This window comes from Methylobacterium sp. Leaf117, assembly GCF_001422985.1.
Taxonomy (GTDB): domain Bacteria; phylum Pseudomonadota; class Alphaproteobacteria; order Rhizobiales; family Beijerinckiaceae; genus Methylobacterium.
Genome location: NZ_LMNL01000004.1, coordinates 1 through 55737 on the forward strand (window position 1 = coordinate 1; position 55737 = coordinate 55737).

A 55737-nucleotide genomic window follows, 5' to 3' on the forward strand; every position below is an offset into this window, starting at 1 on the left:
CTCACCGTGCCAGGAGGGAGGCCTGATCTTCCTTGGCGAGCTTGAGCAGGTTCTGGCCGTAGGCGGTCTTGGAGAACAGGTTGCCGCGGGCGATGAGCTGGTCCTTGCCGATGAAGCCCTGCAGGTAGGCGATCTCCTCCAGGCAGGCCACCTGGAGGCCCTGGCGGTGCTGCAGGGTRCGCACGAACTCGGCCGCYTCCAGCAGGCTGTCATGCGTGCCGGTATCGAGCCAGGCATAGCCGCGGCTCATCCGCTCCACGTGGAGCTGGCCCCGCTCGAGATAGGCCTCGTTGATGCTGGTGATCTCGAGTTCGCCGCGCGCCGAGGGCTTCACGGCGGCGGCGATGTCGAGCACCTGGTTGTCGTAGAAGTACAGYCCCGTCACCGCCCAGGGGCTCTCGGGSTCCGTCGGCTTCTCCACGAGCCGCAGGGGACGCCCCTCCGTGTCGAGGGTGACGACGCCGTARGCCGCCGGATTGTCGACATGGTAGGCGAACACCGTGGCGCCGGTCGTCCGGGCGCGGGCGCTGCGCAGCAACTCGGTCATGCCCGAGCCGAAGAACAGRTTGTCGCCCAGCACCAGGGCGACGCTGTCGTCGCCGAYGAASGCGCGCCCGATGAGGAAGGCCTGGGCCAGTCCTTCCGGCCGGGGCTGGACCGCGTAGCTGAAGGACAGGCCGAACTGCTCGCCGGTGCCGAACAGGCGCTTGTAGTTGTCGAGATGCTCGGGCGAGGAGATGATCAGGATCTCGCGGATGCCGGCCAGCATCAGCACGGAGACCGGATAGTAGATCATCGGCTTGTCGTAGACCGGCAGCAGCTGCTTGTTGATCGACAGGGTGGCCGGGTGCAGGCGCGTGCCCGTGCCGCCGGCCAGAACGATCCCCTTCATGCCCGCGTCTCCGTCTGTGTCCGTTCAGGGCCGACCAGTCGGTCGAGGATGGCGTCGACGGCCTCGGCCCAGGGYCGCGGCGTCAGGCCGTAGGCGGCCGTCAGGCTCGCCGTCGAGAGCACCGAGTTGGCCGGGCGCCGCGCCGGGGTCGGGAAGGCGGAGGTCGGGATCGCATCCACCGGCACGGAGCGCCCGCCGCGCCGGGCGTTGCCGGCGATGATGGCGCGRGCAAAGCCACACCAGGTCGTGGCCCCGGCATTGACGTAGTGATGCGTGCCCGTGGGCGCGGCCGGATCGGTGGCCAGCGCCTGGGCGACCACCGCGAGCCCCGCGGCGAGGTCGCCCGCGCTGGTCGGGCAGCCGTGCTGGTCGTCGACCACGCTCAGGCGCTCGCGCTCGGCGGCGAGGCGCAGCATCGTCTTGACGAAGTTGCCCCGGTGCGGGCTCACCACCCAGGCGGTGCGGATGATGGCGTGGCGCGGATTGGCCGCCCGCACGGCGATCTCGCCSGCCGCCTTGCTGGCYCCGTAGACGCTCTGCGGGTTCACGGCCGCGTCCGAGGGATAGGCGCCGGTGCCGGAGCCGTCGAAGACGTAGTCGGTGGAGACGTGGACGAGCGGGATGCCGGCCCGGGCGGTGGCGGCGGCCAGGAGCGCCGGCGCCACCGCGTTSAKGRCCCAGGCCGCGGCGATCTCGCTCTCGGCCCGGTCGACGGCGGTGTAGGCGGCCGTGTTGACCACCGCCGCGTAGGGGCGCTGCGCCAGGGCGGCCTCGATCGCAGCCGCGTCGGTGACGTCGAGTTCGGTGCGGCTCGGGGCGTACAGGCGCACGCTCGGGTCCCAGAGGCCGGACGCCTGCAGTTCGGTGCCGACCTGGCCGGCGCCGCCGAGGATCAGGATGTTCATGGATYCAGGCATGTTCACSGGGTCAGGCATGTTCACCGGGTCAGGCATCTGCCGGGCTCACCCGTGCCCGGCGGGCGATGCGCTCGCGCCGAGGCCGAGGCGCTCGCCGGTGTAGCGCCCCGCGCGGATCGGGCGCCACCAGGACTCGTTGGCCAGATACCAGCGYACGGTCTCCTCCAGCGCCTGYTCGAAGTCCTTGGTCGGGTGCCACCCCACCTCGGCCTCGGCCTTGGACGGGTCGATGGCGTAGCGCCGGTCGTGGCCGGGCCGATCGGTGACGGAGGTGATGAGGCGGTCGTGGGGCGCGTGCTCCGGGCGCAGGCGGTCGAAGGCGGCGCACAGCGCCTTGACCACGGCCARGTTGTTGCGCACCGAGCGCCCGCCGAGCAGGTAGGTCTCGCCGAGCCGCCCCTTCTCGAGCACGGCCACGAGGCCGCGGGCATGGTCCTCGACATGGATCCAGTCGCGCTCGTTGAGGCCGTCGCCGTAGACCGGCAGCGGCTTGCCCTCGAGCGCGTTGAGGATCATCAGGGGRATGAGCTTCTCGGGGAAGTGGCGCGGGCCGTAATTGTTCGAGCAGTTGGTCACCAGCACCGGCAGGCCGTAGGTYTCGTGCCAGGCGCGGGCCAGGTGGTCGGAGGCGGCCTTGGAGGCCGAGTAGGGCGAGCGCGGATCGTAGCGGCTGTCTTCGGTGAAGAAGCCGTCCGGCGGCAGCGAGCCGTAGACCTCGTCGGTGGAGACGTGGAGGAAGCGGAACCCYGCCCTGGCCGTGCCCGARAGCCCGTCCCAATGGCTGCGGGCGCCGTCGAGCATCACCTGGGTGCCGACCACGTTGGTGCGGATGAAGGCGCCCGGATCGGTGATCGAACGGTCGACGTGGCTCTCGGCGGCCAGATGCATCACGGCCTCGGGCCGGAARTCSGCRTAGAGGGCGTGGACCGCCTTCGGGTCGCAGATGTCGGCTTCCACCAGGCGGTGGCGGGGATCGTYGGCCAGGGGCTGGAGCGAGATCGGATTGGCCGCGTAGGTCAGCGCRTCCAGGGTGRCCACCTCGTGTCCGAGATCCTGCACCAGGTGCAGCACCAGGGCCGATCCGATGAAGCCGCAGCCGCCGGTTACCAGGATGCGCATGGGATGAACGGTCTCTCGTGAARTCGGGACGGGCGGACGATCGGGCGGTGCGGCGCTGTCGTCTCCGGCCGCGCCCCCCCTGTACAGGCTTCAGAAAAGCGGCGGAAGATCGGCCAGCCGTGGGGCGATCCGGTCCTTGGCYGAGAGCTGCGCGTCGGCGTCCGTCACCGGCCAGTCGATGCCCAGCGCCGGATCGTTCCAGAGCAGGGCGCCGTCGTGCTCGGGGCTGTAGACCCCGCCGGCGACCTTGTAGGCCACCATGGTGTCGGGCTCCAGGGTGCAGAAGCCGTGCCCGAAGCCGACCGGGATGTAGAGCTGCTCGCCGCCCTYCGCATCGAGCCGCACGGCCACGTGGCGGCCGTAGGTGGGCGAGGCGCGCCGCAGGTCGACGGCCACRTCCAGGATGGCGCCGGCCAGCACGCGGATCAGCTTGGCCTGGGCCATCGGAGGGCGCTGGAAGTGCAGGCCGCGCACGGTGCCCTGCGGGGCGGAGAAGGATTGGTTGTCCTGGATGAAGACGTCGTCGATGCCGCTCGCGGCCAGGATGTCCGCCCGGTAGGTCTCCGAGAACCAGCCCCGCGCATCGCCNGGAGAAGGATTGGTTGTCCTGGATGAAGACGTCGTCGATGCCGCTCGCGGCCAGGATGTCCGCCCGGTAGGTCTCCGAGAACCAGCCCCGCGCATCGCCAAAGCGCGTCGGCACCACGCGCCGCACCGCAGGAATGGTCGTCTCGATCACGCGCATACCCGGATCCTCAGCAGGGGCGTCGAACGGAAAAGAACCGCGACATCAGAATGGCACGCGTTCTAGGCGGGGTTCCACCGGTGACCGTCAAGGCCCGAGGCGATTTTTCGTCCGAATGCAATCCGGGATTCAAGTCGGGATCGACCGCCCCCGAACCGCGCCGCAGAAGGTGGCCCTGTTTCCGACACAGGATGTCGCGACACGGGAACCAAGGTTCGATCTCACGGACGTCCCCTCCCCCGGAGGATCGCCCGGATGGATAAGGAGCGACGATGGAGATTCAGGTCACCGCCGGATCCTGCGGCATCGGTTCGGCCTCCTACGAACTCGGCCTCTTTCGGCTTCCGGATGGAAGCCTGCGCGGCGTCGAGGATCTGGAGGCGCTGGTCCTGCCGACTCCGGAGCGCCCGGCGCCCCGGCGCAGCGGCATCGCCCGCGGCCTGCGCGAGGCCTTGGCGGCGACCGGTCCCTTGCCGAATCCCTTGGGTCTGGCCGCCTCCCTCGTGGGCGTCGGCCTGGACGTGCTCGGGGGCGAGGGCCCGAGCCTGTCCGTGGAACTCCGGTTCCGGGATGGCGCCACGGCACTGATCCGGGTGGCGGCCGACATGGCCGCGCAAATCGAGCGCGACCGCGCGGTGGTTCAACACGCCACCCTGCGCCTGTCCCCAGCGCATCCCTCGGTGCCCGACGTCGCGGCCGACGACGCTCCCCCGGCTAATGGAATCGCGGCGCATTCGGGTGAGGCACACTCCGGTGAGGCACACTCGGGCGAGGCACATTCGGGCGATGAGCGCGCGATCGAAGAGATCGCGCCGGACGACCGCACCCTCGCTTCGCTCTTCGCCTACGAGAAGCGCGGCGGCCGCGTGCGCCGGCTGTCGAAGGCGCTGGACAGCTGAGGGCTACGCCGCCCGGTCAGCTCTCGATGACGCTCACATGGGCCGCGACCACCTTCCAGCCGCCGGGGAAGCGGATCCAGGTTTGGCTCTGGCGTCCGATGCGCCCGGGAGCGCTTGACCGGGTGAACAGCGTCATGGCGATCCCCGTATCGGCGCCGTAGGTGGTGATCACGGTGTCCCGGAGGTCGCGGGCGAGGCCCTCGGAAGAGCGCGCCCGGCGGAAGGCCCGGATCGCCTCCATGCCGTAGAGGTTCTCGGCCCCGCCATACCGGATGGTGCGGGGATCGTCGTGGAACAGCGCCTCCAGCGTCGGGACGTCGTTGCCCACCAGTGCCGCCTCGTAGGCCGCGAAGGCGGCTTCCACCTCGGCCTTCACGGCCGGATCGTCGATGATCATCGGGGTTCCGCTCACAGGTTCGCCACGGGGGCCCGGGCGACGCCCGCCCGCTCGAGGTGGTACGCGATCCGCAGGGCGACGTCCTCGCGCCAGGGGGCGGCGATGACCTGGACGCCGAGCGGCAGGCCCGCGTCGAGGCGCACCGGCACCGCCACCACCGGCAGGCCGATGAACGAGATCGGCTGGGTGAACACCCCGATATTGGCCCGCACCGGCAGGGTCACCCTGTCGAGCACGAAGGTGGTCTGGCCCGAGCGGGGGGCGCGGCACGGCGTGGCGGGTGCCAGGATGACGTCGACCTCGCGGAACAGGTCGAGCACCGCCGCCCGGTACCAGCGGCGGAAGCGCTGGGCACGTTCGACCATCGGGGCCGGGATCATCGCCCCGGCGATCAGGCGGTCGCGCACTGCCGGGTCGAAATCCTGGCCCCGCGTCCGCAGGCGGTCGAGATGGAGGGCGGCCCCCTCGGCGGCGGTGATGAGGTAGGCCGCCGCCCGGGCGCGGGCCGCTTGCGGAATCTCGATCTCGCGCGTCGCATCCAGCGCCCGGGCGACGGTCGCCACCGCCTCGAACGCCTCGGCATCGCCGCCGCGCGCGAAGTAGCCGCCCGCCACCGCGACGCGCAGGGTGCCGAGGCCGTCTGCGAGGCGGGAGGCGGTGAACTCGGCCGGCCGCGTGGTGGCGACCGGGTCGTCCGGGTCCGGCCCCTGCATCGCGTCGTAGCTGATGGCGAGATCCCTGACGCTGCGGGCCATAGGCCCGAGATGGTCGAGGCTGCCCACGAAGGGAAAGCTGCCGGCCCGGGTCAGGCGGCCGTAAGTGGGCTTGAGGCCGAAACAGCCGCAGAAGGCCGAGGGCACCCGGATCGATCCGTTGGTGTCCGAGCCGAGGGCGATCGGCACCAGCCCCGCCCCGATGGCGCCGCCGGACCCGCCGGACGAGCCCCCGGACATGTGGCCGAGGGCGTGCGGGTTGCGGGTCGACCCGTCATGCACGTTCTCGCCCGTGAAGTCGTAGGCGTATTCGCCCATGTTGAGGCCGCCGACCAGGATGGCGCCGGCCGCCTCCATGCGGCGGATCAGGGCGGCGTCGCGCGACGCGGGCGCCCGTGCGCGGTTGATCGTCGATCCCGCCCGTGTCGGCAGGCCGGCGATGTCGAACAGGTTCTTGACCGCGAAGGGCACGCCCGCGAGCGGCCCGAGGGGTTCACCGCTGGCACGAGCCGCGTCCAGGGCCTCGGCGCGGGCCGCGGCGCGTTCGGGCAGCACATCCGTGAAGGCATTGACCGCGCCGTCGACGCGCGCGATCCGCGCCAGGCAGGCCGCCACGATGGTGCGCGCGCTCAGCGTGCCGTCGCGAAATGCGCCCGCCAGCGCCTCGGCCGTCATGGTGCCCGGATCGCGGGCCTGCTCCACACCCTCCATGCGGCTCATGCCTCGTAGACCGGGGCGGCGTCCACCGCGTCGGCCAGGGGGAATTCGGCCACATGGGCCGCGGCCGCGCGCAGGACCGCGAGGTTGCTGCCGATGGCGCCGATCCAGGTCGGATCGAGAGGAATGGCGAGCAGCCCGGCCGCCGCTTCGATGTAGGCATCGAGGCCGCCGGTCGGCGGTTCGTTGCGCTCTGACATGAGCTTTCTCCCAGTGATGTTTTTTCGTGCCGCCGGGACGCCGCGCGGACGGGGATCTATTCTGCCGCCGCGGCGGCGTGAGTCGCAGGCGGGGTCGACGGCGCGGCCGCCAGGGAGCGGGACGCGGCGTAGAGCAAGGCCGCCACCATCGCGTAAGCAAGCGCCAGGCCGGGCGTCACCGCCACGCCGACCGCCGCTCCGTGCATGAAGCCGAAGAAGGTGAGGACCGCCCCCGCCAGGGCGAAGGCCGCCGCTTTGGCGAAGGCCCGCTCGATGATGAACACCGTGATGGCCCCGAGGACGAGCCCGCCCAGAATCGCGCCTTCGCCGAGGATGCCGAGGCCGGCATAGAGCACGCCGGCCTGCCCGAGTTTGTCGAGGCCCACCGCGGCGGCACTGGTGCCGGCCGCACCCAGCGCCCCGTCGATCAGGGTCTTGGCCCAGGCCGCCAGATGGGGCGCGAAGGCGAGCACGATGGCCGGCGCATGGGAATGCGGCGTCTCCTGGAAGGCCTGCGCGCCGATCAGCATGCCGATGTAGAGCAGGATCGGGGCGATCGCGACCACGGGCACGAGGCTGGACAGCAGCGAGACCAGGTTGAGCCAGCACAGCAGCAGGATCACCGCTCCGGTGGCGAAGGAATAGCCGATCCGCCCGCCCATCGCCTTCCAGCCCGGATGGCCGATATAGACCGCGTTGATGAAGGGGTTGCCCATCAGGCAGCCGATCAGGCTGACGACGCCGTCGGCCGTGAGCACGCGGGTGGTGGGATAGGGGTCGCCCGCCACCTCGGCGCTCTCGACGTTGTCCATGGCCTCCACGAGGTCGTAGATGCCGAACGGGATCGCGGTGACCAGGATGATCCCGATGAAGTCGAAGCCCGAGAAGACGTGGCCGAGAGCCGGCAACGGCACCGAGAAGCCGATGCCGTGGAGCGCCGCCGCGAGGCCGGGGCCGCTCACCCCGCCGATGTCGAGGCCGAACAGCTTGGCGCCCCAGGCGATTCCCATCCCGAACAGGATGGCAACGAGGCCCGCCGGCAGGCGGCCGGGATAGCGCAGGCCCCCGAACCAGGCGAGCAGGATGATGGCGAAGGCCACCACGCCGATCACCGGCGTGGTGATGAGTTCGAGCGCCGGGCGCATGGCGATGAAGGTGACGGAGACGCCGGCGAGCGTGCCGAGCAGCGCCGCCCGCGGGGTGATCCGGCGGATTGCCGGGGCGGCAAAGCCGCCGATCATCAGGATGAAGCTCTGGATGAAGACCCAGGCGAGCCCCGCCTCCCAGGCTTTCACCGGATCGCCGGTGGCGAGCTTGATCGGCAGCATGATCACGAAGACCACGATGAACATGTGCGGCACGCTGATGCCGGAGGGCAGCGCGCAGACGTCGTTGCGCCCAGTCGCCGCGGCTAGCCGATAGGCGAGCCAGCCGTAATAGGCAGTCGAGAGGCAGAGCATCAGTCCGATGGCCGGCAGGATGCGCCCGAACGTGATGGCGTCGGGCATGCCCAGCACGAAGCGCAGCAGGCCGGTGAGCACCAGGAGGTTGACCAGGATGTTGGTGCCGAAGCCGAAGAAGGCGTTCCAATCCCCCGGCACCCACAGGCTCGGCCCGTGGCGTCGCCCGATACCGGATGTCGCTGGCCCCGTTCCGTCCGCGCCCGCCGCCATGATCGAGGTCCTTCCTGCTGGTATGCCGCGCCCGCGTGCCGGGGCGATGATCCGGTCGCGTCGTGAGATCGGGGCTGCGCCCGCGCCTAGCGCGCACCGGCGAGGGCTTCGACCACCGCACCCGAGGACGTGACCCAGCCGAAGATGCCGCCCTGGGCGGCGATCATCGCGAGGCCGACTCGGTGGAATTCAGGGCAGTAGGAGGCGCAGCCATCGCCGATCGCGATGCAGCGATAGCCGCGGTCGTTGCCCTCGCGGATGGTGGTGTGCACGCAGACCTCGGTGGTGACCCCGCAGACCAGCAGGGTCGCGATCCGGCGGGCCGACAGGACGGCCCCGAGATCGGTGGCGTAGAAGGCGCCCTTCCCGGGCTTGTCGATGACCACCTCGCCCCGGATCGGCGCCAGTTCGGGCACGATGCCGTGACCCGGCTCGCCGCGGATCAGGATGCGGCCCATCGGACCCGGCGCGCCGATGCGCGCGGTGGGCGTCCCTCGTTCCAGCTTGGCCGGCGGCGCATCGGAGAGGTCGGGCTTATGGCCCTCGCGCGTATGCACGATGAGGAGGCCGGCGTTTCGTGCGGCGGCCAGCACCGACCGGATCGGCGGCACCGCCGTCTGCAGCAGGCTCACGTCGTTGCCGAGGGTCTCGCCGAAGCCGCCGGGCTCCAGGAAGTCCCGCTGCATGTCGATGATCACCAGCGCGGTGGTCGCCGGATCGAAGGAGGCAGGGGCAGGTTCGGCCGCGATGACGGGACGCATGATCGGGGCACCGGGCCGGAGGAGTCTCGATCCGGGAGGGGCGACGTCCGGCCCCAATCTCGAATCTCCGGTGATCATGGATCGAAGCTCTGCCGGAGACACGCCCAAATGATGCGCGGCGCTGCATCCTTGCCGTGCAGGTTGCGCCGCGCTTGTCCGCCCCTCGGCGCGCCCAGCGTGACGGGACCTGTCCGCCGGGACACGCGGGGGGGCAGTCCACGCGACCCGGCGCCATCGCCAGCCGCCCGGAAAGCCGCGGAACGGACGGTCCGGGGCGCGTGCCACGAGGCCATGGACGCTCGAGCCGTGGACGCTCCGATGCCTACCAATGATGCAACCCTGGCTAGAAATTAGACCATCTGGTCCGACTATCATTTGGCGCGCGGCGTTTCCGGGTCGCGAGCGGCCCGGTGTGTGGGATGGCGCAGGTCCGTTTCCGTAGGGGAGCGCGCCAGGATTGTTGCATTTTTGTATCACCCCGCCTGGTTGCGTGGACGGACCGGCCGGATGGCACATCGGTTGCGGTCATTTGCCCCAACGGATGCTTAAATCCGAGGGGGACGTTATCGATGATCACGACATTCACACGACCGCTGCTGGCTGCCACGCTGAGCCTCGCCGCCCTGGTGCCGGCCCTGGCCGCAGACCTCACCAAGGAGAAGGCGCCGATCGCACCCGTGGTGGTGCCGTCCGGGTTCTTCCTGTTCTCCGATACGCAGATCAGCTACCGCTACCAGTTCCCGGCTGCCAGTCCCGGCGCCCAGGTCCAGCGGTCCGACGGCAGCTTCCGCAACCAGGACGCGCCCAAGCACATCCTCAACCTCTCGCATGCGGATGCCTGGGCCTACGGCACCAACTTCTTCACCCTCGACATCCTGAAGTCGGGGTCGCAGTTCCCGGCGGGCACCACCGATGGTTTCGGCGTGCCGACCTACTTCGAATACGGGAACACCGAGGCCTACGGCCTCTATCGCGGAACCTTGAGCCTGAACGCCCTGACGGGGACGAAGGCCTTCATGGTGCCCGGCATCATCAAGGATGTGTCGCTCGCCTTCGGCTTCGATGCCAATGCGCAGAACGACGCCTTCGGCTCCAAGAAGCGCGACGTGGTCGGCGGCCTGAACTTTGCGTTCGACGTCCCGGCCGGCTTCCTCAGCGCCTCGGTCCATGCCTACAAGGAGTGGAATCGCAACGGCTTCAACGTCGCCCCGAACCGGGATACCAGCTTCAACACGGTCCCGGAATTCGAAATCGTCTACAGCTTCCCGCTGGCCTTCACGGGCCTGCCGCTCAGCATCGCGGGCTTCAACAACATCGTCCTGCCCAAGGGGCGTGGCGTGAGCGATCCGTCCGCCTTCGCCTCCAACCCGAAGACGGGCCTCGAATTCCTGTCGCGGACCAACCTGGTCCTCGACGTCGGCAAGCTGATCTACAACCAGCCGAACCGGGTCGACGTCTTCATCGGCTTCCAATACTGGCTCAACAAATTCGGCAACGTCGAGCGCGCCAACTTCAAGGGGACCGAAGAGAAGAGCTTCCTGGCCGGCGTCTCCTTCCACGTGTTCTAAGGGTAGGCTCCAACGGCAGGCGCCTTCTCACAGGACAGGCACCTTGATCGATGGTCTGCAGGCGAGGTCTGCAGACCATGACCTGAACGACGAGGCCGGACCGCCGTCCGGCCTCCCGATTTCCGGGCGGGCCAGGGTGAGGGCCGGTCCGCACCGAGGGAACACCGGATCAGCATGGTCGAAACCCCCGCGACGCGACGAGTCTGGATCCGCAACCCGCTGGCGATCCTGGCGCCGGATTCCGGCGGTGGCCTCGTCGTCGCAGGTACCCGCATCGTCGAGCGCGTGCCCGCAGGCGGCACGCCCGCCGCGCCCGTCCACGAGACCTTCGACGCCAGCCGCCACGTGGTCGTGCCCGGCCTCATCAACACCCACCACCACTTCTTCCAGACGCTCACCCGCGCCCACCCGGTGGCGATCAACAAGCCGCTCTTCCCGTGGCTGAAAGCGCTCTACACGGTCTGGGACAGGATCACCCCCGAGGCGTTCCGGCTGGCCACCCGGCTCGCTTACACCGAGCTGCTGCTCTCCGGCTGCACCACGGCCGGCGACCACCATTACCTGTTCCCCAAGGGCCTCGAATCCTCCGTCGACATCCAGGTCGAGGAGGCCGGCCCCCTCGGTATCCGGGCCTTCGTCACCCGCGGTTCGATGAGCTTGTCGGTGCGCGACGGCGGCCTGCCGCCCGAATGCCTGACGCAGGACGACGACACCATCCTGGCCGATAGCGAGCGGGTGCTGCGCCTGTTCCACGACCCCAAGCCGGGCGCGATGGTGCAGATCGGGCTGGCCCCGTGCTCGCCCTTTAACGTGACGAAGCGGCTGATGCGCGAGAGCGCGGCCCTGGCGGACGCCCACGATTGCCGCCTGCACACCCATCTCGGCGAGACGCTGGACGAGGACCGCTACTGCGTCGCGATGTTCGGCCAGCGCCCGGTGGACTACCTCGAGGAGGTGGGCTGGATGGGGCCGCGCACCTGGCTCGCCCACGGCATCCACTTCAACGACGCGGAGGTGAAGCGCCTCGGTGCGGCCGGCGTCGGCGTGTGCCACTGCCCGACCTCGAACATGACCCTGGCCTCGGGCCAGTGCCGGACCTGCGAATTGGAGGCGGCCGGCTCGCCCGTCGGCCTCGGGGTCGACGGCTCGGCCTCCAACGACAGTTCGAACCTGATGGAGGGCGTGCGCCACGCCCTGATGATCAATCGCCTGACCTACGGCGCCGAGGCCGTCACCCATCTCGACGCCCTGCGCTGGGCGACCGAGGGCTCCGCCGCCTGCCTCGGGCGCAGCGACATCGGCCGGATCGCGGAGGGCTGCGAGGCGGATCTGGCCCTGTTCACCCTCGACGAGCTGCGCTTTTCCGGCGCGCACGATCCCCTCGCGGCCCTGGTACTGTGCGGCGCCCACCGGGCCGACCGGGTGATGGTGGCAGGCTCCTGGCGGGTCATCGACGGCCAGCCCCTCGGGATCGAGACCGGCCAGTTGCGCGAGGCCCATACCCGCCTCGCCCACGCGCTGTTCGGAGCGCTCTAGCGTGGTCCCCGTCGTCCCCCCTGTCCGCACGGAGGGGCCGACACCCCTCTTCGGCGCCTATGGCATCGTCAAGCGCTTCGGCGCCTTCACGGCCAATGACGGCATCGATCTCGAGATCCGGGCCGGCGAGATCCACGCCCTGCTCGGCGAGAACGGCGCCGGCAAGTCGACCCTGATGAAGATCCTGTACGGGCTCCTGGAGCCCACCGAGGGGGTGGTGACCCATCGGGGCGACGTCGTGCGCCTCGCCCATCCGGAGGCCGCCCGCGCGCTGGGCATCGGCATGGTGTTCCAGCACTTTTCGCTCTGCGAGAACCTGACGGTCGCCGAGAACATCGCGCTGGTGATGCCCAAGGGCCTGAGCGGCCGGACCCTGAAGGCCCGGATCGCGGAGGTCGGGTCGACCTACGGCCTGCACCTCGACCCCGACCGGCCGGTCTGGTCGCTCTCGGCCGGCGAGCGCCAGCGCATCGAGATCATCCGCTGCCTGCTGCAGAACCCCAAGCTCGTGATCCTCGACGAGCCGACCTCGGTGCTGACCCCGGGCGAGGCCGAATTGCTGTTCACCGTGCTGGAACGCCTGCGCGACGAGGGCCGGGCGCTGCTCTACATCTCGCACCGCCTCGACGAGGTGCGCCGGCTGTGCGCGCGTGCCACCATCCTGCGCGGCGGCCGGGTGGTGTGGGCCTGCGACCCCCGCGCCGAGACTGCCCGGTCCCTCGCCGCCATGATGGTGGGTGTCCAAGTGCGTGAGGTGAAGCCACCTTCCGGCGTGGCGACCGGGCCGGAGCGCCTGGTCCTGTCCGGACTCACCCTCCCCGCCCCCGGCCTGCACGGCACCGCCCTCGACGGCGTCTCCCTGAGCGTGCGCGGCGGCGAGATCGTCGGCCTCGCGGGGATCGCCGGCAACGGGCAGGCGGAGCTGTTCGATGCCCTCTCGGGCGAGACCCTGGCGCCGGAGGCCGGCATGGTGCGGTTCGACGGCGTCGCTTCGGGGCGCCTCGGCATCACCGCCCGGCGGCGCGGCGGCGCCGGTTTCGTGCCGGAGGAGCGCAACGGCCACGGCGCGGCCCCGACCTTGAGCCTGTCCGACAACGCGATCCTGTCGCGCCACGCCACCGCAGGCCTGAGCCGCTTCGGAGTCCTGCGCCGCGCCGCCGCCAAGGCCCTGGCCCGGGACGTGATCGCGGCCTTCGACGTGCGCAAGGCGGGACCCGATCCCGCCGCCGGAACGCTGTCGGGCGGCAACCTGCAGAAATACCTGATGGGGCGCGAGATCCTGGCCGAGCCCGGCATCCTCGTGGTCAACCAGCCGACCTGGGGCGTCGACGCCCTCGCGGCCGCCCATATCCGGCAGGCGCTCCTCGATCTCGCTTCCCGCGGCGCCGCCGTGCTGGTGATCAGCCAGGACCTCGACGAATTGTTCGAGATCGCCGGCCGCATCGCCGTGCTGCATGACGGCACCCTGTCGTCGCCGGTGCCGGCCGCCGAGACCACCCGCGAGGCCCTGGGGCTGCGCATGGGCGGGGCGAACCCCGCGGAAGCCGCCGAGGGTCCGGTGGCGGGCGCGCCGGATCACGCCCGGGAGCCGGCCCATGCGCATTGACCTGACCCCGCGCACCAACCGGTCGGCCCTGATGGACGCGCTCTCGCCCATCCTGGCCTTCCTGGCCGCGCTGGTGGTGGGCGGGCTCGTGGTGGCCGTCATGGGCCGCTCGCCGGCCGCCGCCTTCGTCACCTACTTCGTGGCGCCCTTGAGCGAGGTCTGGTCGCTGCAGGAGGTGGCCGTCAAGGCCGCGCCGCTCGCCCTCATCGCCACCGGCCTGGCCTTCTGCTACCGCGCCAATATCTGGAATATCGGGGCCGAGGGACAGTTCGTCGTCGGCGGTCTGTTCGGCGGCTGGATCGGCGTCGCCAGCCACGGATCGCCCGGCGATCCCCTCTGGGTGCTGCCCCTGATGCTCCTCGTCGGCACGGGGGCCGGCATGCTCTACGGGCTGATCCCGGCCCTCCTCAAGGTGCGCCTCGGCGTCTCCGAGATCCTCACCAGCCTGATGCTGGTCTACGTGGCCGAACTGCTGCTCGACTACATGGCGCGCGGCCCGCTGCGCGATCCGGCCGGCTTCAACTTTCCCCAGAGCGTCACCTTCGATGACGCCGCCCGCCTGCCCTACCTGATGGAGGGCGGCACCCTCCATGCCGGCGTCGCCATCGCGCTGGCGGTGGTGGTCCTCGCCACCCTGGTTCTCGGCCGCACCCTGTTCGGCTTCACCGTGCGGGTGGTGGGGGCGAGCCCGCGCGCGGCGCGCTTCGCCGGCTTCAGCGACGGGCGCCTGACGCTCGCGGTCTTCGCCGTCTCCGGGGGCGCCGCGGGACTGGCCGGAATCTGCGAGGTGGCGGGCCGGATCGGCCAACTCCAGCCGTCGATCTCGCCGGGCTACGGCTTCACCGCCATCATCGTGGCGTTCCTCGGGCGGCTGTCCCCGATGGGTATCCTGGTGGCGGCCCTGGTCATCGCCCTCACCACCATCGGGGGCGAGGGCGCGCAGATCGACCTGAAGCTCCCCCTCGACCTGACGCGGGCCTTCCAGGGCCTGCTGCTCGCCCTGGTGCTCGGGGCCGACGCCCTGTCGCGCTACCGGGTCCGCCTCGTGCCGGGAGCGACCGCATGACCATCCACGGCGTCAGCCTCGATATCGTCCAGATGGTGCTCATCACCATCGTGGCCGCCGCCACCCCGCTGATGATCGCGGCGCTCGGCGAACTCGTCGCCGAGCGCGCGGGCGTGCTCAACCTCGGCGTCGAGGGCATGATGGTGCTGGGCGCCGCCGCCGGTTTCGCGGTGGCGGTGGAGACCGGCTCGACGCTGCTCGGCGCGCTGGCGGGGGCCGGGGCGGGCCTCGCCCTCTCGGCCCTGTTCGGACTTCTCACGGTGGTGCTGAGCGCCAATCAGGTCGCCTCCGGCCTCGCCATGACGATCCTGGGGCTCGGGCTCTCGGGCCTCGTCGGCGCCTCCTATGTCGGCCTCAAGCGCGATCCGGCGCCGCACCTGTCCGTGCCGGGTCTTACCGATCTGCCCGGCCTCGGCGGCCTGCTCTTCGGGCAGGACGGCTTCGTCTACTTCGCCTTCGCGCTGGCGGCCGGGGTGTGGTGGTTCCTGTGGCGCACCCGCGCCGGCCTGATCCTGCGGGCCATCGGCGACGACCACACCGCCACCCACGCGCTGGGCCTGCAGGTCCGCAAGGTGCGCGTCCTCGCGGTGCTGTTCGGCGGGGCCTGCGCGGGGCTGGCCGGGGCCTACCTGTCGCTGTCCTACACCTCGTTCTGGGCGCCCGCGATGACGGCCGGGCGCGGCTGGATCGCCCTGGCCCTCGTGGTCTTCGCCTCCTGGAATCCGCTCCGGGCGGTGGCCGGCGCCCTGCTGTTCGGCGGCGCCACGGTGCTCCAGCTCAATGCCCAGGCGGCCGGCCTCGGCCTGCCGGGGCAACTCCTCTCCGCCCTGCCCTACCTCGCCACCATCCTGGCCCTGGTCTTGCTCTCCCTCGGCAGGCGCCAGGGCGGCTCCCTCGCCCCGGCGGCCCTCGGCCGCGTCTTCACCCCGCACCGGTAGACGTGCATTCTGGAAGGATATCGGAACGATGCGGATCGTGCAGGGTGCCCTGGTGGCCGTTCTCGCCCTCGGATTCGGGGCCGCGCAGGCCCCGGACGCGCACGCGCAGGAGAAGAAGCCCGGCGAGAAGCTGAAGGTCGGCTTCGTCTATGTCGGGCCGGTGGCCGATTACGGCTACTCGTACCAGCACGACCAGAGCCGCAAGGCCCTCGCCGCCGCGCTGGGCGACAAGGTCGAGACCAGCTTCCTCGAGAACGTGCCGGAGGCCGACAGCGAGCGGTCCATCGAGAGCTTCGCCCGCTCCGGCTACGGCCTGGTCTTCACCACCTCGTTCGGCTTCATGGAGCCGACCCTGAAGGTCGCCAAGAAGTTCCCCAAGGTGAAGTTCGAGCACGCCACCGGCTACAAGCGCGCGCCCAACGTCTCGACCTACTCGGCCCGCTTCTACGAGGGCCGCTACGTCTGCGGGGTGATCGCCGGGCGCCTCTCGAAGACGGGCACGCTGGGCTACATCGCCTCGTTCCCGATCCCCGAGGTGGTGAGCGGCATCAACGCCTTCATGCTCGGCGCCCAGTCGGTGAACCCCGACATCAAGATCAAGATCGTCTGGGTCAACACCTGGTTCGACCCGGGCAAGGAGGCCGAGGCCGCCAAGGCGCTGCTGGCCCAGGGCGCCGACATCCTGTCGCAGCACACCGATTCCGCTGCGCCGTTGCAGGAGGCCGAGAAGCAGGGCAAGCTCGCCTTCGGACAATCCTCGGACCAGATGCGTTTCGCCCCGAAGGCCCAGCTCACCTCGATCGTCGACGACTGGGACAGCTACGTCATCGGCGAGGCCAAGGCCGTCCTGGACGGCACCTGGAAGAGCCACGACACCTGGGGCGGCATCAAGGACGGTATGGTCGTGCTGGCGCCCTTCGCCAACATGCCCGACGACGTGAAGGCCCAGGCCGAGGCCACCAAGACGGCGATCGCGAACGGCACGCTCCTGCCCTTCCACGGCCCCGTCTTCAAGCAGGACGGCACCGAGGCGGTGAAGGCCGGCGAGAACGCCCCCGACCCGATGATCCTCGGCATGAACTGGTACGTGAAGGGCATCGCCGACACGCTGCCGCGCTAGGGCCGTCGCGAACCGACCCGTGGGGGAGCGAGGAACCGGCGTTCGAACACGAGAGGCCGCATGAGACACGCGATCCGCTTCCTCCTCGGCCATGAGGCGCGCACGATCGAGGCCTGCGATCCGACCCTGACGGTGCTCGACTGGCTGCGCGGCCCCGAGCGGCTGATCGGCACCAAGGAGGGCTGCAACGAGGGCGATTGCGGGGCCTGCACGGTGGTGGTGGTGCGCCCCGAGGGGCCGCCCGGCGCCGAGCGGCTGCGCTACCGCACGGTCGATGCCTGCATCACCTTCCTGGGTATGCTCGACGGCTGCCAGCTCCTCACCGTGGAGCACCTGCGTGGGAGCGACGGCACGCTCCATCCGGTCCAGCGCCTGATGGTGGAGGAGCACGGCTCGCAATGCGGCTTCTGCACGCCGGGCTTCGTGATGTCGCTGTTCGCCATGACCAAGGATTGGCCCGCCGCGGCCGGGGAAGTCTGGACCTCCGCGAGCCCCATCGACGATGCCCTCGCGGGCAATCTCTGCCGCTGTACCGGCTATGCCCCGATCGTGCGCGCGGCCGAGCGGGCGCTGGCCCTGCCGGAAGCGGATGCCTTCGACGCCGCCCACGACGCCACCCTCGCCCGGCTGCTGGCCGTGCGCGACGACGAGACCGTGGCGGTCTCCGGGCCGAAGGGCCGCTTCTTCGCCCCGGCCACCATCCAGGCGCTCGTCGATCTCATGGCCGAGCACCCCCAGGCGACGATCGTGGCCGGCGCCACCGATGTCGCCCTCTGGGTGACCAAGGGCCTGCGCGTGCTCGACCCGGTGATCTGGCTCGGGCGGGTGCGAAGCCTGCGCGTCGTGGGCGAGGCGCCCGATCACCTGTATCTCGGAGCCGGCGTGAGCCTCGCCGAGGCCGGCACGCATCTCGCCGGACTGCATCCGGATCTCGGCGAACTCTTCCGCCGCCACGGTGCCGCCCAGACCCGCAATGCCGGCACCCTCGGCGGCAACATCGCCAACGGCTCCCCCATCGGCGACGCGGCGCCAGCCCTGATCGCCCTCGGGGCAGGCCTCCATCTCATCGGCCGGGGGACCGAGCGCGAGATTCCCCTCGCGGATTTCTTCGTCGCCTATGGCCGGCAGGACCTGCGCCCGGGCGAGTTCGTCGCCGGGGTGCGGGTGCCGAGACTCGGCCCGAAGGCGATCTTCCGAGCCTACAAGATTTCGAAGCGCTTCGACGAGGATATTTCGGCCGTCCTCGGCGCCTTCCGGCTGACGCTCGACGGCGGCACGATCGAGGAAGCCTGCATCGCCTATGGCGGCATGGCCGGCACCCCGAAGCGGGCCGTCCAGGCCGAGGCCGCGCTGGTGGGGCAAGCCCTCGACGCCGCCGTGATCCCGGCCTTCAAGGCCGCACTCGCGCAGGACTTCACCCCGCTCACCGACATGCGGGCTTCGGCTGCCTACCGCCTCAAGGTCGCCGGCAACCTGATCGAGCGCCTGATCCACGAGAGCGCCCCGGAGGCGCCGGAAACCCGCTTGGCGAGGGTGGGAGCACTGGCTCATGCTTGATCGCACACCCCCTGCCCCGAAGGCGGACGACCGGATCGCGGGCGGCGCCCACACGCCGCGCATCCACGACAGCGCCGCCCGCCACGTCGGCGGTTCGGCGATCTACATCGACGACATGGCTGAGCCGGCCGGCCTGCTGCATGTCTGCCTGGGCCTGAGCGAACGCGCCCATGCCCGCCTGGTCTCGGTGGATCTCGACCCCGTGCGCAGCGCCGAGGGCGTGGTCGCGGTGTTCACCGCCGCCGACGTCCCGGGCGTCAACGACATCTCGTCCTCGCACCGGAACGACGAGCCGATGCTGGCCGAGGACACGGTGTCGTATGTCGGCCAGCCGATCTTCGCGGTGGCGGCCCTGACCCGCGATGCGGCCCGCCGCGCCGCCCGCCACGCCGTCATCGCCTACGAAGACCGCGCACCCGTCCTGACCTACCGGGAGGCCCGGGCGGACGGCACGCTGGTCTGGCCGCCCATGACCCTGACGCGCGGCGATTCCGACGCGGTGCTGGCGGAGGCTCCCGGCATCGTCCGGGGCCGGATGGCCATCGGTGGCCAGGAGCACTTCTACCTCGAGGGCCAGATCGCGCTGGCCATTCCGGGCGAGGACGACGAGGTCACGGTCTACACCTCGACCCAGCACCCCTCGGAGGCCCAGGCCCTGGTCGCCAAGGTGCTGGGCACGGTCAATTCCGCGGTGACGGCCGAGATCCGCCGGATGGGCGGCGGCTTCGGCGGCAAGGAGAGCCAGTCGAACCTGTTCGCCTGCGTGGCGGCCCTGGTGGCCAAGACGACCGGACGCGCCGCCAAGATCCGGCCCGACCGCGACGACGACATGATCATCACCGGCAAGCGCCACGATTTCGAGGTCGATTACCTCGTCGGCCACGATGCCGCGGGCAAGATCCTGGCGGTCGACATGCAGCTCGCCGCCCGCTGCGGCTGGGCCGCCGACCTGTCGGGGCCGGTCACCGACCGCGCCCTGTTCCACGCCGACAATTGCTATCACTACCCGGCGGTGCACCTGACCTCGCGGCCCTACCGCACCCACACCCAGTCCAACACCGCCTTCCGGGGCTTCGGCGGCCCGCAGGGCATGGTGGCGGCCGAGCGGGTGATCGAGGAGGTGGCCTATGCCTGCGGCTTCGACCCGTTGGAGGTGCGCAAGCGCAATTTCTACGGCACCGAGACCGACAACATCACGCCCTACCACCAGACCATTTCCGACAATTGCATCCGGGATTTGGTGGCCAAACTGGAAGTGGATTGTGAGTATGCTGGGCGCCGCGCGGCCCTGCATGCGGCAAATGAAGCGAGCCCGGTGATCAAGCGCGGCATCGCCCTGACGCCGGTGAAGTTCGGCATCTCCTTCACCTCGACCGCCTACAACCAAGCCGGCGCCCTGGTGCACATCTACAACGACGGTTCGGTCGGCCTGAACCACGGCGGCACCGAGATGGGCCAGGGGCTCTACGTCAAGGTCGCGCAGGTGGTGGCGGAGGAATTCCAGATCGATGCCGACCGGGTCCGCATCACCGCGACCACGACCGGCAAGGTGCCCAACACCTCGGCCACCGCCGCCTCGTCGGGGGCGGATCTCAACGGCATGGCGGCCCGCGCGGCCGCCCAGACCCTGAAGGACCGCCTCGTCGCCTTCGCGGCCGAGGCCTGGAGTGTCGCGCCCGAGACGGTGCTGTTCCTGCCCAACCGGGTCCGGGTCGGCAACCAGGAGATCGCCTGGGCCGAGCTGATCCACAAGGCCTACCTCGCCCGCGTCCAGCTCTCGGCCACGGGCTTCTACAAGACCCCGACCATCCACTGGGACCGCGATGCCGGCCGGGGCCACCCGTTCTACTATTTCGCCTACGGCGCGGCCTGCGTGCAGGCGGCGGTGGACACGCTGACCGGCGAATACCGGATCGAGCGGGCCGACATCCTGCACGATTGCGGCCGCTCCCTGAACCCGGCGGTGGACCGGGGCCAGATCGAGGGCGGCTTCATCCAGGGGCTGGGCTGGCTCACCACCGAGGAATTGTGGTGGGACGGCAAGGGCGCCTTACGCACCCATGCGCCGTCCACCTACAAGATCCCGGCCTGCGGCGACCGCCCGCGCATCTTCAACGTGGCCCTCTACGAGAACGCGAATCGCGAGGCGACGATCTACCGCTCGAAGGCGGTGGGCGAGCCGCCGCTGATGCTCGGCATCGCCGGGCTGCACGCCCTGTCGGACGCGGTGGCGAGCGTCGCCGGGCACCGGCACTGCCCCCGCCTCGACGCCCCGGCGACGCCCGAACGCGTCCTCGACGCCGTCGAGCGGATGCGGGCCCTGGCGGACCATCCGCGAACCGCGCAGCCGTGAGCCTCGACCCGTCGGAGGCGCTGTCGGAAACCCTGGCGGGCGCCCTCGCGGCGGGCGAGCCGGCGGCCCTCGTTACCCTGTCGGAGGCGCGGGGCTCGACGCCGCGCGCCGCCGGCACCGCCATGCTGGTGATGCCCGGCCGGGTCGTCGGCACCATCGGGGGCGGCACCTACGAATGGGCGGGCATCGCCCGGGCCCGGCAACTCCTGGCGGCGGGCGAGCGGGAGGCCACCCTGCCGATGCCGCTCGGGCCGGAGACCGGACAATGCTGCGGCGGGCACGTCACCCTGACGATCGTCCGGGCCGGGGCCGAGACGTGCGCGAGCCTCAACGCCCGGGAGGCCGAGGGAGCGGCGCGGGCGCCGTGGGTGCTGATCTACGGCGCCGGCCATGTCGGGCGCGCCCTGGCGCTGGCCCTCGACCCGCTGCCGTTCCGCACCCGGATCATCGACGACCGGCCCGGAGAGATCGCCCGCGTCGAGGGCGCCCGCATCCTCCGGGAGGTCGGCTCGGCCAGTGCCGTGGCCGAGGCCGCGCCGCCGGGGGCCGCGCACGTGGTGCTCACCCACAGCCACGCCCTCGACAGCCTGATCTGCGCCAGCCTGCTGGAGGCCAACAGCTTCGCGTATCTCGGCCTGATCGGATCGGCCACCAAGCGGGCGACCTTCCTCAGCGCCTTCCGGGCGATGGGGCTCGACGCGGCCGCCCTCGACCGCCTCGTCTGCCCGATCGGCGGCAGGCCGGTGCGCGACAAGCGCCCGGCCGTCATCGCCGCCCTGGTGGCGGCCGAACTGATCGGCGTCTTTGCGGGCTGATCTGGAGGCTCGACCGGCCGATCAGGGACGCGGCGGCGGGACGTTCGCTCCGCGTGTGGGCATCGACTCGGCAGGTATCGACTCGGCAGGCATCGACTCGGCAGGTATCGACTCGGCCGCAATGCCGCCGGCCCGGGGCGGGACCGGGATCGCGTCGCCGCTGCGGATCGCCTCGGCCTCGTTGCGGGGGCCTGCCCGGCCCTCGGTGCCGCCCGGCGCGGTGGCGGCATCCATGCCGGCCGGCGCGCCGGCGCCCTGGGCCAGGGCCGCCCCGGCGAGGCCGAGCGACAGGGTGAGGACGGTGATCAAACGGATCGGGGTGGGCTGGATCATGGCAGGCTCCAGAATTCGCAAGGAGGCGGAGAGCGTCGCGCGATGTCGCGTCGGGCTTTCGGAAAGGTCGGCGTTCGGCGCGGCTTCGGCGGAAGCGGGCTCAGCGGTGACGTTTGTGCCGGGGTGCCCGGTGCCGGGCTGCCCGGTGCCGGATCGCCCGGTGTCGGAGGGCCGCGCGTCCGCGCAGGCCGCCGGGGGCCGTGACCCGGGACTGGCCGCCGGGAGCGATCAGGGTGCCCTGGGCCCGGGGCGCCGGCGTCAGCATGAACAGGCCGGCCGTGACGAGCGCGGCCGCGAGGCTCCGCCCGAGCATTCCAACGCTTGCAAACCTACGCTTCAGGAACAGCTGCGGCACATCACGTCCTCCCGCGAGCCCGGCGCCCGCATGATCGAGGATGGTCCTGGCAAAGGACGTGCCGGACCGGCCCGACATCACCGAGGCTTGTTCCGCACATCTCGACGTCTGCGCACGCGTGCCGGCGGTCTTCAGGATGGTGCTGGTCGATATCTTGCGCGGATCAGGCTGGATCGATGATGGCTGCTTCGCTCGGCAACGGATCGACTGGATGGGGAAGCGCGGGCGCTCCGCGTCGGGACAGCGCATCCCAAAGAGCGAAGGATTCGGGTGCTCAGAAGTCCAATGCTCAGAAGTCCGGGGCTCAGGAGTCCGTGGCTCAACTGCCCCGATAGGTCTGGTAGCTCCACGGGCTCGCCACCAGCGGCACGTGATAATGCCCCTCCGGCTCGGCGACGCCGAAGCGCAGCGTCACGATGTCGAGGAAGGGCGGTTCGGGCAGGCCCGGTTGGGTCGTCCGGAAATGGTCGCCGATGTGGAAGCGCAGCTCGTAGGCGGCGATCGGCACCGGACGGTCGGCGATGAGGGGCGCGTCGGTGCGCCCGTCCGCGTTGGTCACGGCCCGGGCGATGAGGGCGGTCTCGGTGTCGGAGACCCATTCGTGCAGTTCCACCGCCACGCCCGACGCCGGCCGTCCCGCCGCAGTGTCGAGGATGTGCGTCGAGATCCGCCCGGTGGTGCGCAGGGCGCCCGGTCCTTCGACCAGGGCACCGAGGCGGATCGCGGCGATGCGGAACACCTCCGACAGGGCGGTGGCGCGCTCGGTCTCGGCGTCGGAGGCGAGACGCGCCGCAAAGGCGCGCGGGAGCGAGGCGCGGCCGTGGCGCCGGATGCAGAGGATGAAGGGAAACCCGAAGCGCGCCACGTAGGCCGCGTTCAGCGCCGCGAACCGCGCGTATTCCGCCTCGGACAGGCGGTCGAGCCCGGCCGAGGCCTGCTCGGCGATCGAATCGGGGGCGATCCGCCCGTCGCGGGCGGCGCGGCCCGCGAGTTCGGGGTGGCCGGTCAGCAGGCCGAGGCGCGCCGCCTCGGGGGCGGCCTCCACCGCGGCTCGCATGGCGGCGAGGAGCGCCGTGACCGTGGGAAATGGGCGCTGCCCGGCCGCCGCCTCGGCGACCCAGGGCGCGTGCTCGAACACCGCCCCGAGGGCATCGACGAACGCCGCGGGCGAAGCCCGGTTCAGGTCGTCGAGAATCGGCATTGGAATCTTTCCTGCTCGGGGCCGCTTTCGGCAGGCCGGCATAGCAGGCAACGGGCCATCCGGCGCGCGTGGCGCTCGCCAGGGCCGCGGAAATGTGGTCTTGCGCGCGATCCTGCCCGCCGGGCGAAGTCCGCTCGGTCCGCTGGACCATGAGACGAGGGCGCCATGATCCGCAAGACGCATCTTCCGCCCGACGCGACCCTGCTCCAGGTCGCGGGCGATCTCGCCGCGCCGGAGGAGTACCTGCGCCGCCTGCTCGGCAACATGCGCTTCTGCCAGAAGCGGCACGGCGACGCCCGGGTGCGCATCGGCGTGACCGGCAAACAGAAAGGCAAGGGGTTCAGCCCCTCGTACCGGATCGACTATCACCAGGCCGGAGTCGAGACGGTGTTCAACGGCTTCGGCGGCACCTCGCACAGCGCCTTCACCGAGACCAATGTCCGCGAGACCAACTGGAGCCGGGGCCATGCCACGATCCAGGAGGTCCAGCGCCTCTACGACGAACTTCGCAAAAGCGATTCGCACAAGGGCGACCCGAAAACGGACGGCGCGAGCCGGCAAGACGCGAGCCGGCAAGATGGAAGCCGGGACAACGTGAGCCGGGACGACGTGACTCAAAGCGTGCCGCGCGAATCCTGACCTTCCGTCAGGCGGCCCGACAGGCAGGGCCGCGATCCGGGCCGCGATCCGGCGCCCGCCCGGGCGCGGGTGCCCCGCCCCCGGGCGGAGTAGGGTTCAGCGATCCCGCGTGTGGGTCGTGCGCGAATCCTGGGTCTTGTTGCCGTCGGCGGCCGGCGATGCACCGGGGACGCCGGTATTGCCCGATCCGCCGCCCATCTCTCCGGCCTTGAGCATCTCGCCCTTCCGCATCTCTCCCGCCGTGCCGGCCGGCGACGTGCCGGACGGGGCGGGGCCGGCGGACCGGTGCGCGGCCTCGGATGGTGCCGCGTGATTTCACCCGGTCGTACGGGTCCGCCCTTCCGGGGGACGAGGCCTTGGGCTGGCATGTGGCTTGCGGACCCGGACTGCCGCGGCCTTCCCGGGCGCGCGCGAGACGAGGGACCGTCGCGTGGATCACAGCTCTTCCGCATCCGGCTCTTCTTCAACCCCCGCATCGTCCCAGCCCGGTCCAGCCGGCCGCTCCGCGCCCACCGCCCCACCATTGGCCCTCCTGCTTCTCGGGCTTCAGCACGTGCTGGTGATGTATGCCGGCGCCGTCGCGGTGCCGCTCATCGTCGGGCGCGCCCTCAAGCTCCCGTCCGAGCAGGTGGCGATGCTGGTCAGCGCCGACCTGTTCGCCTGCGGCCTCGCCACCCTGATCCAGAGCTGGGGCCTGCCCGGCATCGGCATCCGCATGCCGGTGATGATGGGCGTGACCTTCGCGGCGGTGACGCCGATGATCGCCATGGGCACCAGCCCGGATCTCGGGCTCACGGGCATCTACGGGGCGGTCATCGTCGCGGGCCTGTTCGCCCTCCTGGCGGCGCCCCTGGTCGGGCGGCTGCTGCCCCTGTTTCCCCCGGTGGTGACCGGCACGGTGATCCTCGTCATCGGCATCTCGCTGATGCGGGTGGGCGTGAACTGGGCCGCAGGCGGCCTCGGCAACCCGGCCTACGGGGCGCTGCTCTATCTCGGCATCGCGCTGTTCGTCCTTCTCGTCATCCTGGGCCTCACCCGCTACACCCGCGGCTTCGTCGCCTCGGCCTCGGTGCTCATCGGCATCGTGTTCGGCATGGGGGTCGCGGGCGCCTTCGGCCTCGTCGACCTGTCGCGGGTGGCCTCGGCGCCGTGGTTCGACGTGGTGCGGCCCTTCGCCTTCGGGGTGCCGAAGTTCGATCTCGTGGCCAGCCTCACCCTCTGCCTCGTCATGGTGGTGGTGATGATCGAATCCACCGGCATGTTCCTGGCCCTGGCCGAGATCACCGGCGAGACCGTGGACGAGGCCCGCCTGATCCGGGGCCTGCGCGCCGACGGCCTCGGCACGGTGCTGGGCGGGGTGTTCAACACCTTCCCGTACACCTCGTTCTCGCAGAACATCGGCCTCGTCGGCGTCACCGGCGTGCGCTCGCGCGTCGTCACGGTGATCGGCGGCGTGGTGATGCTCGGCCTCGGGCTGGTTCCGAAGCTGGCGGCCCTGGTGGAGGCGGTGCCGCCCTGCGTCCTGGGGGGAGCCGGGCTGGTGATGTTCGGCATGGTGGCGGCCACCGGCACACGCATCCTCGGCGCGGTCGATTTCGCCGCCAACCGCAACAACCTGTTCATTGTCGCGGTCTCGGTCGGGTTCGGGCTGATCCCACTGGTAGCGCCGGCCTTCTTCAAGCAGATGCCGGACGTGCTGCATCCGCTGCTGGAATCCGGCATCCTGCTGGCGGCTCTGTCGGCGGTCGCCCTGAACCTGTTCTTCAACGGTCTCGGCAGCCGGGACGGCGCCCGGGCCGAGGCCGCCCGCCTCGCCCATGCCGCCGAGGCGTGAGCCGCCGGACCCGGTCCGGGAGACCATCGATCGTGAGAGGACCCGCACCATGGCGCTGACGAAGGCACGATACGGCAAGGGCCGCGTGCGGGTGCTCCGGCTGGTGCGCGGGGACGCGCGCCACAGCGTGCGCGAACTCACCCTGACGGTGCTGCTGGAGGGCGATTTCGGCGCCGCCTGGACGTCGGGCGACAACCGGCAGGTGATCGCCACCGACAGCATCAAGAACATCGTCAACATCACCGCCGCCCAGCAGGTCGAGGCGGAGACCGAGGCCTTCGTGGGCCATGTCGCCGACCTGTTCCTGGAGCGCTACGCGCAGGTCGCCACCGTCACCATCGAGGCGCTGGAAACCCGTTGGCTGCGCCGGACCATCGCGGGGGCGCCGCACGCCCACACCTTCACCCTCGACGGCAACGGCGCGCCCTTCGTCCGCCTCGTCGCCGACCGCTCCGGCGCGGTGCTGCAATCGGGCCTGCGCGGCTACACCCTGATGAAGACCACGGAATCCGGCTGGGCCGACTTCGTCGACGACGCCTTCCGGACCCTGCCCGACACCCACGACCGCATCTGCGCCACCAGCATGGACGCGACCTGGACCTGGACCGCGCCGCCGGCCGACCCGGTGGCGGCCAACGCGGCCATCCTCGACACGATGATCACGGTCTTCGCCACCACCTACAGCGCCGGCGTGCAGGACAGCATGTACCGCATGGGCGAGGCGGTGCTGGAGGCCCGGCCGGACATCGCCGAGATCCACTTCGCGATGCCCAACAAGCACTACATCCCGATGAACCTGGCGCCCTTCGGCATCGCCCATGGAGGCCAGGTCTTCCTGCCCACCGACGAGCCGCACGGCCAGATCGAGGCCACCCTGGCGCGCGACGGCTGACCGCCGCGAAGCCGAGCCTCCTGTTGGACGCCGATCCGTGCTTCAGACCTCGGTTCGCCCGCAGGCCGGGCCGGCGTTTCGCGTGCCGAAGTCGAGAAATCCAGCCGTCCGGGTGCGGATTCGCACGCGGCGTCCAGAACCATGCCAGATCCGCCGCGATGCCGCAGAAAACGGTGATGTTCGATCAAGTGCCCGGAGCAAATGAGGAATTTTCAAGACTTCGAGCGCATCGGCGGGAGATGAGCGTTGGAGTTCGTGCCGCTTTGCTCATCCTTAATGCACAATCCTCAAGCAGAGTGTGTTGTTTTCGGCGCCATACGCGCACAGATTGCAGGAACTGGAGCGCACCGCCTCGCGTCTTTGCGACACGCGTTCCGATCGAGGATTCCTGCCATGACCCATCGTCGTCTCACCACTGCCGTCTCCGCCACCCTCGCCATCGCCCTGGGCCTGTCCGCCTCGGGCGCCGTCGCCCAGAGCTACAACGCACCCGCCGGCATCCCGGCCGCCGTGGCTCCGGGTGGTCTCGAGGGACGGGCCGCCGCCCACAACCTGCACGCGATGCGCCGGAGCCACGGCGATACGATCGTTCAGCGGAACGTCACGGGCGATCTGACCACCGGTTCGGTCCGCGCTCCCCGCGCCGACCGCTGGTAAGTCCCGGTCCCGATCCTGAGGATGGCCGGTGTTCCCAGGCGGGGCGCCGGCCTTCGTCGTTCCGGAAGCGGAGCGGTTTTTGATGCGCCGGAGTCTCTGCTTCGCCAGAGGACGGAGGCCGTTCAGGCCGCGGCTTCGCGCGGGGCTTCGGGCGGGGCTTCGGGGCTGAGCGGCACGGTGTGATAGCGCCGGTCGGCGTAGACGAGGCCGTGCCCGTCGCCGGGCTCGGCCAGGCCCACCACCTCGCAATAGAGGACGTCGTGGGTGCCGACCGGGTGCCGGCCGACGATGCGGCAATCGAAGGCCGAGAGGGCTCCGGGGAGGACCGGAGCGCCGGTCACGAGGGTGGTCCAGGTGGCGGCGGCAAAGCGCGTCTCCATCGGGGTGCGCCCACCGAAGGCCGTGGCGATTCCGGATTGCTCCGCCGCCAGGGTGTTCACGCACAGCACGTCGTTGGCGCTCACCGCCGCATAGGCCGAGGACGACCGGTTGATGCAGACCAGCAGCGTCGGCGGCCCGTCGCTGACGCTGCACACCGCGGAGGCGGTGAAGCCGGCCCGGCCCCCGTCCCCGTCGGTCGTGATGAGGTGGACGGCGCCGGCCACGCGCGCCATCGCGCCGCGATAGGCGTCGGCCTCGACGCCGGGCAGGTTTGCCGCGCCGGGGAAATCTGCCGCGCTGGGGTTCGTCTGGCTCATGGGGATCACTCCTGGGATGCGAGGAACGCCACGAGCGTCCGGTTGAAGGCGTCGGCGCGGGTCACGCTGTGGGCGTGGCCGCCGCTCGGCACCCGGTCGAGGCGCGCGTTGGGCAGCCCCCGCGCCAGAGCCTCCGAGCACAGATAGGGCACCAGCACGTCGTCCTCCGCCGCCATGACGAGGGTCTCGTGCGCGATGCCTGGGAGATCCACCGTCAGGTCGAAGGCTTCCAGCGCCGCGATCCGAGCCAGCACCGTGTCGCGCCCGGGGAAATGCGCCAGGGCGTGCGCCTCGTCCTCGGCCACGCGGTCCGCGTGCTCGGACAGCCAGGCCGCCGGGTAGAGGAAGATGGCCTGCGCCCGGACATAGGCCTCCGGGCTCTCGGCCAGCAACACCTTGCGGGCGGCAAAGCAGCGCCTCGTGGCGGAATCCGCCCGGGCCCAGCCGTTGATCACGACGAGGCGGCCGACCCGGTCCGGATGGGTGCGGGCGAGTTCGAGGCCGATCAGCCCGCCGAGCGCGTGCCCGACGATGTCGCAGCGCTCGGACCCGCAGGCATCCATCACGGCGAGGGCGTCGCGCGCCATGGCGGCGATGTCGTGCCCGGGCTCCAGGGGCCCGCCCGAGCGGCCGGTGCCGCGATGGTCGTAGGTGATCACGCGCAAGCGCGCGGTCAGCGCGTCCATCTGCGGCGCGAAGTAGCCGGCCGAGCCGCCGAGCCCCGGGGAGAGCAGGACCGTCCGGGCGCCGGAGCCCTGGACCGCGTGATGGATCGCCATCGATGCCTCACGAGAATGGGTCAGGAGGAATGCCTCGGGCAGGATGAGGCTTGAACGAAGGACGAGGCTTCAGCGAAGGATGAGGGCTCAGGCCTTGCCCACATGCGCGACCGAGGCGATCTCCACCAGCGCGTCGGGCTTCACCATACCGCACTGGATGCAGTAGCGCGCCGGCTTCTCGCCGGGAAAGTACGTGGCATAGACCGTGTTGATGGCGGCGTAATCGGCCCAGTCCTTCAGGAAGATGTGGTTGAAGGTGATGTCGTCCATGGTGCCGCCGGCGGCGGTGACCACGCCCTTGATGGTCTCCAGCACGTGCCGGGTCTGCGCGGCGGCATCGCCCACGTGGACGACGTTCGCCTCCGCGTCGAGGGGCAGCGTGCCCGAGACGTAGAGCACGCCGTCGGCCAGCGTACCGGGCACGTAGGGCGCCAGCGGCTTGCCGGTGCCGGGCGGAATGATCACGGTCTTGGGCATGGTCGGAGGTCTCCTGGGGCGGGGAAGGCGCCTTTGTCGATGGAGCTTGCAGGCGAATCGCGGCGGGCGGCCCTATTCCGCCGCCGCCGGGCGCGCGAGGTCCGGCCGCAGGGCCGCCTCGAAGGCGGCGACGTCCGAGACCCAGCCGAAGAAGGTCTCGATGTTGGCGAGCGCCCCCGCCTGCAGGGCGGCCGGCCCTGCCTGATGGGTGGCGTCGGCCAGCACGATGCCGAAATATTCGAGGAAGAAGCCGTCGCGCAGGGTCGATTCCACGCAGACGTTGGTGGCGATGCCGGTGAGGACCAGGGTGCGGATGCCGGCCGCGCGCAGCAGGCTGTCGAGCTGGGTGTTGTAGAAGCCGCTGTAGCGCGACTTGCCCAGCACGATGTCGCCGGGCTCCGGCTTGAGGGCGTCGACCAGGGCGTAGTCCCAGGTTCCCTTGGCGAGCAGGCGGTCGTTCATGGCCGGCTTCGCCCGCATGGTCTTGAGGGCGTTGGACTTGTGCCAGTTCGGTGAACCCGGGCCGCCGGCCTCGACGTAATCGGGGTCCCAGCCGTTCTGGAACCAGACGATTCGGATGCCGGCGGCCCGGGCCGTCGTCACCGCGCGGGCGATCTGCGCCACCACCGGTCCGGTGCCCGAGACGTCGAATCCCGCCAGATCGAGGTAGCCGCCCGGGCTGGTATAGGCGTTCTGCATGTCGACGACGATGAGCGCGGTGGCCGCGGCGTCGAAGGCGATGGGCTCGGGCCGTGCCGCCAGGGTGATGGCACCCTGGCGACCTGCCGCGTCGGTGTAGCCGGCCGGTTTCGCGGTCTGGTCCATCACGCCACCTTCGCCATGCTCTCGGCGTCCGCGGCGATATGGGCGCGGCTGGCCATCAAGGGCTGGATGCGGGTGCCGTAGGCGTCGAGCCCCTTGAGGAAGTCGTCGAACACCAGCAGCACGCCCTCGGTGCCCGGCACGGTGGCGACCTCGTCGAGCATGCGCGCCACCTCGGCGTAGGAGCCGACCAGCGTGCCCATGTTGATGTTCACCGCCGAGGTCGGGTCGGCCATCTGGCGCACGTTGGTGTCGGTGCCCGACTTGGTGTCGGCGGCGCCCTGCACCCCGAGCCAGGCGATGGCTTCCTGGTCGGCGCCGGCCTTGTAATGCTCCCAGGTGGCCCGGGCGGCCTCGTCGGTCTCGTCGGCGATGATCATGAACAGCACGTAGGAGGAGACGTCGCGGCCGGTCGCAGCCTTGGCAGATTCCAGCCGCTCCACCGTGGGGGCGAAGGCGGTGGGCGTGTTCACGCCCTTGCCGAAGCAGAAATTATAGTCGGCGTACTTCGCCGTGAACTCCATGCCGGCGCTCGACTGGCCGGCGCAGATGATCTTCATCTCGGCCTGCGGGCGCGGGCTGAGACGGCAATCGTCCATCTGGAAGAAGTCACCCTTGAGGGTACAGGTGCCGGTCTCCCACAGGTCGCGCAGAACCTGCGCGTATTCCGAGAGATACTCGTAGCGGCGCGAGAAATATTCGTCGCCGGGCCACAGGCCCATCTGGGCGTATTCCGGCCGCTGCCAGCCGGTGACGAGGTTGAGGCCGAAGCGCCCGTTCGAGATCGAATCGATGGTGGCGGCCATCCGGGCCGTGATGGCGGGGGGCATGCACAGGGTCGCGGCCGTGGCGAACAGCTTGATCCGGCTGGTGACGGCGGCCAGACCCGCCATCAGGGTGAAGGATTCGAGGTTGTGGTCCCAGAACTCGGTCTTGCCGCCGAAGCCCCGCAGCTTGATCATCGACAGGGCGAAGTCGAAGCCGTAGCCCTCGGCCTTGAGCACGATCTGCTTGTTCAGCTCGAAGCTGGGCTTGTACTGCGGCGCGTTCTCCGACAGGAGCCAGCCGTTGTTTCCGATCGGGATGAAGACGCCGACGTTCATGGCAACCTCGCTCGCACCGGGCAGCCCCGGCTGAAGGACAAGACTTCGCAACAGGCACGGACTGGACAAAGCAAGACGAGGGCCTGTCGAGACCGGACGGGAGACTGACATCACCCCCGGCACCGACGATCCAACTCTATTTAGACCAAATGGTCAAACTCCATTCGGCGCTTTTCCGGTGGTTGCATAAAGTCTCTCCGGTTTGCCTAGCGGTTGAGCGGTCGCTGCCCAGATGGATGGCGGATTCGGCCCGCTACCGCGCGGGATTCAGGCCGAGCCCGGCCAGAATCAGGTCCTGCGTGCTGGCGACGACCGATTCGAAGAAGGCCGGATCGTCGAGGCTGCGCCCGCTGACGGCATCCACCTGCACGGCGAAGTCGGCGTAGTGCTGGGTGATCGCCCAGATCGAGAAGATCAGGTGATGCGGGTCGTGCGGGCCGATTCGCCCCTGCGCGCTCCAGCTTCGGATGACGGTGGCCTTGGCCTCGACGAGGTCGCGCAGCGGGCCTTCCAACTCCGGCCGCAGCAGCGGCGCTCCCTGAACGATCTCCAGGCAGAACAGGCGCGAGGCTTGGGGCGCATCGCGCGACAGGGTCAGCTTGGCGCGGATGTAGTGCCGGAAGGCCTCGGCCGGCTCGCTGTCGGCGTCGAAGGCCTGGAGCGGATCGAGCCAGACCGCGAGCACCCGGCGCAGGACCGCAATGTAAAGCTCCTCCTTCGAGGGAAAGTAGTACAGCAGGTTGGTCTTCGAGAGGCCCGCCCGCTCGGCGATGCCCTCGACGCTGGCGCCATGCAGCCCAACGCTCGAAAACAGGGCAAGCCCTGCATCGAGGATCATCACGCGGCGCGCCTCGCCGTCCTTCCGACGCCGACGTGCGGGTGGGGGGGCGACGGCGGCGTCCGGGCTGGTCTCGGTCATGGCGCGCATCGAAGCCCGCGGCGGCGGCGGCTGGCAAGAGGGGCGATGCGGCGTGTCCCGCGTTATTCCGGCGCGCCGCCGTCAGGCGGGCGGGTGCGTCCGCATCCAGTGCTCGGCGATGTCGATGCGGCGGGCGACCCAGACCCGGTCGTGGGCGGCGATATGGTCGAGGAAGCGGACCAGGGCGCCGATCCGCCCCGGCCGGCCGACGAGCCGGCAATGCAGGCCCACCGACATCATCTTGGGCGCGTGCTCGCCCTCTTCATAGAGCGCATCGAAGGTGTCGCGCAGGTAGGTGAAGAGGTGGTCGCCGGTGTTGAAGCCCTGGATCGCCGCGCATTTCATGTCGTTGGCGTCGAGGGTGTAGGGCACCACGAGGCCCCGGCCGCTGGGCTCCGCGATCCAGTACGGCAGGTCGTCGGCGTACGAATCGGCGAGATAGGTCATCCCGGCCTCGATCCCGAGGTCGAGGGTGTGGGGCGAGGAGCGCCCGGTGTACCAGCCGCGCGGGCGCGCCCCGGTGAGATCGGTGTGGATGCGGATCGCCTCGTCCATGTGCGCCTTCTCCTCGGCGCGGGTGAAGTCGCGGTAGTCGATCCATTTCAGCCCGTGGCAGGCGATCTCCCAATCGGCCTCCCGCATGGCGGCGGCGATGTCGGGATGGCGGGCCAGCGCGGTGGCGACGGCGAACGCCGTCACGGGAATGTTGCGCGATCGGAACAGCCGCCACAGCCGCCAGAACCCGGCCCGCGCACCATACTCGAACAGCGATTCGAGGCTCATGTGACGCTGGCCCGGCCAGGGCTGCGCGCCGACGAGCTCCGACAGGAAGGCCTCCGAGGCCGCATCCCCGTGCAGGATGCAGTTCTCGCCCCCCTCCTCGTAGTTGAGCACGATCTGCACCGCGATCCGCGCGTTGCCCGGCCAGTGCGGATGCGGCGGGGTGCGGCCGTAGCCGACGAGGTCGCGGGGATAGGTCACGGGGCCGGCCCTTGGCTTGGCGTGAGGATCGACTTCGCTGTTCGGCCGGGGAGGCGCCTGCTGTCAACCGGCTCGGGGTCCTTGCACTCGCGGCGCCGGAATGCATCCATGCGCGCCGCGCTGACTGCGGCGAGCTTGCCGCGCCGAACCCTCACCGCGCACGGTCCTTGCCTTCACCGGCGGCTGACCGGCCCGCGCCCAACCCCCGAGGTCTCTCCCGTGCTCCTGACCCCTCGCGAAAAGGACAAGCTCCTCCTCGCCATGGCCGCGCAGGTGGCCCGCAACCGGCTCGGCCGGGGCGTGAAGCTGAATTACCCGGAGGCGGTGGCGCTGATCAGCGACTTTGTGGTCGAGGGCGCGCGGGACGGGCGCTCGGTCTCGGAGCTGATGCAGGCCGGCGGGCACGTGCTCACCGCCGAGCAGTGCATGGACGGCGTGCCCGAGATGATCCACGACATCCAGGTCGAGGCGACCTTCCCGGACGGGACTAAGCTCGTCACCGTGCACCACCCGATCCGGGGCGCGGCCTCGGCGGAGGTGCCCGGCACCGTGACCACCCTGCCCGGCGAGATCGTGTTCAACGAAGGTGCGCCCCGGACCCTGGTGACGGTCTCGAATGTCGGCGACCGGCCGATCCAGGTCGGCTCGCACTACCACTTCTACGAGGTCAATCCCGGCCTGACCTTCGACCGCGAGGCGGCGCGCGGCCAGCGCCTCGACATCGCCCCCGGCACGGCGGTGCGCTTCGAGCCCGGCGTGACCCGCGAGGTCGTGCTGGTGCCGCTCGGCGGAAACCGCACCGTGTACGGGTTCCGCGGCGACGTGATGGGAGCGCTCTGACACCATGGCCAACATGCCCCCTCGCGCCGCCCTGCCCCGGGCCGCCTATGCCGACATGTTCGGCCCGACCACGGGCGACCGCATCCGGCTCGCCGACACGTCCCTCGTGATCGAGGTCGAGCGCGACCACACCACCTATGGCGAGGAGGTGAAGTTCGGCGGCGGCAAGGTGATTCGCGACGGCATGGGGCAATCCCAGGTCACCAACCAGGACGGGGCGGTGGACACCGTCATCACCAACGCGGTGGTCCTCGACCATTGGGGCGTGGTGAAGTGCGACGTCGGGATCGTGAAGGGCCGGATCGCCAAGCTCGGCAAGGCCGGCAACCCGGATATCCAGCCCGGCGTCGACATCGTCGTCGGCCCCGGCACGGAGGTAATCGCCGGCGAGGGCAAGATCCTCACGGCCGGCGGGTTCGACAGCCACATCCACTACATCTGCCCGCAGCAGATCGACGAGGCCCTGTGCTCCGGCATCACCACCATGCTGGGCGGTGGCACCGGGCCGGCGCACGGCACCTTCGCCACCACCTGCACCCCCGGGCCGTGGCACCTCGCCCGAATGATCGAGGCGGCGGATGCCTTCCCGATGAACCTCGCCTTCGCGGGCAAGGGCAACGCGGCGCGGCCCGAGAGCCTGGTGGAGATGGTCCGCGCCGGGGCCTGCGCGCTGAAGCTGCACGAGGATTGGGGGACCACGCCCCAGGCCATCGACACCTGCCTCACCGTCGCCGACCTCCACGACGTGCAGGTGATGATCCACTCCGACACGCTCAACGAATCCGGCTTCGTCGAGGACACGATCCGGGCCTTCGCGGGGCGGACCATCCACGCCTTCCACACCGAGGGGGCGGGCGGCGGCCACGCGCCGGACATCATCAAGGTGGCGGGGCTGGCCAACGTGCTGCCGTCCTCGACCAACCCGACGCGGCCCTACACGAAGAACACCATCGACGAGCATCTCGACATGCTGATGGTGTGCCACCACCTCGACCCGGCCATCCCGGAGGACCTCGCCTTCGCGGAGAGCCGCATCCGGCGCGAGACCATCGCGGCCGAGGACATCCTGCACGACATCGGCGCGCTCTCGATGATGTCCTCGGACAGCCAGGCCATGGGCCGGGTCGGCGAGGTCGTCATCCGCACCTGGCAGACGGCCGACAAGATGAAGCGCCAGCGCGGCGCCCTGCCGGGCGACACCTCCGGCAACGACAACCTGCGCGCCCGCCGCTACGTGGCCAAGTACACCATCAACCCGGCCATCGCGCACGGCGTCTCGGGCCAGATCGGCTCGGTGGAGCCGGGCAAGCTCGCCGATCTCGTCCTGTGGAATCCGGCCTTCTTCGGGGTGAAGCCCGATCTCGTCATCAAGGGCGGGGCCATCGCCACCGCCCCGATGGGCGACCCCAACGCCTCGATCCCGACGCCGCAGCCGGTGCATTATCGGCCGATGTTCGGGGCCTACGGCCGGGTGCCCTTCGCCACCGCCCTGACCTTCGTGTCGAAGGCGGCGATCGAGGATGGCCTGGGCGAGAGGCTGGGGGTGCAGAAGCGCCTCGTCGCCGTCGAGAACGTGCGCGGCGGCATCTCGAAGAAGAGCATGATCCTCAACGACGCCACCCCACACATCGAGGTCGACCCCGAGACCTACGACGTCCGCGCCGACGGCGAACTCCTGGTCTGCGAGCCCGCCGAGGTGCTGCCGATGGCGCAGCGCTACTTCCTGTTTTGAGGTAGGATGCGGTCGACGCGCGCGGAGTCCCACATGTCCAAGGCGGCCCTCAGCCCATCCCAGGGGCACGACCTCTACGAGACCGACCTCTACCTGTGGACGCAGGATCAGGCCGCCCTTCTGCGCACGGGGGGGCGGCAAGCCGGTGGCCAGCAAGCCGGCGACCAGCAAGCCAGCGACCGGCACCGCATCGACTGGTACCATCTTGCCGAGGAAATCGAGAGCTTGGGTGGATCCCAAAAATCCGAGATCCGGAACCGCCTCGCCGTGCTGCTCCAGCACCTGCTGAAATGGGAATTCCAGCCGGACCATCGGAAATACGGCTGGCGCGCCTCGATGGTCGAGCAGCGTCTCCAGATCGAAGGTCTTCTCGATGTCAGCCCGAGCCTCCGGGCTTGGCCGGAGAGGGTCCTGGCCAAGGCCTATCACCTGGCGCGCGTCCGCGCGGCGAGCGAGACCGGGCTGGCGGAACAGACATTTCCGCAGGCCTGTCCCTACACCCTGGCGCAGATCCTGGACGACAGCTTCTATCCCGGCCCTCTCGAGCCTCGCTTCACCTGATGAACTCTGCCGATCCCGTGACCACCTGCACCGTATCGTCCCACGCCCCATGATCCGCGCCACCCACGTCCAGCGCCGCGATGCCCTGTCCGGCGAGATCGTCGATCGCATCGTCCTCGACCATGGCGACCGGCACCGCCGGCGTATGGCGATGCGCGCCGCGGGCGGGCTGTCCTTCCTGCTCGACCTGCCCGAGCCGACCGTCCTCGACGACGGCGACGCCCTGGTGCTGCAGGATGGCCGGCTGGTCTGGGTCGAGGCCGCGCCGGAGCCGCTGCTGGAGATCCGGGCGGCCGACGATCACGCCCTCAAGCGCCTGATCTGGCACATCGGCAACCGGCATATCCCGGCCGAGATCGGCACCGACGCGGTCTATATCGGCTTCGACCACGTGCTCGCCGAGATGGTGCGTGGACTGGGCGGCAGCGCCGAACCGGTCCAGCGCCCGTTCCGGCCGGAGGGCGGCGCCTATGCGGGCGAGGCCGCAAGTCAGCATCACCACGCCCACCATCATGGTCACCACCCGCACGACCACTTGCACGACCACTTGCACGACCATCCGCACGCTCATGATTGAGGCCCTGCGCCTGATGGCGTGGCTGTCGCCGGGCTATCCGGTGGGGGCCTACGCCTATTCGCACGGGCTCGAGGGCGCGGTGGAGAGCGGCGAGGTCGGCGACGAGGCCTCGCTGACGGATTGGCTCGCCGACGTGCTCGAGCACGGCTCGGGCCGCAACGACCTCATCCTCCTGGCCGAAGCCCATGCGGCGGCGTCGGCCGGAGACGCGCCGAGGCTGTCCGAGGTCAACGACCTCGCCCTGGCCCTGGCCCCCTCGCGCGAACTGCACCTGGAGACGAGCCAGCAGGGCCGCAGCTTCCTCGACGCCACCGTGGCGGCCTGGGGCACGCCGGGCCTCGATCGCCTCGCCGCGGGCCTGCCCGGCGCGGTCGCCTACCCCGTCGCCGTCGGGCTCGCGGCCGGCGCCCACCGCATGGCCCTGGCGCCGGTGCTGGCCGGGTTCGGCCTCGCCTTCCTGCAGAACCTGGTCTCGGCGGCCCTGCGCTGCGCGCCCATCGGCCAGAGCGCCGGCACGCGGATCGTCGCCGCCCTGACGCCGCGGGTGACGGCGCTCGCCGTCACCATTCCGGCGCTCACCCGCGACGATCTCGGCAGCGCCACCCTGAATCTCGACCTCGGCTCGTTCCGGCACGAGACCCAGTATTCCCGGATCTTCCGGTCCTGAGCCCCCCGCATGAGGAATGTGCGATGACGTCTCTCAACGGCCCGCTTCGCGTCGGCATCGGCGGCCCCGTCGGCTCCGGCAAGACGGCCCTGATGGAGCAACTGTGCAAGCGCTTCCGCGACACGTACGAAATCTGCGCCATCACCAACGACATCTACACCAAGGAGGATGCCCGCCTCCTCACCGTGGCCGGCGCCCTGCCCGAGGAGCGGATCATGGGCGTCGAGACCGGCGGCTGTCCGCACACGGCCATTCGCGAGGATGCCTCGATCAATCTCGCGGCGGTGGCGGAGATGCGCCGGCGTTTCCCGAAGCTCGACCTGATCCTGATCGAGTCGGGCGGCGACAACCTCGCGGCGACCTTCTCGCCGGAACTCGCCGACCTGACCCTCTACGTCATCGACGTGGCGGGCGGCGAGAAGATCCCCCGCAAGGGCGGCCCCGGCATCACCCGCTCGGATCTTCTGATCGTCAACAAGACCGACCTCGCGCCCCTGGTCGGCGCCGATCTCGGCATCATGGAATCGGACACGAAGCGGATGCGCGGCACCCGGCCCTACGTGTTCTCGTCCCTGCGCGACGGCCACGGGGCGGACGCCATCGCGCGCTTCGTGGTGGAGGCCGGCGGGCTGAACGCCTGAGCGGCCTTCTTCGGACGGACCGTCCTAAGACCGGCCCACCGGCGCCCTGGTCCCGGCCGACGTTCGTGCAGGCGACGCGGTGCGGAGGCGGTGGACCTGCCAGGTCAGCATCATGCTGGCCACCATCAGGGCGGCATGCAGCAGGTGGAGCAGAACGGGCGTCTCGTGCAGCGTGTCTGGCATCGGCGGGACCTGCGGGCGCATCCGGCGCGCCGGGAGCCGAGGCGTGCAACAAGCGGGCCAGACGTCCCCGCTCGGAAGGCCGGTCCCGCTTCAGGAACCCGGATCCGGCTCAGGAAGCCGGCTGCAGAGCCGCTCCCCGGGGCGCTACGTCCGGCGCCTCGAACGCCTTCGCCGAGACCAGGCGCGTCAGGACCGCGAGCAGGTCGGTCTGGGTGACGATTCCGAGGATGCGGTCGTCCGGAGCGGTAACCACCACCGCATGGCTATGGCCGTTGGTGAGGACCTCGACCAGGCTGAGCACCGGCGCGTCCGGCTCGGCCGTCCGCGCCTCCGACATCACCCGCGCCAGCTCCGGCACGGGATTTTGCCCCGAACGCCCCTCGCTCCGCAGCGACAGCTCGCGCAGACCGACCGTGCCGACGAGCTGGCCGGATTCCGACACCACCGGCAGCGTCCGGATGTTGTGCCGGAGCAGCAGGTCGCGGGCTCGCTCGGGCGATTCGTGCAGGCCGAGGGTGATCACGTCGCGGGACATCACCGCCCCGCAGGTCAGGGTTCCGTGGGTCCTCTGCAGGGCCTGGGCCTCGACCTCCCGCAGCAGACGGTCGAGGTCGGTGCGGTCGATGTCGAGGGTTTCGTTGAGGGTCAGCAGCGCCGCGTCGACGTCCCGGACGTTGAAGCCCACCCGCACCGGGGCGGGCGCGTCGGCGGTGCCGTGCGGGTTGACCGGGGTGGCGGGTGCGACGTGCGGATAGGTCCGCCCCGAGACCCGATGGAAGGCGATGCCGAGCCCGACCAGGATGAGGGAGTTGAGGCAGACCGGGACGAACGGGAACAGGAAGCCGGACGAGGCGATGGCGGGGCCGCCGATCAGGGCGGTCAGGGCGGCGGCTCCGCCGGGCGGATGCAGGCAGCGGGTGAACGACATCACGGCGATGGCCAGCGAGACGCCGACCCCGATGGCCAGGACCGGGTTGGAGATGAAATGCGCGGCCGTGACGCCGATCAGGGCCGAGATCGTATTGCCGCCGATGATCGGCCAGGGCTGGGCCAGGGGGCTGGCCGGTACGGCGAAGAGCAGCACCGCCGTCGCGCCCATGGGCGCGACGATCAGGGGGATGTGCGGCCCCTCCCCGACGATCCAGCCGCTGACGAGCCCCGTGAGGGCGATGCCGATGAGCGCGCCGAGGCAGCCGATCAGCCGCTCGCGCAGGGTCGCGCCGGCCAGGATCGGCCGGAACACCCGGGCGCTCAGGGATGATCCGAGAGGAACGCCGGCAGGGACACCACCGACAGGGATTCCGGTCCGGCGTTCAGGGCCAACCCCATGCGACATCTGACACCCCACATTCTCGCGCCGTCCGCCTTCAGGGTCGGCCATCGCCGACGATGCGGGTAGGCATCTCTGGTATACCAGCGAAAAACTGACAGACCGGCTCCGAAAATGCAACGCGCTTGGGCAGAATGCCTGCCATGAAGGCAGAGCCTTATGCCTGCCATGAAGGCAGGTTCTTCGGCTTCAGATGCCCGCGTACCAGGGGAATCCGAGTTCGGCGACCATGCTGCCGCGACCCTGGCCGAGGCCGTCGACCCGGTCCACCGCCTCGATCGCGCTGAGATATTTCAGGCTCTTGTAGCCGAGCTGGCGTTCCACCCGCAGGCGGACCGGGGCGCCGTGCGCCACCGGCAGGGGGGCGTCGTTCATGCCGTAGGCCAGGATAGTCTGCGGATGGAGGGCATCGAACAGGTCGTAGCTGTCCCACCAGCCATCGACGCTGCGCACCACGATGAAGCGGGCCTCCGGCTTCAGGCCCACCGTGGCGAGCAGGTGGGCCAGCGGCACGCCCGTCCACTTGGCGATGGCCGACCAGCCCTGCTCGCAGGCGTGGAGGGTGATCTGTGCCCGGGCCGGCATCGCCCGGAGGTCGGCGAGGGAGAACGCGCCCGGGCGCTCGACGAGGCCGCCGACCGGGAGCCGCCAATCCGTGAATCCGAGGGCCTTGGAGCGCCGGTAATCGGAATGGTCCGGGTCCGTGGTGTTGATGGTCGGGAACACCGCCGAGATCGCCTCCGGCCCGAACTCGCGCACCAGGGGCTGGTGGCGCTGGAGCCAGCGCTGGACCGCGAAGGTCAGGCCGTTGCTCCAGTCGTAGGGGGTGGCGAGCCGCGACAGGGCCGGCGCCTCGCAGCCGCCGAGCAGCCCGGCGCCCAGCAGCGTGCCCGAACCGGCGAGGAGGCGGCGGCGCGAGAGGTCACGCATCGGGGGGCTCCGCAGCAGGAATTCGGGAAGGAACTCGGGAAGGAACTCGGGAATCGTCTCCGGGAACGCGGAAGCGTCCGGTGATCATCGAGCGCATCAGGTTGCCGGCCCCGCCGACGAAGACCTGGGCCACGTGCACCACCAGGAACGCCACCAGCAGGCAGGCGGTGAGGAAATGCAGCGTGCGCGCCGATTGCCGGCCGCCGAACAGGGTGAACAGCTCCGGATAGGCGGCCGTGACGCCCGGCGACATGGTCAGCCCGGTGAGCACCATCAGGGGAAACAGGCCGAACAGCACCGCCAGGTAGGCGAACTTCTGCAGGGCGTTGTAGCGCAGGGCCTCGCGGCCGCGCGCCGGCCGGAGGCGGACATGGTCGGCGATCTCGCGGGCGAGGTGGCGCGGAGCGAGCTGGTCCCGGTCGGGGACGAGGTCTCGGGCGAAGTGGCCGCCCACGAAGGCGACGATGCCGTAGACGATCCCGTTGAGCACCAGCACCCAGGCGGCGAGGAAGTGCAGGTTGCGGCCCCAGCCCGTCTGTTCGAGGTTGACCGGCAGCGGCAGGTCGAGGGCGGCCGGCGCCCCGTTGGCCCCGGTCTCGCCCCAGAACAGGCGCGGCAGGGCGAGCAGGATCGCGACGCCGCTGACCAGCAGGGCCAGGAACGCGGCGGCATTGAGCCAGTGGGTCAGCCGCACCCAGGCGGCGTGGCGATGGACCAGGGACGGGTCCGGAGCCTCTGCCGGGGGCGCCCGCCTCACGCGGGGGCCTGCGGGGCCGAAACCGGAGGCGCCTGCAGCACGTCGAGGCGGTAGCGCTCGGTGCGGCTCTGGTGGCGGGGCGTCAGGCCGGGCGCCGTCAGCCCGATCAGGGTTTCCACGGCCGCATCGGCGCTGAGGGGAAAGTCCGTCTCACCGAGCCAGTGCACCAGGACGACCTCGCCCCCGGGCTTCAGCGACGCGGTGAGATGTTGGGCGATCCGGGACAGGTCCTCGGGGGTGAAGAAGTACAGCACCTCCGACAGCAGCACGAGGTCGAACCGGCCGGGCGGCCATTCATCCGGCACCGCCGCCCGCAGGAAGTCGACCTGCGGGCTGTCGGCGCAGCGCGCGCGGGCGGTGTCGAGGGCGCTCTCGGCCACGTCGAGGGCGAGCAGGCGCCCGCAGCGATCGGCGAGGCGCCGGGTCATGACGCCGATCGAGCAGCCGATCTCCAGGGCCTCGGCGTAGGTCGGCCGGCCGAGCGCCGCCAGGGTGGCGGCGTACTTGGCGTGCTCGTAGGGCGAGGTGGTGAAGTCCCAGGGATCGGGATTGGCGGCGTAGAGGTCGGTGAAATAATCCGCCGGCAATGTCCGGGTGGCGCGTGTCGGGATGGAGCCGGTCATGAAAGCCTCGCCGATGGGACGCACGGCCCCGAGCCTGAAGCGGACGGGAGGGGAATCGGTGGTCCGGACGCCATCATGCGCGGACCGCGCTGCACCTCAAACACCCGCCGATCGCGCCTCGGGCGCAAGCATCCCGGGGGGATCGCGCCACAGGAGGTCCGCCGGCCGCGCCTCGGCGAGGATATGGGCCGCCGCGGCGGTGAGCGCCCGGTCCGGCCCGGGCTGGCGCAGGTAGGTCGCCAGGTCCCGTGCCAGGCGCTCCAGGGGATGCGGGCTGAGGAAGCCCGAGAGCCCGACCGAGCGCTGGGCCCGCTCCAGCACGTCGAGCCCGGCCCGTTCCACCGCCAGACGGGTGAGGTTGACGTAGGCGATCACCCGCTCGGGCTCCGCCGCCGGGTCGCTGGCCAGCACCGCCGCCCGGGCCACGAACAGGCGCGCCGTTTCCACCGCGATCGCGGCCTCCCCGAGGCGGGCGGCCTGGTGCGGGTCGCCGCCGCGCCCGGTGGCCCGGAGATGGGTCCGCAGGGCGTCGAACACCGCCTCGATGCCGCCGAGCTGCACCGCGGCGAAGCGCCAGGCCCCGCCGGAGAAGTGCGGCTCGGCGAAGTAGGCGTCCGGTCCGCCGACGAAGCCGCCCGGATCGGCGGGCAGGCCGGTGAAGTCGAGGATGCCCGAGGTGGAGGCGCGCATGCCGTGGGCCTGCCAACCGGAAAGGTCGGCCCGGGTCCCGGCCACGAGGTTGGCCACCAGCATCTGCTGGCGCCCGTCCGGCCGGCGCGCGGTGACGAGGGGGCGGGTGACCGATCCGGCCCCGGAGGCGAACGACTTGACCCCGCGCAGCCGCCAGCCGGCCTCGGCTCCTTGCGGAGCTTCCAAGCCTTCCAGGCCTTGCAAGTCTTCGACGCCCGGCAAGCCTTCCACGTCCGGCACGTCTTCCAGACTGAGGCCGCCGGTCTGGGGCTGGGTGTTCCAGACCCCGAACAGGTGCCCGGCCCGGACGTCGCCTGCGAGGCGCTCGGCCACCGCCGGGTCGGCGTAGCGCAGGATCAGCAGCAGGGCGTTGACGTGGCCCTCATAGAGTCGGCCGAGGGCGAGGCTGCCGCGCCCGACCCGCGCCAGGACGTCGGCGAGGACCGGCGCCCGCTCGGGCGCGTCGAGGCCGGCGCCGCCGAGGGACACCGGCAGCGGCGCCGCCAGCAGTCCGGCCTCGTATGCGTGGGCCACGTCTTCGGCCGGAAACCCGCCCGCGCGGTCGAGGGCGTCGGCGCGCTCGCCGGCCCGGTCCGCCACCGCCCGGGCCGCCGCCAGAATCCTCGCCGGGTCGGGGGCCGAGCAGTCCTGAAGATGTCGATGAAGGGGGATGAAGTTCATGGACAGCACATGGATCACGCCCGCGCGATCTCCAGACGCTGATTGCGTACACAAGCTCCGTTTTTCCCCGTCGAAGCCCGGTTCTCCCGCGTCAAAAAGCACCTGGGTTGCCGAGGCGCACGACGGCGCGGCGGGGGCGCCGCCGCGCTCCGTCCGGTTCCCCCGCGTCAGCTCCAGGCGTGGAAGGGCGGGTTCACGCCGTTGAGGGCGTGATTGCCGACGATCGCGTATTTCCAGCGCACGGGGTCGTGGAGGGTGTGGGTGCGGGCGTTGCGCCAGTGCCGGTCGAGGTTGTGCTCGGCTAGGGTCGAGCGGGTGCCGGCGAGCTCGAACAGGGTGTTGGTCGTGCTCAGAGCCACCTCGGTGGTGAGCACCTTGGCCTCCGCCACCGCCAGCTGCGCCGCCGCCACCGTGTCGGCCTGCGGTGCCGCCACGGCGGCGTCGAGGGCGAGGCCCGCCCGGTCGAGCAGCGCCTCGGCCGCGTGCAGCCGGATGGTCAGGTCGCCGACGATGCGGATGGTGTGGGGGTCGTCGGAGGCCCGCTCCAGGCCGCTGTCGACCCAGGGGCGCGACCGGGTGCGCACGAACTCGATGGTCTCGGCGAGCGCCGCCCGGGCGATGCCCGCATCCACGGCCGCCTGGATGATCTGGAAGATGGCCCCGTCGGCGCTCGGGGCGGCGTAGCCCTTCCAGGCCGGCACCAGATGGGTCTTGGGCACCCGCACGCCGTCGATCCGCACCGTGCCGCTGGCGGTGGTGCGCTGGCCGAAGCTCGACCAGTCGTCGATCACCGTGAGGCCCGGGGCGTTGCGTTCGGCGATGGCGTACCAGGCTCGGCCCGCGTCATCGAGGGCCACGATGGGCACGAGATGGGCCAGCAGCGCGCCGGTGGCGTAGAACTTGGTGCCCTGGACCACGACGTGGTCGCCGTCCTCGACGAAATGCGTCTTGAAGTCGGCGGCCCGCGGCGTGCCGATCTCCGAGAAGGCATTGCCGAAGCGGGTGCCGGCCAGCACCAGCCCGAACAGCAGCGCCTTCTGGTCCGCGTCCGACACCGTGTCGATCGCCGCCACGATGCCGAGGTGGTTCTGGGCGATCTGGCCGATCGACGGGTCGGCCGCCGACACGATGGCGATGACCTGGGCCACGGTCCGGTACGACAGCCCCGGCCCGCCCTGCGCCCGCGGCACGTTGATCGACCACAGGCCGCTCTGCGAGAACGCGTCGAGTTCGGCCAGGGGGCGGCGCCCGGTGCGGTCGCGCTCCGAAGCGCCGGCCCGGAACCCCTCCGCCAGCGCGTGGGCGATCCGCAGCGCCTCGGCGTCGTCGCGGACAATGTGGGCCGGGGCGGCGGGGCGCTCGGGACCGGGCGCCCCGGTGGGCCAGCGATGGGTCTCCCGTGATGTCTGGCTGGCGGCGATGTTCGGGCTGACGGCGATGGTCATGGCGTGTCTCCGGATCGGGGGCGGTTCGGCGGAGGGCCGCGCGTCAGGCGGCCCGCGCCCGTTCGCGGCGGGCCGCCTCCAGGGCGCGCACCCGCGGGATCACATGTTCGCCGAAATAGGCCACGTCCTCCTGGAAGTGCAGGAAGGCCAGCAGCGCCAGGTCGGCCCCGGCATCCTTGAGCGCCACGATGCGCGCGGCGATCTGGTCCGGCGTGCCGATCAGGTTGGTCTTGAAGCCGTCATTGTACTGGACGAGGTCCTCTAAGCTCGATTTCGCCCAGTTGCCCTCCCCTTCCGGCGAGGCCTTGCCGGCGTTCTTCGCCTCGTGGCCGAAGGCCTTCACGGCGTCCGGGTCGGCCTGGTCGATGATCTCCCGCAGGACGGCCTGTGCCTCTTCCTCGGTGTCGCGCGCGATGACGAAGGCGTTGACGCCCACCTTCACCGCATGCCCGTTGGCCTTCGCCTTGGCCTGGAGGTCGTCGACCTGGGCCCGCAGGCCCTCCGGCGTGTTGCCGTTGGTGAAGTACCAGTCGGAGACGCGGGCGGCCATGTCGCGGGCGGCGCGCGAGGAGCCGCCCTGGAAGATCTCCGGCTGCGGGTCGGCCGGCTTCGGCCGCAGGGTGTAGTCGCTGTAGCGGTAGAAATCGCCCCGGAAGGTGAAGTTGTCCTGGGTCCAGATCCCCCGCAGGGAGCGGATGAACTCCTCCGAGCGGCGGTAGCGCTCGTCGTGGTCGAGCCACGGTTCGCCGATGGCGCGGAACTCGCCCGAGAACCAGCCCGAGACCACGTTGACGGCGATGCGGCCCTCCGAAAGCTGGCTGATCGTGGCGATCTGCTTGGCGGCCAGCGTCGGGTTCCACGGGCCGGGCAGCAGCGCGGCGATGACCTTCAGCGTGCTGGTGGCGGCCAGCAGCGCGTGGCTGAAGGCGACGGATTCATGCTGATACTCGGCGCCGTAGCCGGCGGTGAAGCGGATCTGCGTCAGGGCGTAGTCGAACCCGGCGGCCTCGGCGATCTGCGCGAGGCGGCGGTTGTAGGGGCCGTCCCAGCTCGTGCGCTGGGGAATCTTGCTGATGACGAGGCCGCCCGAGACGTTGGGCACCCAGTAGGCGAAGCGGATCGGATCGCTGTCGTCGTGGTGCGGCGGTTGGAAGCTCATGTTCGGATCCATGCGTTTTCAGCGGGCGCGCAAGGTCGGCGGCCCGGCAGGTTAGGTTTTCGGATTGAATACAAAAGACGAGGCGTCGACATGATTGTCTCACGTCTCCGTGACGCCGAGGCCTGGACTTGGTCTTTGTTGGTGCTTGCTGTTCCGCGTCTAGAATTGCCCGGACGCGTGTCCGCGTCAAAGGAAGCAAACGGCTTTTTTCAGGCCTCCGGCGAAAACCCGTTCCCCCGAACGCGACCGGCGCCGAAGGTTTGTGTCGTGGGGCCGTTCGGGGACCGGCGCGCCGCTGCGGCCCGGTCATGCGCGCGCCTTCCGGGCAGGTCCGGGGCGCGGGACAGGGCTGATCCGGCGCCGACGATGCCCGGATTGCGGGCGCTGCCGGGATGCCGAATTCAGTTGCCGGGGCCGGATTGCTTGTTCCGGCGCCTTTCTGGGCAGCTGAATGCTGATAAGGTGGGCAATATCGAAAATTTGCCGATCTTGTAAGCTTGCCCTTCAAAATGACATTGCTTCGCGAAACCGGTCGTTTAAGCACGCGTTAATTCATCGCCCCTTACGTTTGGCTCCATCTCCAAGGGATCGCCGAAGTCTCCGATCTCGGTTCACCCAGGACTTTCATCCAGGAACACCGTCCATGCTGGCCGCGTCCCGACGACCGCTCGTGGTTCTCCTTGCCGGAGACGAGCTGACCCGTTCCATCACCACGAGTTGCCTCGAGATGTCGGGCTACGACGTGCTCGGCGCCCGCACCGCCGGTGAGGTCGAGAGCCTGCTGCTCGCCCGGCCGGACGAGGGCCGGGTCGACGTGCTGGTGACCGATGCCGACGTGCGCGACACGGTGGACGGATTGTCCCTGGCGGGCGTGGCCCGCTGCCTCGATCCGACCGTAGGGGTGATCTACACCGTCCGCTCGCCGCGCCGCCTCGACGGCGAGGCCCTGGAGCCGGGCGCCCTGCGCCTGCGCACGCCCTATCACGGCCACCAGCTCGTCGCCCTGATCACCGACCTCCTGGCCAGCCCGGCCAATCGACGCGAGCAGACCCGCGCGGCCGCGTGAGTCGGGGGGCTGCGCCCCCGACCGCCTGCCCGTTTCACACCGCGCCGATTCCACCCGCCCGTTGCCCTCCCGCCTGTTGCCCTCCCGCCTCTGCGCGTCTCGATTCACACACCTGATCTTGCAGGCAGACTCTTGCAGGAAGAATCTCGCAGGCAAACCGCGTCCCGCTCCCCCCTTGTGGGGAGAGGTTCGGCGTGGGGGTGGTTGGGTGACCCTCATCCGGCGGAGGCTGGCGGGGCCACCCCCAGCTCCAACGCCACCCCACAGGCTCGACGGATCGCGGGCAGGCCCGAGATCCGCTGGGAAGCAGGGCCGCGTCGTGGTGAGATGCCGTGAATCCAGGAGCCCGCGGAGAGGGAGCGTGCCCGTCCCCGACGCACCGGCCCAGGCGCCCGCCCCCGGTCGCCAACCCCCAATGTCCAACCCGCCTGTCCGTCCGGCGCCGGGCGGTGTATCAGGCGGTTCCCGCCCTGCCCCGCCCTGCCCTGCGACGTGACCGCCCACCGGCCCGCCGGCGGCGCGCGCTGGCGCGGATCGTGCCCGGCTGTCGGGCCCCAGCGCACCGCGAGAGCCGATGATCAGCGCCTTCGACCTCTTCAAGATCGGAATCGGCCCGTCGAGCTCCCACACCATCGGCCCGATGGTGGCGGCGCGCCGGTTCCGCACGCGGACGCGCGGGTTGCCCGGCCTCGCCCGCATCCGGGCCGAGATCTTCGGCTCCCTGGCCTGGACCGGGCGCGGGCACGGCACCGACACCGCCATCTTCCTCGGGCTCCTCGATCACGAGCCCCACACCGTCGACCCGGACGGGGTCGCCGGCCACGTGGCGGTGCTCGGCGCCGAGAAGCGGCTCGGACCCGGGGGGGCGGCCTTCGACCCGGTTGCCGACCTCACCTTCAATTTCACCGATCTGCTGCCCCTGCACACCAACGGCCTGCGCTTCTGCGCGCTCGATGGCGACGGGGCCGTCCTCGACAGCGAGGAATACTATTCCGTCGGCGGCGGCTTCGTGGTGACCGAGGCCGAGGCGGCCCCCAATGCGGAGGCGGCCTGCCCCGTGCCCTATGCCAGCGCGGCCGGCCTCCTCGCCCTCTGCGTCGCCGAGGGCCGCACCATCGCCGAGGTGCAGTTCGCCAACGAATGCGGCGCCCGCACCCCCGCGGCCGTGGAGGCCGGCCTCGATGCCATCCGCGACGCGATGTTCGCCTGCATCGACCGGGGCCTGCGCCAGGACGGCGAGTTGCCCGGCGGCCTCAAGGTGCGCCGGCGAGCCCGGCGCCTGCACGACGACCTGACGGAGGGGCGCCTGCGCAACACCCGCGCCGCCCACGAGATCGTCGATTGGATCAGCCTCTACGCCCTGGCGGTGAACGAGGAGAACGCGGCCGGCGGCCGGGTGGTGACGGCGCCGACCAACGGCGCCGCCGGCATCATCCCGGCGGTGCTGCGCTACGCCCGCGATTTCTGCCCCGACTGGTCGGATGCGCGGTCGCGGGAATTCCTGCTCACCGCGGCGGCGGTGGGGGGCCTGATCAAGACCCGGGCCTCGATCTCGGGCGCCGAGGTCGGCTGCCAGGGGGAGGTCGGCTCGGCCGCCGCCATGGCGGCGGCGGGGCTGGCGGCCTTCCTCGGCGGCCATGCGGCCCAGGTGGAGAACGCCGCCGAGATCGCGATGGAGCACCATCTCGGCATGACCTGCGACCCCATCGGCGGTCTGGTGCAGATCCCCTGCATCGAGCGCAACGCCTTCGGGGCCAACAAGGCGGTGGTGGCGGCCTCCCTGGCCCTGCGCGGCGACGGCATCCACCGCGTCACCCTCGACGAGGTCATCGAGACCATGCGCCAGACCGGCCACGACATGCAGGCCAAGTACAAGGAGACCTCGCTGGGGGGCCTCGCGGTCAACGTCGCGGCCTGCTGAGGGGCGGCCCGTCCCGGAGAAAGGGAACGGATGCGTTTCCCGTTTCGCTCCCGATCACAGGCTCGGTCCGCTCCCGCTGACTCGTATCCGGCCCGGGTTGGTCCGGCGATCGGTCCGATTCAGCGCTTGATCTGGGGGCAAGATCTGGGGGCAAGATCTCGGGGCAAGATCCGGAGTACAGCGGGGCCGGATCGCGTCGGGACGGTCTCGCTCGCGTTCGGTGCCAGACATATGGAACGGAGCGGTTCCGATAGGGTTGTCCCGTCCGAGGGGACTACCGGATGGCGGATGCGGGCTGCGCGCACCCGACCCATCCCGCCGACATGCGAGACCGTTTCCATGACCATCCTTCCGCACGCGGCCGGCTCCAGCGTGAGCAGATTCGCGATCCCGTCCGGCCGGGTCCGGGCCGAGACGCGCATTTGGGCCGAGACGCGTATCCGGGGCGCCACGCCGGCCTGACGGGCGCATCCGCCCCCCCCACGCTCCCGACGCCTGACCACGCGCCCGGCCGCTGATCGCGCCGAGCCCGAATCCGACGCTCGCCCTCCCCCGATCCGACGACCGGAGACCCGCCATGCGGACCCTGACGCTTGCCCTGCTCCTCGGAGCGCTGACGCTCACCCCCTGTTTTGCCCCGTCCTTCGCACCGTCCTTCGCCCTCGCTCCATCCCCCGCCGCCGCACAGGACCTGATCGTCCCGCAACATCCCGGATCGAACGGCTTGCAATCGGAGGAGCCGGGACCGAGCGGACGCGGACTGGAGCGGCCGGGAGTGCCCGTCCCGCCGGACGCGCCCCTGCCCCGGCAGACCCCACGCCCGACCCTGCTGATCCACGGGCATTATTGCGGCCCCGGCAACGACGGCATGGAGGTCACGCCGATCGACGCCCTGGATGCCGCCTGCCGCAAGCACGATGCCTGCACGCCCGACGGCGGCCTGCCCTCCTGCGGCTGCAACCGCGCCCTCAAGCGCGATGCCGGCCGCGTGGCCGCGAGCCCGCGCGAACCGCAGGATCTCCGCGCCCTCGCCGGCGTGGTCGCCGGAGCCAGCGACCTGATGCTCTGCACCGACGACGTCGCGGGGCTGGGCCACTGAAGCGGGCGGCCGGAGGCCGGCGGCGGCCCCCGCCACCCTCTCGCGCAGCGGCTACGGCACGCACATATCTCGCGGGCTGCGCGGGTCCCCCTCCCCCTTGTGGGGAGAGGTTCAGAGTGCGGGTGGCTCCGCCGGCCTCAGTCGGCTGAGGGGCACCCAACCACCCCACCCTCCAACGCCTTCCCACGGCGCGACGGATCTCGGGCAGGCCCGAAATCCGCTGGGGAGGTGGGCCGCGTCGCGCTGCGATGTGTGAATGCCGGAGCCTTCCAGGAGAGGGAGCCCCGGTTGCGCCTCACGGCCCACCCGCAGATGACCGCCATCACGCTGTTTCTGATCGAGGGTCTTCCCGTCAGAGCTGCGTGAATCCGGTAGCTGAGGGGGGCGCGGGCTGCATCCACGATGGGTCAGCCTGGATGGGTCAGCCTGTAAGCCGTCTTGCGGGCGATGCGCCGGGGCCTCGAAGCGACCGGAGCCGTGCCCCCGGGAGGGCACAGGTCCCCGGTCGCTTCAGCTCGACCGATCCCGCGGGGTGAACCGGCGCGCGCGCTCAGTTTCCGTCGATACGCTGGCCGAGCAGCGCGATGGCGCGCTGGTAGACCGAGGCGGCGTTCCAGCCCTGGATCGCGGCGAAGTTGGGCTCGCCCGGCTGGTAGCCGGCGCCGGCACGCCAGCCATGGCCCTTGAGGAAGTTCGCCGTGGAGTTCAGGGCGTTGGACGAGTTGTCGAGGCTGCCGCCGACGCCGTAGTTCAGCACGTTCTTGGGCAGGAACTGGGTGTGGCCGACCTCGCCATGGGCCGCGCCCCGGGTGCCGGCGTTGAGGACGCCGCGATCGACCAGGGTCAGGGCGGCGTAGAGCTGGTCGGTGAAGTAGGCCGAGCGGCGGCAATCGTAGGCGAGGGTCGCGACCGCCGAGAGGGTGTTCACGTTGCCCTTTACCGCGCCGAAGCCGGTCTCCATGCCCCAGATCGCCAGGAGCGGACCGGGCGGCACGCCGTAGCGCTGCTCGATCGACGCGAACAGGGCGGCGTTCTGCGCCTTCAGGGCGCGGCCGCGCGACACGATGGTGTTGCCGCCGCGCTTGGCCAGGAACTGGTCGAGCGAGAGCTTGAAGCTCTTCTGGCCGCGATCGGCCGAGATCGTCGCCGTCGAGTAGGACGTGCCCATCAGGGTGGCGAGGCTGGCGGCGCTGGCCCGGCCGCGCGCCTCCTCGGAGAATTCCCGCTTCCAGGCCTCGAAGCCGGCGGCGGTGTTGCCGCACTGGGCCGCGTTCGCCCCACCCGTCGCGCAGACGAGCGCCGTGAAGGCCGCCGCGATCCACGGCGTCCGATACCCACGTCCGATCATGTCAAAACTCCCTGGCCCTGCGCCTCCGGATGCCGGACTCGCAGGCACGATGACTTCCCCTTGCGCGGAGCAAGGCGACAAACCGGTCGGGAAGTCGAGACACATTGCGGCAATTTTGCCTGCGATCCGGACCGGCGGCATCACTTCGCCGCGCTTGGTTACGTGACGGTGTCCGGCGATGCGATCCGGCATTCGGCCGGTTTCCCCCGCGGGACGGCCCACCCCCTGCAGTTTCGACCAAGACAAACCGTCTCCTGTCCTGGGCCGCAACGATCATGTCCCATTCCAATACAGGCCGTTCCACATCGGGCCGGCGCCCGTCCCTGGCCGTGGTCCTGATCGCCTGCGTCACCGCCGCGCTGCTGTGGGTGCCGATCCTTGCGCTCAGCCCGGCGCCGATCTGGTTCTGGTGAGCCTCAGGTCTTCTCCAGAGCGGCTCACGGCTCCTCGTCGCCGTAGCGCCGATAGGCGCCCGTCAGGTAGCCCGCCTGCAGCGCGGTGAGATGGGCGAACAGCACGAGGGCGCCGACGACGCCGACCTCGCCCCGTGCCAGCCAGACCAGCCCCGACAGGGCGAGCACCACCGCCGAGATCCCGAAGATCAGGCGGATGCTGCCAGCGAGGCCGACCGCCAGGCCGCCGAAGAACAGGATCAGGGCGACCAGCATCGGCGACTCCTGGCGCGGCGGGTCGGATCGCGGTCAAGCATCCTTCGGCATTCGGGTACCCTTCACCAATCCGAACCATCGCGGCGATCCCGGACCAATCCGTCGCCGGGCGGTGATCCGCGCGTCACCGATCGTCCGACCCTAGCGCCCCAAATCGAAACGGCCGGTTGATGGCGCCGGTCAATCTCTCCCGGTTCCGGTCTTCCGCCCCCGGGCCCGCGCCGCTACCCTGGCGGCCCACTCCGGCATCGAAGGAACCCCTGCATGCGGTGTCGCCGGCAACGCTCCGGACCTGCGTCTCGGCCGACCCCCGGGCCGGGCCTCTCGCTGGTCCTCTCGCTGGTCCTGGCGACGCGTGCCGCGTCGGGCGAGGCCGGGGCGCCGGATGCGGGGCAAACCCCTGTGACCGTGACGCGACCTCCGGCGTATACCGCCTGCACGGATGCGATCGCGGCCGAGGCCGAAACGCGCGGCGTCCCCCCGGCCGTGGCGGCCCGACTGCGCACCCTCGCTCCCGACCCCGCGGTGGCGGCCGCCACCGGAAACCAGTCGGAATTCGTCACGCCGATCTGGTCCTACCTCGATGCCGCCGTCACCGAGGCGCACATCGCCGAGGGCCAGCGCAAGCTGGCAGACTGGGCCGCCACCTTCGCGGCCATCGAGGCCCGCTACGGGGTCGACCGCTTCACCCTCGCGGCGTTCTGGGGGGTGGAATCGACCTACGGCCGCGTCCTCGACAACCCCGGCATCGTCCGTCCGGTCCTGCGCTCCCTGGCGACGCTGGCCTGTGCCGAGACGCCGCGCGCGCCCTATTGGCGCTCGGAACTGATCGCGGCCTTGCAGATCCAGGCGCAGGATCATCCTCCGCCCGAGCCGCTCACCGGGTCCTGGGCCGGCGCCATGGGCCACACGCAGTTCATGCCGACGGTGTATCAAGCTTACGCGGTGGATTTCGACGGTGACGGCCGGCGCGACATCTGGACCTCGGTCCCGGATGCCCTCGCCTCGACGGCCAATTACCTCAAGGCCATGGGCTGGCGCTCCGGAGAACGCTGGGGCAGCGAGGCGCGCCTACCGGACACCTTCGACTATGCTCTCGCGGACGAGACCACCGAACGCAGCCTCGCGGCGTGGCGCCGGCTCGGGGTCGACCCGGTCCAGCCCCTCCCGGACGACACCGTGCCGGCAACCCTGATCCTGCCCGCCGGTGCGCGCGGCCCGGCTTTCCTGCTCCAGCCCAACTTCCGGATCATCCTGCGCTACAACACGGCGCTGGCGTATGGCATCACCGTCGCCCATCTGGCGGACCGCCTGCGCGGCGCTCCCGGCTTCACCCGGGACTGGCCCCGCGGCGATTCGATGCCGACCCCCTCCGACGTGCAGGCGCTTCAGGCCCGCCTGGCGGAGCGGGGCTTCCCCGCCGGAACCCCCGACGGCAAGATCGGCCCGCGAACCCGCGCGGCGGTCCGGGCCTTTCAGGCCGCGCACGGCCTGACGCCCGACGGCTACGCCGACGCCCCCTTGCGCGAGCGAATCCTGGCCCTTCCCTGACACACTGGCCGATTTAGCGGTGGTCGCGCCGCAGGGGTCGCGATAGAGCAGCGCCCGGCGTCCAGGTTCCGGGATGCGGCGCGAGGCCGGGAGGGCGAGCGGGAATGAGTCGAGCCACCGTCGCGCCTGGCACCCCCCGACAGACCGTTGTGACCTACTGGGAAGGGCCGGTGACCTGGCTCGAACGGCTCAGCGCGGCTTCGATCGTCGCGGCCGGGCACCCGCTGCACATCTACTCGCACGACGTGGCGGGCCTGCGGCGGCAGGGGCTTCCCGGCACGGTGATCGATGCCCGCGAGGGGATCGGCCCGAACGTCATGGCGGACCTCTACCGCCGCCGCGGCGTCCTCGCCTTCTACGCCGATTACCTGCGCCTCAGCCTGATCCGCGATGGCAAGGGTGTCTGGTCGGACCTCGACTGCGTGTTCCAGCGTCCCCTCGACCCGTCCAGCGGCGAGGCCGGCTACCTGTTCGGGTGGCTCAACCGGAGCCGCCTCAACAACGCGATCCTGTCGGCGCCGCCCAACTCGGAGCTCGTCGCCCGCTACTGGGACGCCATTTCCACGGTGCCGATCCGGGCCCCGTGGGCGACCGGCCATATCCGGGTCAAGCGCAGCCTCGAACTCCTGATCGGCAAGCGCATCCCGGTCCATCCGGAGCGCCTGGCGATCGGTCCGCGCGCCCTCACCTACTTCGTGCGCCAGCTCGGCCTCGAGGGCCATGCCCAGCCGCGCGCGGTCTTCTATCCCCTCGGCGACGACGACGCCCATCTCCTCGCCGAGGCGGACGACCGGGCGGCGCGCGCGCGGATCCTGCCCGAGACCGTGGCGGTGCATGCATGGCGCGGCAAGCTGTGGTCGATCGGCCGGGATGCCCCGCCGCCCGCCGCCTCATGGCTCGGGCAGCGGTGCCGGGACCTCGGGCTCTGATCCGTCCGGGAGTTTCCCCTCAACCGCCTCGAAACCGGTCCGGAACCCGTCCCCTGGAGATGTCGATGCGCCGGATCCTGTTCATCTGCGCGACGCCGGTCGCCTTCGGGCTCGACACCCCCGCGGAGGTCGGTCTCGGCGGCATCGAGAGTACGAATATCGCCCTCGCCGAGGCGCTCGCCCGGCGCGGGTGGGCCGTGACCCTGGCTACGCGCCGGATCGGGACGGTGGTGCGCGACGGCATCCGCAACATCCCCCTGGAGGCGGCAGCGGACTGTGCGGCGGATGCGATCGTCACCAGCAACGATCCGCGTCCCCTCCGGGACTTCCCCGGGCGGCGGGGCATCGTCTGGGTTCACAATCCCCTGAACGTCGAGAAATCCATCCGCAAGGGATACCTCCGGCCCTTCCTGTCCCTGCGGCCGGAGGCGGTCTTCGTCGGCAGCCTGGCAGCCCGGACGATGTCGCCGCTCTACCCGTTCCGGCGTCGCCACGTCATCCCGCACGGGGTCTCCCCGGTCTTCCGCACGCCCGAGCCGACCCGCGGGCACAGCCGCGATTTCGTCTACGCCTCGCAGCCCCAACGCGGCCTCGACCGGATGCTCCGGCTCTGGCGCAACGCCGCGCCCCTGGTCGCCTCGGGCGCGACGTTGCATGTTTTTGGATCGGAAGGGCTTTTCGGGTCGGAACAGCCCGATTCACCTGAGGAAAGTGGTCCGGTCGTGTTCCACCCGCGGGTCGGAGCCGCCGCCCTGGCCGCGTTCTATGCCGGGGCGCGGGCCATGGTCTGTCCCGGCTCCCCCGACGAAACCTTCTGCCTCGCCGCCGCCGAAGCGCAGGCCATGGGGCTGCCCGTGGTGACCGCCGGCATCGGAGCGCTGGCCGAGCGGGTGCAGCACGGGGTGAACGGGTGGATCGCGGCGAGCGATGCGGACTTCGCCGACGCCGTCGTCGCTCTCGCGGTCAACGACGACCTGTGGTCGGAGCTCAGTGCCGGCGCCCTCCTGCAGCGGCACGCTTTGACCTGGGAGCGGGCCGCGATCCTGTGGGAAGCCGT

The 55737-nt window shown here is 70.8% G+C and carries 56 protein-coding genes and 2 pseudogenes (1 of these 58 only partly in view); 28 read left to right on the plus strand and 30 right to left on the minus strand.

The genetic code is table 11. The annotated features are described in order from the left end of the window. Position 1 precedes the first annotated feature (1 nt). The 5 genes and pseudogenes from rfbA to ASF57_RS26725 all read right to left on the minus strand — a co-directional run. A complete protein-coding gene (gene rfbA / locus ASF57_RS04975; protein ID WP_056480761.1) occupies positions 2-892 on the minus strand; it encodes a glucose-1-phosphate thymidylyltransferase RfbA in 891 nt (296 codons plus the stop codon). Continuing rightward, positions 889-1797, minus strand: coding sequence for a dTDP-4-dehydrorhamnose reductase (gene rfbD, locus ASF57_RS04980; protein ID WP_056480763.1), 909 nt, complete (start codon positions 1795-1797; stop codon positions 889-891). Before rfbD ends, rfbA begins: the two co-directional genes overlap by 4 nt. A gap of 57 nt (positions 1798-1854) precedes the next feature. Then, the gene (gene rfbB, locus ASF57_RS04985) at positions 1855-2928 is read right to left on the minus strand and encodes a dTDP-glucose 4,6-dehydratase (RefSeq protein ID WP_056480764.1); all 1074 of its coding nucleotides are present in this window, start codon (positions 2926-2928) and stop codon (positions 1855-1857) included. A 90-nt stretch (positions 2929-3018) separates the two neighbouring features. Continuing rightward, on the minus strand, positions 3019-3516 hold a 498-nt coding region (gene rfbC / locus ASF57_RS04990; protein ID WP_056480895.1), incomplete at its 5' end, for a dTDP-4-dehydrorhamnose 3,5-epimerase. A gap of 1 nt (position 3517) precedes the next feature. Further along, a pseudogene (locus ASF57_RS26725) lies at positions 3518-3673 on the minus strand (dTDP-4-dehydrorhamnose 3,5-epimerase family protein); the annotation flags it as partial. A gap of 272 nt (positions 3674-3945) precedes the next feature. On the opposite strand from ASF57_RS26725, the gene ASF57_RS04995 reads away from it, so the two are divergent. Continuing rightward, on the plus strand, positions 3946-4572 hold the full coding sequence (locus tag ASF57_RS04995) for a hypothetical protein (protein WP_056480766.1): 627 nt from the start codon (positions 3946-3948) through the stop codon (positions 4570-4572). Positions 4573-4588: 16 nt separating this feature from the next. Here ASF57_RS04995 and hpxZ read toward each other — a convergent pair whose 3' ends face one another. From hpxZ to ASF57_RS05020, 5 genes are all read right to left on the minus strand, one after another. Further along, a complete protein-coding gene (gene hpxZ, locus ASF57_RS05000) occupies positions 4589-4969 on the minus strand; it encodes an oxalurate catabolism protein HpxZ (RefSeq protein ID WP_056480768.1) in 381 nt (126 codons plus the stop codon). An 11-nt stretch (positions 4970-4980) separates the two neighbouring features. Beyond that, positions 4981-6357 carry an AtzE family amidohydrolase gene (locus ASF57_RS05005; RefSeq protein ID WP_156375977.1) on the minus strand — a complete coding sequence of 459 codons (1377 nt, stop codon included), beginning with the start codon at positions 6355-6357 and terminating at the stop codon, positions 4981-4983. A gap of 41 nt (positions 6358-6398) precedes the next feature. Further along, positions 6399-6599 (minus strand): DUF4089 domain-containing protein, encoded by a 201-nt coding sequence (locus ASF57_RS05010; protein WP_056190587.1) that lies wholly within the window; start codon positions 6597-6599, stop codon positions 6399-6401. Positions 6600-6655: 56 nt separating this feature from the next. Then, positions 6656-8272 (minus strand): hypothetical protein, encoded by a 1617-nt coding sequence (locus ASF57_RS05015; RefSeq protein ID WP_056480772.1) that lies wholly within the window; start codon positions 8270-8272, stop codon positions 6656-6658. An 86-nt stretch (positions 8273-8358) separates the two neighbouring features. Next, on the minus strand, positions 8359-9033 hold the full coding sequence (locus ASF57_RS05020) for an isochorismatase family cysteine hydrolase (protein ID WP_056480774.1): 675 nt from the start codon (positions 9031-9033) through the stop codon (positions 8359-8361). 569 nt (positions 9034-9602) lie between these two features. Between ASF57_RS05020 and ASF57_RS05025 the strand changes: the two genes are divergently transcribed. The 9 genes from ASF57_RS05025 (at position 9603) to xdhC (ending at position 21592) form a co-directional block, all read left to right on the plus strand. Beyond that, positions 9603-10601, plus strand: coding sequence for a hypothetical protein (locus ASF57_RS05025; RefSeq protein ID WP_056480776.1), 999 nt, complete (start codon positions 9603-9605; stop codon positions 10599-10601). A gap of 174 nt (positions 10602-10775) precedes the next feature. Further along, positions 10776-12137 carry an 8-oxoguanine deaminase gene (locus ASF57_RS05030; protein ID WP_056480778.1) on the plus strand — a complete coding sequence of 454 codons (1362 nt, stop codon included), beginning with the start codon at positions 10776-10778 and terminating at the stop codon, positions 12135-12137. Between the two features lies 1 nt (position 12138). Continuing rightward, complete coding sequence (locus ASF57_RS05035) at positions 12139-13743, plus strand: ABC transporter ATP-binding protein (protein WP_056480780.1); 1605 nt, start codon at positions 12139-12141, stop codon at positions 13741-13743. Then, on the plus strand, positions 13733-14809 hold the full coding sequence (locus ASF57_RS05040; RefSeq protein ID WP_056480782.1) for an ABC transporter permease: 1077 nt from the start codon (positions 13733-13735) through the stop codon (positions 14807-14809). Before ASF57_RS05035 ends, ASF57_RS05040 begins: the two co-directional genes overlap by 11 nt. Continuing rightward, positions 14806-15747 (plus strand): ABC transporter permease, encoded by a 942-nt coding sequence (locus ASF57_RS05045; RefSeq protein ID WP_056190573.1) that lies wholly within the window; start codon positions 14806-14808, stop codon positions 15745-15747. Before ASF57_RS05040 ends, ASF57_RS05045 begins: the two co-directional genes overlap by 4 nt. 28 nt (positions 15748-15775) lie before the next feature. Next, on the plus strand, positions 15776-16867 hold the full coding sequence (locus ASF57_RS05050; RefSeq protein ID WP_056480784.1) for a BMP family ABC transporter substrate-binding protein: 1092 nt from the start codon (positions 15776-15778) through the stop codon (positions 16865-16867). 60 nt (positions 16868-16927) lie between these two features. Next, positions 16928-18424 (plus strand): xanthine dehydrogenase small subunit, encoded by a 1497-nt coding sequence (gene xdhA, locus ASF57_RS05055; protein WP_056480786.1) that lies wholly within the window; start codon positions 16928-16930, stop codon positions 18422-18424. After that, positions 18417-20777, plus strand: a complete 2361-nt coding sequence (gene xdhB, locus ASF57_RS05060) for a xanthine dehydrogenase molybdopterin binding subunit (protein ID WP_056480788.1) — start codon at positions 18417-18419, stop codon at positions 20775-20777. The genes xdhA and xdhB overlap by 8 nt, the downstream gene beginning before the upstream one ends. Further along, entirely contained in the window at positions 20774-21592 is an 819-nt protein-coding gene (xdhC, locus tag ASF57_RS05065; RefSeq protein ID WP_082503701.1) for a xanthine dehydrogenase accessory protein XdhC, read from the plus strand. Before xdhB ends, xdhC begins: the two co-directional genes overlap by 4 nt. A 21-nt stretch (positions 21593-21613) precedes the next feature. On the opposite strand, the gene ASF57_RS26730 is transcribed toward xdhC, so the two are convergent. From ASF57_RS26730 to uraD, 3 genes are all read right to left on the minus strand, one after another. Continuing rightward, positions 21614-21925: a hypothetical protein gene (locus ASF57_RS26730; RefSeq protein ID WP_244476819.1), complete on the minus strand. Its 312-nt coding sequence runs from the start codon at positions 21923-21925 to the stop codon at positions 21614-21616. 100 nt (positions 21926-22025) lie between these two features. Continuing rightward, positions 22026-22358 (minus strand): hypothetical protein, encoded by a 333-nt coding sequence (locus tag ASF57_RS05075; RefSeq protein WP_156375970.1) that lies wholly within the window; start codon positions 22356-22358, stop codon positions 22026-22028. 241 nt (positions 22359-22599) lie between these two features. Then, positions 22600-23481, minus strand: a complete 882-nt coding sequence (uraD, locus tag ASF57_RS05080) for a 2-oxo-4-hydroxy-4-carboxy-5-ureidoimidazoline decarboxylase (protein ID WP_056480790.1) — start codon at positions 23479-23481, stop codon at positions 22600-22602. Positions 23482-23646: 165 nt separating this feature from the next. Between uraD and ASF57_RS05085 the strand changes: the two genes are divergently transcribed. From ASF57_RS05085 to ASF57_RS05100, 4 genes are all read left to right on the plus strand, one after another. Continuing rightward, positions 23647-24120, plus strand: coding sequence for a hypothetical protein (locus tag ASF57_RS05085; protein WP_200935819.1), 474 nt, complete (start codon positions 23647-23649; stop codon positions 24118-24120). Positions 24121-24643: 523 nt separating this feature from the next. Next, entirely contained in the window at positions 24644-25954 is a 1311-nt protein-coding gene (locus tag ASF57_RS05090; RefSeq protein ID WP_056480792.1) for a nucleobase:cation symporter-2 family protein, read from the plus strand. A gap of 49 nt (positions 25955-26003) precedes the next feature. Continuing rightward, positions 26004-26846, plus strand: a complete 843-nt coding sequence (gene pucL, locus ASF57_RS05095) for a factor-independent urate hydroxylase (RefSeq protein ID WP_056480794.1) — start codon at positions 26004-26006, stop codon at positions 26844-26846. A 393-nt stretch (positions 26847-27239) separates the two neighbouring features. Then, positions 27240-27503, plus strand: coding sequence for a hypothetical protein (locus tag ASF57_RS05100; RefSeq protein WP_056480796.1), 264 nt, complete (start codon positions 27240-27242; stop codon positions 27501-27503). A 122-nt stretch (positions 27504-27625) separates the two neighbouring features. On the opposite strand, the gene ASF57_RS05105 is transcribed toward ASF57_RS05100, so the two are convergent. From ASF57_RS05105 to puuE, 7 genes and pseudogenes are all read right to left on the minus strand, one after another. Further along, complete coding sequence (locus ASF57_RS05105; protein WP_056480797.1) at positions 27626-28201, minus strand: flavin reductase; 576 nt, start codon at positions 28199-28201, stop codon at positions 27626-27628. Between the two features lie 5 nt (positions 28202-28206). Then, positions 28207-28980 (minus strand): pyrimidine utilization protein D, encoded by a 774-nt coding sequence (gene rutD, locus ASF57_RS05110; protein WP_056480799.1) that lies wholly within the window; start codon positions 28978-28980, stop codon positions 28207-28209. A gap of 87 nt (positions 28981-29067) precedes the next feature. Beyond that, entirely contained in the window at positions 29068-29457 is a 390-nt protein-coding gene (gene rutC / locus ASF57_RS05115; RefSeq protein WP_056480801.1) for a pyrimidine utilization protein C, read from the minus strand. Positions 29458-29529: 72 nt separating this feature from the next. Then, the gene (gene rutB, locus ASF57_RS05120; protein WP_056480803.1) at positions 29530-30282 is read right to left on the minus strand and encodes a pyrimidine utilization protein B; all 753 of its coding nucleotides are present in this window, start codon (positions 30280-30282) and stop codon (positions 29530-29532) included. Next, on the minus strand, positions 30282-31382 hold the full coding sequence (gene rutA / locus ASF57_RS05125; protein WP_056480805.1) for a pyrimidine utilization protein A: 1101 nt from the start codon (positions 31380-31382) through the stop codon (positions 30282-30284). The genes rutB and rutA overlap by 1 nt, the downstream gene beginning before the upstream one ends. A gap of 253 nt (positions 31383-31635) precedes the next feature. Then, the gene (gene rutR / locus ASF57_RS05130; RefSeq protein ID WP_156375971.1) at positions 31636-32301 is read right to left on the minus strand and encodes an HTH-type transcriptional regulator RutR; all 666 of its coding nucleotides are present in this window, start codon (positions 32299-32301) and stop codon (positions 31636-31638) included. 87 nt (positions 32302-32388) lie between these two features. Beyond that, positions 32389-33282 (minus strand): annotated as a pseudogene (gene puuE, locus ASF57_RS05135) (allantoinase PuuE); the annotation flags it as partial. 219 nt (positions 33283-33501) lie between these two features. Here puuE and ASF57_RS05140 point away from each other — a divergent pair. Genes ASF57_RS05140 through ureG form a run of 6 tightly spaced genes read left to right on the plus strand, consistent with a single transcriptional unit; the run spans position 33502 to position 38300 of the window. Beyond that, on the plus strand, positions 33502-34122 hold the full coding sequence (locus ASF57_RS05140) for an urease subunit gamma (protein WP_056190544.1): 621 nt from the start codon (positions 33502-33504) through the stop codon (positions 34120-34122). A gap of 4 nt (positions 34123-34126) precedes the next feature. Further along, a complete protein-coding gene (gene ureC / locus ASF57_RS05145; RefSeq protein ID WP_056190542.1) occupies positions 34127-35854 on the plus strand; it encodes an urease subunit alpha in 1728 nt (575 codons plus the stop codon). Between the two features lie 33 nt (positions 35855-35887). Next, positions 35888-36415, plus strand: a complete 528-nt coding sequence (locus ASF57_RS05150) for a DUF29 domain-containing protein (protein ID WP_056480811.1) — start codon at positions 35888-35890, stop codon at positions 36413-36415. Between the two features lie 49 nt (positions 36416-36464). Beyond that, positions 36465-36992 (plus strand): urease accessory protein UreE, encoded by a 528-nt coding sequence (locus ASF57_RS05155; RefSeq protein ID WP_056480813.1) that lies wholly within the window; start codon positions 36465-36467, stop codon positions 36990-36992. Further along, positions 36985-37659, plus strand: a complete 675-nt coding sequence (locus ASF57_RS05160; RefSeq protein WP_056480815.1) for an urease accessory protein UreF — start codon at positions 36985-36987, stop codon at positions 37657-37659. The genes ASF57_RS05155 and ASF57_RS05160 overlap by 8 nt, the downstream gene beginning before the upstream one ends. 23 nt (positions 37660-37682) lie before the next feature. After that, positions 37683-38300 (plus strand): urease accessory protein UreG, encoded by a 618-nt coding sequence (ureG, locus tag ASF57_RS05165; RefSeq protein WP_056190534.1) that lies wholly within the window; start codon positions 37683-37685, stop codon positions 38298-38300. A gap of 24 nt (positions 38301-38324) precedes the next feature. On the opposite strand, the gene ASF57_RS25410 is transcribed toward ureG, so the two are convergent. The 8 genes from ASF57_RS25410 to sfnG form a co-directional block, all read right to left on the minus strand. After that, entirely contained in the window at positions 38325-38483 is a 159-nt protein-coding gene (locus ASF57_RS25410; protein ID WP_156375972.1) for a hypothetical protein, read from the minus strand. Between the two features lie 109 nt (positions 38484-38592). Further along, a complete protein-coding gene (locus ASF57_RS05170; RefSeq protein ID WP_056480817.1) occupies positions 38593-39726 on the minus strand; it encodes an HPP family protein in 1134 nt (377 codons plus the stop codon). A 276-nt stretch (positions 39727-40002) separates the two neighbouring features. Then, a complete protein-coding gene (locus tag ASF57_RS05175; RefSeq protein WP_056190530.1) occupies positions 40003-40743 on the minus strand; it encodes a molybdopterin-dependent oxidoreductase in 741 nt (246 codons plus the stop codon). Continuing rightward, positions 40736-41500: a cytochrome b/b6 domain-containing protein gene (locus ASF57_RS05180; RefSeq protein WP_056190529.1), complete on the minus strand. Its 765-nt coding sequence runs from the start codon at positions 41498-41500 to the stop codon at positions 40736-40738. The genes ASF57_RS05175 and ASF57_RS05180 overlap by 8 nt, the downstream gene beginning before the upstream one ends. Continuing rightward, positions 41497-42123 (minus strand): class I SAM-dependent methyltransferase, encoded by a 627-nt coding sequence (locus ASF57_RS05185; RefSeq protein ID WP_056480901.1) that lies wholly within the window; start codon positions 42121-42123, stop codon positions 41497-41499. The genes ASF57_RS05180 and ASF57_RS05185 overlap by 4 nt, the downstream gene beginning before the upstream one ends. 96 nt (positions 42124-42219) lie before the next feature. Next, on the minus strand, positions 42220-43494 hold the full coding sequence (locus ASF57_RS05190) for an acyl-CoA dehydrogenase family protein (protein WP_082503711.1): 1275 nt from the start codon (positions 43492-43494) through the stop codon (positions 42220-42222). 167 nt (positions 43495-43661) lie between these two features. Beyond that, positions 43662-44939: an SfnB family sulfur acquisition oxidoreductase gene (locus ASF57_RS05195; RefSeq protein ID WP_056480819.1), complete on the minus strand. Its 1278-nt coding sequence runs from the start codon at positions 44937-44939 to the stop codon at positions 43662-43664. 43 nt (positions 44940-44982) lie between these two features. Continuing rightward, a complete protein-coding gene (gene sfnG / locus ASF57_RS05200; protein ID WP_056480905.1) occupies positions 44983-46098 on the minus strand; it encodes a dimethylsulfone monooxygenase SfnG in 1116 nt (371 codons plus the stop codon). Between the two features lie 643 nt (positions 46099-46741). Here sfnG and ASF57_RS05205 point away from each other — a divergent pair. From ASF57_RS05205 to ASF57_RS05215, 4 genes are all read left to right on the plus strand, one after another. Further along, on the plus strand, positions 46742-47164 hold the full coding sequence (locus ASF57_RS05205) for a hypothetical protein (protein ID WP_056480821.1): 423 nt from the start codon (positions 46742-46744) through the stop codon (positions 47162-47164). A gap of 574 nt (positions 47165-47738) precedes the next feature. After that, entirely contained in the window at positions 47739-49085 is a 1347-nt protein-coding gene (locus ASF57_RS05210; protein WP_056480823.1) for an L-serine ammonia-lyase, read from the plus strand. Between the two features lie 339 nt (positions 49086-49424). Then, the gene (locus tag ASF57_RS27205; protein ID WP_280138736.1) at positions 49425-49547 is read left to right on the plus strand and encodes a hypothetical protein; all 123 of its coding nucleotides are present in this window, start codon (positions 49425-49427) and stop codon (positions 49545-49547) included. A 115-nt stretch (positions 49548-49662) separates the two neighbouring features. Next, positions 49663-50184, plus strand: coding sequence for a hypothetical protein (locus ASF57_RS05215; protein ID WP_056480825.1), 522 nt, complete (start codon positions 49663-49665; stop codon positions 50182-50184). A 550-nt stretch (positions 50185-50734) separates the two neighbouring features. Here ASF57_RS05215 and ASF57_RS05220 read toward each other — a convergent pair. After that, positions 50735-51532: a lytic transglycosylase domain-containing protein gene (locus ASF57_RS05220; protein WP_056190520.1), complete on the minus strand. Its 798-nt coding sequence runs from the start codon at positions 51530-51532 to the stop codon at positions 50735-50737. 275 nt (positions 51533-51807) lie between these two features. Here ASF57_RS05220 and ASF57_RS25415 point away from each other — a divergent pair, with 275 nt between their 5' ends. Continuing rightward, positions 51808-51945 carry a hypothetical protein gene (locus ASF57_RS25415; RefSeq protein WP_156375973.1) on the plus strand — a complete coding sequence of 46 codons (138 nt, stop codon included), beginning with the start codon at positions 51808-51810 and terminating at the stop codon, positions 51943-51945. 24 nt (positions 51946-51969) lie between these two features. On the opposite strand, the gene ASF57_RS05225 is transcribed toward ASF57_RS25415, so the two are convergent. After that, a complete protein-coding gene (locus ASF57_RS05225; protein WP_056480827.1) occupies positions 51970-52200 on the minus strand; it encodes a hypothetical protein in 231 nt (76 codons plus the stop codon). Between the two features lie 264 nt (positions 52201-52464). On the opposite strand from ASF57_RS05225, the gene ASF57_RS05230 reads away from it, so the two are divergent. From ASF57_RS05230 to ASF57_RS26185, 3 genes are all read left to right on the plus strand, one after another. Then, entirely contained in the window at positions 52465-53751 is a 1287-nt protein-coding gene (locus ASF57_RS05230) for a lytic murein transglycosylase (protein WP_082503704.1), read from the plus strand. Between the two features lie 104 nt (positions 53752-53855). Next, complete coding sequence (locus tag ASF57_RS26180) at positions 53856-54680, plus strand: hypothetical protein (RefSeq protein WP_162241535.1); 825 nt, start codon at positions 53856-53858, stop codon at positions 54678-54680. Between the two features lie 65 nt (positions 54681-54745). Beyond that, positions 54746-55737: the 5' portion of a glycosyltransferase family 4 protein gene (locus ASF57_RS26185; protein WP_162241536.1), read on the plus strand. It continues 43 nt past the right edge of the window; only the first 992 of its 1035 coding nucleotides appear in the window; its start codon is at positions 54746-54748; its stop codon lies beyond the right edge, outside the window.

Bases quoted from the DNA above. Each gene is read 5' to 3' on its own strand.
- ASF57_RS04995 (WP_056480766.1), top strand. From the start codon at position 3,946: ATGGAGATTCAGGTCACCGCCGGATCCTGCGGCATCGGTTCGGCCTCC.
- hpxZ (WP_056480768.1), bottom strand. From the start codon at position 4,969: ATGATCATCGACGATCCGGCCGTGAAGGCCGAGGTGGAAGCCGCCTTC.
- ASF57_RS05005 (WP_156375977.1), bottom strand. From the start codon at position 6,357: ATGACGGCCGAGGCGCTGGCGGGCGCATTTCGCGACGGCACGCTGAGC.
- ASF57_RS05010 (WP_056190587.1), bottom strand. From the start codon at position 6,599: ATGTCAGAGCGCAACGAACCGCCGACCGGCGGCCTCGATGCCTACATC.
- ASF57_RS05015 (WP_056480772.1), bottom strand. From the start codon at position 8,272: ATGGCGGCGGGCGCGGACGGAACGGGGCCAGCGACATCCGGTATCGGG.
- ASF57_RS05020 (WP_056480774.1), bottom strand. From the start codon at position 9,033: ATGCGTCCCGTCATCGCGGCCGAACCTGCCCCTGCCTCCTTCGATCCG.
- ASF57_RS05025 (WP_056480776.1), top strand. From the start codon at position 9,603: ATGATCACGACATTCACACGACCGCTGCTGGCTGCCACGCTGAGCCTC.
- ASF57_RS05030 (WP_056480778.1), top strand. From the start codon at position 10,776: ATGGTCGAAACCCCCGCGACGCGACGAGTCTGGATCCGCAACCCGCTG.
- ASF57_RS05040 (WP_056480782.1), top strand. From the start codon at position 13,733: ATGCGCATTGACCTGACCCCGCGCACCAACCGGTCGGCCCTGATGGAC.
- ASF57_RS05045 (WP_056190573.1), top strand. From the start codon at position 14,806: ATGACCATCCACGGCGTCAGCCTCGATATCGTCCAGATGGTGCTCATC.
- ASF57_RS05050 (WP_056480784.1), top strand. From the start codon at position 15,776: ATGCGGATCGTGCAGGGTGCCCTGGTGGCCGTTCTCGCCCTCGGATTC.
- xdhA (WP_056480786.1), top strand. From the start codon at position 16,928: ATGAGACACGCGATCCGCTTCCTCCTCGGCCATGAGGCGCGCACGATC.
- xdhB (WP_056480788.1), top strand. From the start codon at position 18,417: ATGCTTGATCGCACACCCCCTGCCCCGAAGGCGGACGACCGGATCGCG.
- ASF57_RS26730 (WP_244476819.1), bottom strand. From the start codon at position 21,925: ATGATCCAGCCCACCCCGATCCGTTTGATCACCGTCCTCACCCTGTCG.
- ASF57_RS05075 (WP_156375970.1), bottom strand. From the start codon at position 22,358: ATGTCGGGCCGGTCCGGCACGTCCTTTGCCAGGACCATCCTCGATCAT.
- uraD (WP_056480790.1), bottom strand. From the start codon at position 23,481: ATGCCGATTCTCGACGACCTGAACCGGGCTTCGCCCGCGGCGTTCGTC.
- ASF57_RS05085 (WP_200935819.1), top strand. From the start codon at position 23,647: ATGATCCGCAAGACGCATCTTCCGCCCGACGCGACCCTGCTCCAGGTC.
- pucL (WP_056480794.1), top strand. From the start codon at position 26,004: ATGGCGCTGACGAAGGCACGATACGGCAAGGGCCGCGTGCGGGTGCTC.
- ASF57_RS05100 (WP_056480796.1), top strand. From the start codon at position 27,240: ATGACCCATCGTCGTCTCACCACTGCCGTCTCCGCCACCCTCGCCATC.
- ASF57_RS05105 (WP_056480797.1), bottom strand. From the start codon at position 28,201: ATGAGCCAGACGAACCCCAGCGCGGCAGATTTCCCCGGCGCGGCAAAC.
- rutD (WP_056480799.1), bottom strand. From the start codon at position 28,980: ATGGCGATCCATCACGCGGTCCAGGGCTCCGGCGCCCGGACGGTCCTG.
- rutC (WP_056480801.1), bottom strand. From the start codon at position 29,457: ATGCCCAAGACCGTGATCATTCCGCCCGGCACCGGCAAGCCGCTGGCG.
- rutB (WP_056480803.1), bottom strand. From the start codon at position 30,282: ATGGACCAGACCGCGAAACCGGCCGGCTACACCGACGCGGCAGGTCGC.
- rutA (WP_056480805.1), bottom strand. From the start codon at position 31,382: ATGAACGTCGGCGTCTTCATCCCGATCGGAAACAACGGCTGGCTCCTG.
- rutR (WP_156375971.1), bottom strand. From the start codon at position 32,301: ATGACCGAGACCAGCCCGGACGCCGCCGTCGCCCCCCCACCCGCACGT.
- ureC (WP_056190542.1), top strand. From the start codon at position 34,127: ATGGCCAACATGCCCCCTCGCGCCGCCCTGCCCCGGGCCGCCTATGCC.
- ASF57_RS05150 (WP_056480811.1), top strand. From the start codon at position 35,888: ATGTCCAAGGCGGCCCTCAGCCCATCCCAGGGGCACGACCTCTACGAG.
- ASF57_RS05155 (WP_056480813.1), top strand. From the start codon at position 36,465: ATGATCCGCGCCACCCACGTCCAGCGCCGCGATGCCCTGTCCGGCGAG.
- ASF57_RS05160 (WP_056480815.1), top strand. From the start codon at position 36,985: ATGATTGAGGCCCTGCGCCTGATGGCGTGGCTGTCGCCGGGCTATCCG.
- ureG (WP_056190534.1), top strand. From the start codon at position 37,683: ATGACGTCTCTCAACGGCCCGCTTCGCGTCGGCATCGGCGGCCCCGTC.
- ASF57_RS25410 (WP_156375972.1), bottom strand. From the start codon at position 38,483: ATGCCAGACACGCTGCACGAGACGCCCGTTCTGCTCCACCTGCTGCAT.
- ASF57_RS05175 (WP_056190530.1), bottom strand. From the start codon at position 40,743: ATGCGTGACCTCTCGCGCCGCCGCCTCCTCGCCGGTTCGGGCACGCTG.
- ASF57_RS05185 (WP_056480901.1), bottom strand. From the start codon at position 42,123: ATGACCGGCTCCATCCCGACACGCGCCACCCGGACATTGCCGGCGGAT.
- ASF57_RS05190 (WP_082503711.1), bottom strand. From the start codon at position 43,494: ATGAACTTCATCCCCCTTCATCGACATCTTCAGGACTGCTCGGCCCCC.
- ASF57_RS05195 (WP_056480819.1), bottom strand. From the start codon at position 44,939: ATGACCATCGCCGTCAGCCCGAACATCGCCGCCAGCCAGACATCACGG.
- sfnG (WP_056480905.1), bottom strand. From the start codon at position 46,098: ATGAGCTTCCAACCGCCGCACCACGACGACAGCGATCCGATCCGCTTC.
- ASF57_RS05205 (WP_056480821.1), top strand. From the start codon at position 46,742: ATGCTGGCCGCGTCCCGACGACCGCTCGTGGTTCTCCTTGCCGGAGAC.
- ASF57_RS05210 (WP_056480823.1), top strand. From the start codon at position 47,739: ATGATCAGCGCCTTCGACCTCTTCAAGATCGGAATCGGCCCGTCGAGC.
- ASF57_RS27205 (WP_280138736.1), top strand. From the start codon at position 49,425: ATGACCATCCTTCCGCACGCGGCCGGCTCCAGCGTGAGCAGATTCGCG.
- ASF57_RS05215 (WP_056480825.1), top strand. From the start codon at position 49,663: ATGCGGACCCTGACGCTTGCCCTGCTCCTCGGAGCGCTGACGCTCACC.
- ASF57_RS05220 (WP_056190520.1), bottom strand. From the start codon at position 51,532: ATGATCGGACGTGGGTATCGGACGCCGTGGATCGCGGCGGCCTTCACG.
- ASF57_RS25415 (WP_156375973.1), top strand. From the start codon at position 51,808: ATGTCCCATTCCAATACAGGCCGTTCCACATCGGGCCGGCGCCCGTCC.
- ASF57_RS05225 (WP_056480827.1), bottom strand. From the start codon at position 52,200: ATGCTGGTCGCCCTGATCCTGTTCTTCGGCGGCCTGGCGGTCGGCCTC.
- ASF57_RS05230 (WP_082503704.1), top strand. From the start codon at position 52,465: ATGCGGTGTCGCCGGCAACGCTCCGGACCTGCGTCTCGGCCGACCCCC.
- ASF57_RS26180 (WP_162241535.1), top strand. From the start codon at position 53,856: ATGAGTCGAGCCACCGTCGCGCCTGGCACCCCCCGACAGACCGTTGTG.